This is a genomic window from Terriglobales bacterium (assembly GCA_035624455.1).
Taxonomy (GTDB): domain Bacteria; phylum Acidobacteriota; class Terriglobia; order Terriglobales; family Acidobacteriaceae; genus DASPRM01.
The window spans coordinates 1-54,636 of record DASPRM010000052.1; the positions used below are offsets into that span (position 1 = coordinate 1).

The 54,636-nt window shown below is 57.1% G+C and carries 53 protein-coding genes and 1 tRNA gene; 23 read left to right on the plus strand and 31 right to left on the minus strand.

Annotation, left to right across the window (positions count from 1 at the left end):
* Nucleotides 1-1,176, minus strand: a 1,176-nt coding sequence (locus tag VEG30_05750) for a histidine kinase (protein ID HXZ79415.1), incomplete at its 3' end; no start/stop codon positions are given.
* 285 nt (nt 1,177-1,461) lie between these two features.
* Here VEG30_05750 and VEG30_05755 point away from each other — a divergent pair.
* A complete protein-coding gene (locus VEG30_05755) occupies nt 1,462-1,977 on the plus strand; it encodes a DUF882 domain-containing protein (protein ID HXZ79416.1) in 516 nt (171 codons plus the stop codon).
* A gap of 103 nt (nt 1,978-2,080) precedes the next feature.
* Here VEG30_05755 and VEG30_05760 read toward each other — a convergent pair whose 3' ends face one another.
* Both VEG30_05760 and VEG30_05765 read right to left on the minus strand, forming a co-directional pair.
* Nucleotides 2,081-3,820, minus strand: a complete 1,740-nt coding sequence (locus VEG30_05760; protein ID HXZ79417.1) for a L,D-transpeptidase family protein — start codon at nt 3,818-3,820, stop codon at nt 2,081-2,083.
* Between the two features lie 199 nt (nt 3,821-4,019).
* Nucleotides 4,020-4,295 (minus strand): PilZ domain-containing protein, encoded by a 276-nt coding sequence (locus VEG30_05765; GenBank protein ID HXZ79418.1) that lies wholly within the window; start codon nt 4,293-4,295, stop codon nt 4,020-4,022.
* A 280-nt stretch (nt 4,296-4,575) separates the two neighbouring features.
* Between VEG30_05765 and VEG30_05770 the strand changes: the two genes are divergently transcribed.
* Nucleotides 4,576-6,492 (plus strand): serine/threonine-protein kinase, encoded by a 1,917-nt coding sequence (locus tag VEG30_05770; GenBank protein HXZ79419.1) that lies wholly within the window; start codon nt 4,576-4,578, stop codon nt 6,490-6,492.
* Nucleotides 6,493-6,581: 89 nt separating this feature from the next.
* Here the strand turns inward: VEG30_05770 and VEG30_05775 are convergent, their stop codons facing one another.
* Both VEG30_05775 and VEG30_05780 read right to left on the minus strand, forming a co-directional pair.
* Entirely contained in the window at nt 6,582-7,310 is a 729-nt protein-coding gene (locus tag VEG30_05775) for a response regulator transcription factor (protein HXZ79420.1), read from the minus strand.
* Nucleotides 7,307-8,212, minus strand: coding sequence for a HAMP domain-containing sensor histidine kinase (locus tag VEG30_05780; GenBank protein HXZ79421.1), 906 nt, complete (start codon nt 8,210-8,212; stop codon nt 7,307-7,309). Before VEG30_05780 ends, VEG30_05775 begins: the two co-directional genes overlap by 4 nt.
* A 229-nt stretch (nt 8,213-8,441) precedes the next feature.
* On the opposite strand from VEG30_05780, the gene VEG30_05785 reads away from it, so the two are divergent.
* Nucleotides 8,442-9,446, plus strand: coding sequence for a hypothetical protein (locus VEG30_05785; GenBank protein ID HXZ79422.1), 1,005 nt, complete (start codon nt 8,442-8,444; stop codon nt 9,444-9,446).
* 93 nt (nt 9,447-9,539) lie between these two features.
* Here the strand turns inward: VEG30_05785 and VEG30_05790 are convergent, their stop codons facing one another.
* Both VEG30_05790 and VEG30_05795 read right to left on the minus strand, forming a co-directional pair.
* A complete protein-coding gene (locus VEG30_05790) occupies nt 9,540-10,451 on the minus strand; it encodes a fatty acid desaturase (protein HXZ79423.1) in 912 nt (303 codons plus the stop codon).
* A 329-nt stretch (nt 10,452-10,780) separates the two neighbouring features.
* A complete protein-coding gene (locus VEG30_05795; GenBank protein ID HXZ79424.1) occupies nt 10,781-14,596 on the minus strand; it encodes a discoidin domain-containing protein in 3,816 nt (1,271 codons plus the stop codon).
* Nucleotides 14,597-15,031: 435 nt separating this feature from the next.
* On the opposite strand from VEG30_05795, the gene VEG30_05800 reads away from it, so the two are divergent.
* Entirely contained in the window at nt 15,032-15,220 is a 189-nt protein-coding gene (locus tag VEG30_05800) for a hypothetical protein (GenBank protein ID HXZ79425.1), read from the plus strand.
* Nucleotides 15,221-15,257: 37 nt separating this feature from the next.
* Here VEG30_05800 and VEG30_05805 read toward each other — a convergent pair whose 3' ends face one another.
* The 3 genes from VEG30_05805 to VEG30_05815 are packed head-to-tail and all read right to left on the minus strand — an operon-like array spanning nt 15,258 to nt 19,236.
* On the minus strand, nt 15,258-16,076 hold the full coding sequence (locus tag VEG30_05805; protein HXZ79426.1) for a DUF1223 domain-containing protein: 819 nt from the start codon (nt 16,074-16,076) through the stop codon (nt 15,258-15,260).
* Nucleotides 16,077-16,117: 41 nt separating this feature from the next.
* Entirely contained in the window at nt 16,118-17,857 is a 1,740-nt protein-coding gene (locus tag VEG30_05810; protein HXZ79427.1) for an ABC transporter permease subunit, read from the minus strand.
* A complete protein-coding gene (locus VEG30_05815) occupies nt 17,854-19,236 on the minus strand; it encodes a nitrate/sulfonate/bicarbonate ABC transporter ATP-binding protein (protein HXZ79428.1) in 1,383 nt (460 codons plus the stop codon). The genes VEG30_05810 and VEG30_05815 overlap by 4 nt, the downstream gene beginning before the upstream one ends.
* Nucleotides 19,237-19,450: 214 nt before the next feature.
* Between VEG30_05815 and VEG30_05820 the strand changes: the two genes are divergently transcribed.
* The gene (locus VEG30_05820) at nt 19,451-20,386 is read left to right on the plus strand and encodes a DJ-1/PfpI family protein (GenBank protein ID HXZ79429.1); all 936 of its coding nucleotides are present in this window, start codon (nt 19,451-19,453) and stop codon (nt 20,384-20,386) included.
* 18 nt (nt 20,387-20,404) lie between these two features.
* Here VEG30_05820 and VEG30_05825 read toward each other — a convergent pair whose 3' ends face one another.
* Nucleotides 20,405-21,376, minus strand: coding sequence for an aldo/keto reductase (locus VEG30_05825; protein HXZ79430.1), 972 nt, complete (start codon nt 21,374-21,376; stop codon nt 20,405-20,407).
* Between the two features lie 75 nt (nt 21,377-21,451).
* Nucleotides 21,452-23,167 carry a tetratricopeptide repeat protein gene (locus VEG30_05830; GenBank protein ID HXZ79431.1) on the minus strand — a complete coding sequence of 572 codons (1,716 nt, stop codon included), beginning with the start codon at nt 23,165-23,167 and terminating at the stop codon, nt 21,452-21,454.
* 570 nt (nt 23,168-23,737) lie between these two features.
* Here VEG30_05830 and VEG30_05835 point away from each other — a divergent pair.
* Nucleotides 23,738-25,084, plus strand: a complete 1,347-nt coding sequence (locus VEG30_05835) for an SEL1-like repeat protein (GenBank protein ID HXZ79432.1) — start codon at nt 23,738-23,740, stop codon at nt 25,082-25,084.
* Between the two features lie 60 nt (nt 25,085-25,144).
* On the plus strand, nt 25,145-25,960 hold the full coding sequence (locus tag VEG30_05840) for a LytTR family DNA-binding domain-containing protein (protein ID HXZ79433.1): 816 nt from the start codon (nt 25,145-25,147) through the stop codon (nt 25,958-25,960).
* Nucleotides 25,961-26,079: 119 nt separating this feature from the next.
* Here VEG30_05840 and VEG30_05845 read toward each other — a convergent pair whose 3' ends face one another.
* Nucleotides 26,080-27,096: a medium chain dehydrogenase/reductase family protein gene (locus VEG30_05845; protein ID HXZ79434.1), complete on the minus strand. Its 1,017-nt coding sequence runs from the start codon at nt 27,094-27,096 to the stop codon at nt 26,080-26,082.
* Between the two features lie 238 nt (nt 27,097-27,334).
* Nucleotides 27,335-27,634, minus strand: coding sequence for a hypothetical protein (locus VEG30_05850; protein ID HXZ79435.1), 300 nt, complete (start codon nt 27,632-27,634; stop codon nt 27,335-27,337).
* 146 nt (nt 27,635-27,780) lie between these two features.
* Between VEG30_05850 and VEG30_05855 the strand changes: the two genes are divergently transcribed.
* The 5 genes from VEG30_05855 to VEG30_05875 all read left to right on the plus strand — a co-directional run bounded on the left by VEG30_05855 (nt 27,781) and on the right by VEG30_05875 (nt 31,333).
* Nucleotides 27,781-28,158, plus strand: a complete 378-nt coding sequence (locus VEG30_05855; GenBank protein ID HXZ79436.1) for a hypothetical protein — start codon at nt 27,781-27,783, stop codon at nt 28,156-28,158.
* A complete protein-coding gene (locus VEG30_05860; protein ID HXZ79437.1) occupies nt 28,155-28,733 on the plus strand; it encodes a CDP-alcohol phosphatidyltransferase family protein in 579 nt (192 codons plus the stop codon). Before VEG30_05855 ends, VEG30_05860 begins: the two co-directional genes overlap by 4 nt.
* Nucleotides 28,734-29,197: 464 nt before the next feature.
* Entirely contained in the window at nt 29,198-30,691 is a 1,494-nt protein-coding gene (gene cysS / locus VEG30_05865; GenBank protein ID HXZ79438.1) for a cysteine--tRNA ligase, read from the plus strand.
* Nucleotides 30,692-30,695: 4 nt separating this feature from the next.
* Nucleotides 30,696-30,881 (plus strand): hypothetical protein, encoded by a 186-nt coding sequence (locus tag VEG30_05870; protein ID HXZ79439.1) that lies wholly within the window; start codon nt 30,696-30,698, stop codon nt 30,879-30,881.
* Nucleotides 30,869-31,333: a hypothetical protein gene (locus VEG30_05875; protein HXZ79440.1), complete on the plus strand. Its 465-nt coding sequence runs from the start codon at nt 30,869-30,871 to the stop codon at nt 31,331-31,333. The genes VEG30_05870 and VEG30_05875 overlap by 13 nt, the downstream gene beginning before the upstream one ends.
* Before the next feature lie 65 nt (nt 31,334-31,398).
* Here VEG30_05875 and VEG30_05880 read toward each other — a convergent pair whose 3' ends face one another.
* Both VEG30_05880 and VEG30_05885 read right to left on the minus strand, forming a co-directional pair.
* A complete protein-coding gene (locus tag VEG30_05880; GenBank protein ID HXZ79441.1) occupies nt 31,399-32,250 on the minus strand; it encodes an isocitrate lyase/phosphoenolpyruvate mutase family protein in 852 nt (283 codons plus the stop codon).
* A 91-nt stretch (nt 32,251-32,341) separates the two neighbouring features.
* Nucleotides 32,342-33,301, minus strand: coding sequence for an EamA family transporter (locus VEG30_05885; protein ID HXZ79442.1), 960 nt, complete (start codon nt 33,299-33,301; stop codon nt 32,342-32,344).
* Between the two features lie 471 nt (nt 33,302-33,772).
* Between VEG30_05885 and VEG30_05890 the strand changes: the two genes are divergently transcribed.
* The 3 genes from VEG30_05890 (at nt 33,773) to galT (ending at nt 36,914) form a co-directional block, all read left to right on the plus strand.
* Entirely contained in the window at nt 33,773-35,131 is a 1,359-nt protein-coding gene (locus VEG30_05890) for an acetyl ornithine aminotransferase family protein (protein HXZ79443.1), read from the plus strand.
* A gap of 252 nt (nt 35,132-35,383) precedes the next feature.
* Nucleotides 35,384-35,839 carry a YraN family protein gene (locus VEG30_05895; protein HXZ79444.1) on the plus strand — a complete coding sequence of 152 codons (456 nt, stop codon included), beginning with the start codon at nt 35,384-35,386 and terminating at the stop codon, nt 35,837-35,839.
* A gap of 37 nt (nt 35,840-35,876) precedes the next feature.
* Complete coding sequence (gene galT / locus VEG30_05900; protein HXZ79445.1) at nt 35,877-36,914, plus strand: galactose-1-phosphate uridylyltransferase; 1,038 nt, start codon at nt 35,877-35,879, stop codon at nt 36,912-36,914.
* A 201-nt stretch (nt 36,915-37,115) separates the two neighbouring features.
* Here the strand turns inward: galT and iscX are convergent, their stop codons facing one another.
* The 8 genes from iscX to VEG30_05940 all read right to left on the minus strand — a co-directional run bounded on the left by iscX (nt 37,116) and on the right by VEG30_05940 (nt 43,392).
* Complete coding sequence (iscX, locus tag VEG30_05905; protein HXZ79446.1) at nt 37,116-37,331, minus strand: Fe-S cluster assembly protein IscX; 216 nt, start codon at nt 37,329-37,331, stop codon at nt 37,116-37,118.
* A gap of 162 nt (nt 37,332-37,493) precedes the next feature.
* A complete protein-coding gene (locus tag VEG30_05910) occupies nt 37,494-37,913 on the minus strand; it encodes a 2Fe-2S iron-sulfur cluster-binding protein (protein HXZ79447.1) in 420 nt (139 codons plus the stop codon).
* Between the two features lie 31 nt (nt 37,914-37,944).
* A complete protein-coding gene (hscA, locus tag VEG30_05915) occupies nt 37,945-39,855 on the minus strand; it encodes a Fe-S protein assembly chaperone HscA (protein ID HXZ79448.1) in 1,911 nt (636 codons plus the stop codon).
* Nucleotides 39,856-39,925: 70 nt separating this feature from the next.
* Nucleotides 39,926-40,687, minus strand: a complete 762-nt coding sequence (gene hscB, locus VEG30_05920; protein HXZ79449.1) for a Fe-S protein assembly co-chaperone HscB — start codon at nt 40,685-40,687, stop codon at nt 39,926-39,928.
* A 93-nt stretch (nt 40,688-40,780) separates the two neighbouring features.
* The gene (locus VEG30_05925; protein HXZ79450.1) at nt 40,781-41,155 is read right to left on the minus strand and encodes an iron-sulfur cluster assembly accessory protein; all 375 of its coding nucleotides are present in this window, start codon (nt 41,153-41,155) and stop codon (nt 40,781-40,783) included.
* 45 nt (nt 41,156-41,200) lie between these two features.
* Nucleotides 41,201-41,629, minus strand: a complete 429-nt coding sequence (gene iscU, locus VEG30_05930) for a Fe-S cluster assembly scaffold IscU (protein ID HXZ79451.1) — start codon at nt 41,627-41,629, stop codon at nt 41,201-41,203.
* Nucleotides 41,630-41,653: 24 nt separating this feature from the next.
* The gene (locus tag VEG30_05935) at nt 41,654-42,907 is read right to left on the minus strand and encodes an IscS subfamily cysteine desulfurase (protein ID HXZ79452.1); all 1,254 of its coding nucleotides are present in this window, start codon (nt 42,905-42,907) and stop codon (nt 41,654-41,656) included.
* Between the two features lie 29 nt (nt 42,908-42,936).
* Nucleotides 42,937-43,392, minus strand: coding sequence for an Rrf2 family transcriptional regulator (locus tag VEG30_05940; protein HXZ79453.1), 456 nt, complete (start codon nt 43,390-43,392; stop codon nt 42,937-42,939).
* A 502-nt stretch (nt 43,393-43,894) separates the two neighbouring features.
* Between VEG30_05940 and VEG30_05945 the strand changes: the two genes are divergently transcribed.
* Entirely contained in the window at nt 43,895-44,050 is a 156-nt protein-coding gene (locus VEG30_05945; GenBank protein HXZ79454.1) for a hypothetical protein, read from the plus strand.
* A gap of 99 nt (nt 44,051-44,149) precedes the next feature.
* Here the strand turns inward: VEG30_05945 and tsaD are convergent, their stop codons facing one another.
* Entirely contained in the window at nt 44,150-45,298 is a 1,149-nt protein-coding gene (gene tsaD, locus VEG30_05950; protein HXZ79455.1) for a tRNA (adenosine(37)-N6)-threonylcarbamoyltransferase complex transferase subunit TsaD, read from the minus strand.
* A gap of 56 nt (nt 45,299-45,354) precedes the next feature.
* Complete coding sequence (locus VEG30_05955; protein HXZ79456.1) at nt 45,355-46,263, minus strand: polyphosphate kinase 2 family protein; 909 nt, start codon at nt 46,261-46,263, stop codon at nt 45,355-45,357.
* Between the two features lie 189 nt (nt 46,264-46,452).
* Between VEG30_05955 and VEG30_05960 the strand changes: the two genes are divergently transcribed.
* The 3 genes from VEG30_05960 (at nt 46,453) to VEG30_05970 (ending at nt 48,893) form a co-directional block, all read left to right on the plus strand.
* On the plus strand, nt 46,453-47,811 hold the full coding sequence (locus VEG30_05960) for a CCA tRNA nucleotidyltransferase (protein HXZ79457.1): 1,359 nt from the start codon (nt 46,453-46,455) through the stop codon (nt 47,809-47,811).
* A 111-nt stretch (nt 47,812-47,922) separates the two neighbouring features.
* Nucleotides 47,923-48,165, plus strand: a complete 243-nt coding sequence (locus VEG30_05965; protein ID HXZ79458.1) for a hypothetical protein — start codon at nt 47,923-47,925, stop codon at nt 48,163-48,165.
* 71 nt (nt 48,166-48,236) lie between these two features.
* Entirely contained in the window at nt 48,237-48,893 is a 657-nt protein-coding gene (locus tag VEG30_05970; GenBank protein ID HXZ79459.1) for a septal ring lytic transglycosylase RlpA family protein, read from the plus strand.
* 2 nt (nt 48,894-48,895) lie between these two features.
* On the opposite strand, the gene VEG30_05975 is transcribed toward VEG30_05970, so the two are convergent.
* From VEG30_05975 to VEG30_05985, 3 genes are all read right to left on the minus strand, one after another.
* Nucleotides 48,896-49,237, minus strand: coding sequence for a histidine triad nucleotide-binding protein (locus tag VEG30_05975; GenBank protein HXZ79460.1), 342 nt, complete (start codon nt 49,235-49,237; stop codon nt 48,896-48,898).
* A gap of 8 nt (nt 49,238-49,245) precedes the next feature.
* Nucleotides 49,246-49,899, minus strand: coding sequence for a hypothetical protein (locus VEG30_05980; protein ID HXZ79461.1), 654 nt, complete (start codon nt 49,897-49,899; stop codon nt 49,246-49,248).
* A 329-nt stretch (nt 49,900-50,228) separates the two neighbouring features.
* Nucleotides 50,229-50,303: transfer RNA gene (locus tag VEG30_05985), tRNA-Val, on the minus strand.
* A gap of 227 nt (nt 50,304-50,530) precedes the next feature.
* On the opposite strand from VEG30_05985, the gene VEG30_05990 reads away from it, so the two are divergent.
* From VEG30_05990 to VEG30_06005, 4 genes are all read left to right on the plus strand, one after another.
* Nucleotides 50,531-50,974 carry a hypothetical protein gene (locus VEG30_05990; protein HXZ79462.1) on the plus strand — a complete coding sequence of 148 codons (444 nt, stop codon included), beginning with the start codon at nt 50,531-50,533 and terminating at the stop codon, nt 50,972-50,974.
* Between the two features lie 732 nt (nt 50,975-51,706).
* On the plus strand, nt 51,707-52,495 hold the full coding sequence (locus tag VEG30_05995) for a sigma-70 family RNA polymerase sigma factor (protein ID HXZ79463.1): 789 nt from the start codon (nt 51,707-51,709) through the stop codon (nt 52,493-52,495).
* Nucleotides 52,496-52,506: 11 nt separating this feature from the next.
* The gene (locus tag VEG30_06000; GenBank protein ID HXZ79464.1) at nt 52,507-52,977 is read left to right on the plus strand and encodes a hypothetical protein; all 471 of its coding nucleotides are present in this window, start codon (nt 52,507-52,509) and stop codon (nt 52,975-52,977) included.
* A gap of 138 nt (nt 52,978-53,115) precedes the next feature.
* Complete coding sequence (locus VEG30_06005) at nt 53,116-53,544, plus strand: DUF3106 domain-containing protein (protein HXZ79465.1); 429 nt, start codon at nt 53,116-53,118, stop codon at nt 53,542-53,544.
* Nucleotides 53,545-53,565: 21 nt separating this feature from the next.
* Here VEG30_06005 and VEG30_06010 read toward each other — a convergent pair whose 3' ends face one another.
* Both VEG30_06010 and VEG30_06015 read right to left on the minus strand, forming a co-directional pair.
* Complete coding sequence (locus VEG30_06010; protein ID HXZ79466.1) at nt 53,566-54,063, minus strand: SgcJ/EcaC family oxidoreductase; 498 nt, start codon at nt 54,061-54,063, stop codon at nt 53,566-53,568.
* 107 nt (nt 54,064-54,170) lie between these two features.
* A partial coding sequence (locus VEG30_06015; protein ID HXZ79467.1) for an alpha/beta hydrolase occupies nt 54,171-54,636 on the minus strand: 466 nt, incomplete at its 5' end.

Sequence of the window (54,636 nt, forward strand, 5' to 3'; positions counted from 1 at the left end):
GTGATCCTCAACTTCGAGCTGTAACGCGTCCGGCAGAAACTGAAGCCGCACCCACGCCTGCCGGGCGCCGGAATGCCGCGCAACGTTGTTGAGAGCTTCCTGCAGGACGCGATAAATATGGATACCCGTGCTGCCATCCACGGGAAAGGGCGTGCCTGACTTTTCATAGCTTATGACAATTCCGGTTTGTCTTTCCACCGTGGGCAGGTACCAATCTAGTGTGTTCTCCAGCCCCGACTCGTCGAGGGTCACGGGATGCAACGCCTGCGAAAGGGTGCGGACGTTATTGAGCGTAGATTGGGTAATTTCCGAGACTTCACGCAGTTCGGAACGCAGCGGCGATCCCTCAGGAGCATGATTTCCCGCCCGCGAAAGCATGGATCCGATGGCGGTCAGGATCTGGCCAAATTCGTCGTGCAGTTCCCGCGAAATGTAACGCAGGGTAGATTCCTGAGTGGCGATCAACTTCTGCGCCAGCTCGCTGCGCTGTTCGGAGAGCTCCGCCAGTTGCGTAAACAGCCGGCGGTTCGAACGAATCAGATAAAGGCTGGTGAGGGCGATAGCAATCAAGGTGGCAGTGAGAAAGAAATACACCTGCCGTTGAACGCGGCTATAGATCTGGTTAATGCGCTGCGCCGCCAGTTCTTCGCTCTCATTATTTTCCACCAGTAAACGTGCTACCGCTGTGCTCAGGGCCGCCTGGCGTGCCTGCAGGGAGAGCCGGATCTGCGTGCGAGCCTCGGCTTCCTTGCCATCACGGGCCAGCGCGAAAATACGATCCGCGGCATCCCAGAACTGCGCCAGGGAGTTGCTGAGAAACTCGCGTTGCTCGGGCGTGCGCGTAGTCACCGCCAACTGCTCCTCACGGCGTAGCGCGTCTTCAAGATCTGTACGCACACGTTGAAACTGCGTTGCCCAGGCGGTGAGCGGATAAGGCTCATCGGCGTCGAGCATGTCGCGCATGGCTAAGGCGAGGGAATTGAGGTCGTTCTGGATGCGCAGCAACTGGAGGGAATCTTTCCTATTGCGGTCAACCAGGTTGGTCTGTAACTCACGCAAGCCGGAGATCTGGCGCGTAATGTACCAGGAGTAAGCCACCACCGCCGCCAGCGTAATCAGCAAGCCCAGCAACAGAGCGGTGGCCGGTGAGCGGCCGGGCGCAGAGGGACGCGACACGCCCCGAGGATACAATGCAGGGCAAGTGGCTGTCATAGGCCGATGAGGGGAGTGCGGGGCGGTAACGCCAGCGGTTGGCGGGACCCCATCGACCGTAACGGCATCCTGACTCTTCCTGATAGACAGGCGTGCAAGCGGACTGGGATAATTAAGCATTGATCAGGCCCGCTGGCCGTCGCAAGCCACGGGCCTGGATGTTTCAGGGGATATTTGTTAATGGCGATCAGTACCTTACGGAAATTTCAGAAACGCGGCATTTGCCTTGGCTTGATTCTCATAGCATCAATGGCTGTTGTTGCAGCGGGTCCTGCCACCTCAACGCCTCCAGTGAAGGTAGTGACAACCAGTACCAGCCAGGAACATCGGCTGATTCTCTTCCACACTCATACTGGCGAGAGCCTCGACATCGTCTACCGTCGTGGTGACGAATACATCCCCGACGCACTTGCACAGCTCAATGATTTCCTTCGCGACCACCGCACCGGCGACGTCCATCAGTACGACCCACGTGTATTCGATCTGCTAAGCGATCTCACTGCCGCAGTTGGAAAACCGGGAGCGGAAATCGACATTATCTGCGGCTATCGCACGCCCTGGAGTAACGAATATCTGCGCACGCACGGCCATGGAGTCGCCCAGCACAGCCTGCATATGCAGGCGATGGCGATTGATATCCGAATTCCTGGCGTGAAGACCTCGGAACTGCGCGACGCAGCCCTGGCGCTTCACCGTGGAGGCGTGGGCTACTACGCCGCCTCGGACTTCGTCCACGTCGACGTGGGACGGGTGCGGCGCTGGTAACTCGTTTTTTCTAATAGCCGATAATCATCGGAAGTCAAGGCCCCGCCCAAGCTGCGCTTGAACGGGGCACCCTCAGAATTATTGTTCGACTCCCCAAATCACTCTAGCCAGGATAGGGGTAGCCTTTCGCCAGCACCACCTCCAGGTCGCGGTCGTGCCCATAAATATCGTCGAAGAATTCGACATCACCGTTTTCGAGTACCACGGCAGTCGCGTACACGATTAGAACTGGAATCTTCTGCTTGAGATTAACTTGCACCGGCACGGTACCGTCTATTGCCGCCTGGATCTTCTGCCGCGTCCAATCTGGCTGGTCCTGTAAAACCCACAGCGCCATGGTCATGGGATCCTCCACGCGTATACAGCCATGAGAAAAGTCGCGACGCGAGCGGGCGAACAGTTCGTGCGCCGGACTGCCGTGCAAATAGACGTTGTACTGGTTGGGGAAGATGAACTTGGCCGGACCGAGAGCATTCTCAGGGCCGGGCCGCTGGCGGATGGACAGCTTTCCCGAGCGCAGCTGTTCGAGAACTTCGTTACTCACGTGGGCGGAGGCCACTACCTCCCCTTTGCTGTTGTAGGCCTCCAGATCGTGTTTTGCCAGGTAGTCGCGGTCCTTGGTGAGCTTTGGGACCATTTCGCTGCGCTGGATGCTGGGGGTTACGTTCCAATAAGGACGAAAAATCACATATTCCATGTTGTCAGAGAATACTGGCGTTTCGCTGCGATAGGCCCGGCCGACCACCACATTCATCGTCAGCTCTACGTGGCCCTCACGGTTCACTCCTCGCACGCGAAATTCCGGAATGTTGACCACAACTGGCGGACGCGGAAAATCATGCGGAACCCAGCGCCAGCGCTCCAGCGTGAGTTCAAGCTGATGCACTCGCTGGCTCAGCGGCACATTGAGTTGTTGGACCGTGGCCGCATTAATGCGGCCGTCTGTATCCAGGCCGTGTCGTTGCTGAAAATGCTTGACGGCATCAACCAGCGGTCCCGAGTAAATATTCGAGTCAGGAGGGACCTGGGCATCGGCGGGAAGGTCACCAAGCAAGCGCAGCAGGCGCGTGAGGCGGGGTACCCCGGTATAGGGCTGCCCGGGCGGGATCGGCTTAGCAGGCACGGGAAGCGCCTCTCCATCGTCCTGGCTGGCCAGCTTGCGATAGATCTCCAATGCTTTCTGAGTGCGCTGATATCCGGGAAAAGGAGGCTCGACATGTGCCAGGGCTGTGGTGATGTCAGTTGCGGTGAGCACCTGCTCGCGTACCAGGTCAGGAAGGTCGTATTTCTTGTGCTCGATATCAAACCCGAAGTGAAAGTAGTGGGGATTGACTCTGCCGATATGCAGATCGGAGATATAGCGCATGAGGCAAACCGTCAGGGCAAGATCGAACTCGGCAAGGTCGATGTCCGCGGGGGCCGAGGTTGCTGGCCGAAGCTTGTCTACGCGTGCCGCCCAGCGCGAACCGTCATAATCCTCCGCATGGAGACCCTTATTGTCGGCATTTTGCAAGACCGCGATCACTTCGGTCGCCTGCGGCGTCGGCTGTGAATTACGGATCCAGGCGAGGGCGTAATTGCTTGGACCGTAGAAGTGCTGAACGTGAGCACGGTAGTCGGAAAAGTTCGGCCACTTAAGGCTGGCCAGCGTTCCGGCATCGATCCAGGAACGGAACGTAGCGTCGCCAGCACTCGATAAGTGCTGGTCGGCTTGCGATGAACCAGACGCCTGATTGTTCGGCCCGGCAGCCTCCACCTGATTTTGTGTGCCTGCCTTCCGGGCGCATGCCGCCGAGATTCCTACCACCAGCAGCAACAAAATTGTGGACTGCGACCTCTTCATCAGATTTGCCTCCGGGGAATGGCTGCATAGAACATTTCGCGGCAATACATGCTGCAATCCGAGAATGAATATTGGCGACGGCTCGCGAACCTGCAACTTTAACTGCGGTTTCGTCTGGAAACCGAACGAATGAGCTGATTGGGCCCATGGAGACTGTGACGGTAGGGTTATCTTAAAGGCGGGTGTCGAGGTTCACAAGCTAGAGCAGGCGAAGGCCGGACATCACCAACTCTCCGACGGACCAGTTCCAGACCACCTCGGTGTGGAGATCGTCACCGGCGAGCGAGACGCGCAAGCGGCGTCCGGGAGGCAGTTGTTTGAATTGGTGACGAATGCACAGGCCGCGCTGGCTGCGATCGACCAGAAACGCGGGAAATTCTACGTGCCCGTCTGTTTGCTCGACCACGACGGTTACAGGCTCGCAGGCTGGTGTGCGCGGTTCGCTGCGTCTTTCTACCGCTTGGGTACCGATCACGGGTTGTGGGCTTTCTTCCATGACCGTTGGGGAAACGATAGGTCAGTCGATCCAGCCGGGCAACACACGAACGTCGTTGGCCGAGCGACAGGACTAAACGCCAAAACAGTCAATACACAAAACCACTAGCTCCATATTTTTGTTACGGTTCTGGGCAAACTGCCAAATCAGGATAGTCTCAACGTTACTTCAGTTACCGCTTCTTCCCTATAGAGACAAGCTTGTTGAGGAGTTCAGCGTTACTCTTAGCTCTGGCACATCCCCGGCCAAGCGTGGCCATATGCCCACAGGAACTCGCGGCGGCGTGTCTTTAGGAAGATACGAAATCCTGGCCGAATTGGGGCGGGGAGGCATGGGTGTTGTCTACCAGGCCCACGACCCCAAAATTAACCGGCTGGTAGCCATTAAAACCGTTTCTCTGGCCGCTCTCGAAGTCGACGAAGAAGCCGAATATCGGGAACGGTTCTTTCGCGAGGCGCAGGCCGCAGGCCGCCTATCCCATCCCCGCATTGTGACCATCTTCGATGTAAGTGAGGAAGGCACGACTCGCAGTCCGTACATCGTGATGGAGTACGTACCCGGTCAATCGCTCAAGAAATTGCTTTCTACGGCTCCGCAAGGCCTGCCTTGCGATACCGCCCTGCAGCTCATCGAAGAACTGGCGGACGCTCTTGGCTATGCGCATGGTCAAGGGGTGGTGCATCGCGACATCAAGCCGGCGAACATCATCGTCACCGAAGATGGGCACGCCAAGATCACCGACTTTGGCATCGCCAAAATGGATCTCACCACGTCTACGAAGGCGGGAGAGTTGCTTGGCACGCCGGCCTATATGTCGCCGGAGCAACTGCGAGGCGCCGAGGTAGATGGCCGATCTGACCTGTTCTCTTTGGGAGTGGTTCTATACACGCTCTTGACCGGCCACAGGCCTTTCCAGGGCGATGGAAACAGCACGGTTCAGTTCAAGGTCATGCATCGCGCCCCTCTGCCGGCGGCCACCTACAACATTGCACTCCCACCCCAGGTGGACAGGATCTTGAGCCAGGCCATGGCCAAAGATCCCGCCCGGCGGTATCAGACAGGCGCGGAAATGGCAACGAGCATTTGCCAGGTGCGGCAGGAATTGAGCCTTGGACAGAATCCAATTCCCGCAGTCCTGCCTGCAAGCGTGAGCCATGTCTCCGCAAGGCCAGCGTCTCAGAGTGTCGCGACGACAGGGTCGCCTGCGGCCCGCACGATGCGGGTCGGGGCCCGAGGGCTGCTGGCCGACACCCAGAGGTCTGCCTGGGCACGTCTGTTGCAGCTATGGCGAACCGATTCTGTAGTTCAACAGATCAGGAAATGGCAACAGCTATGGGTGCGATCCGCACAGGCTTGGGGTAAGAAATGCAATCTCTCCATCCGCAAACTGCTGACCACGACTCCCCCGATCTCTCCTAAGTGGTATTTCGCGCTTCTTAGTTCAGTTTTGTTGGTTGCCGCTCTAACGGTGAGGGGAGCGCAGCATCGTTCGTCGCGGGCGATGCCGGCCGGAGCCGCACACTCGGCCGTGAAGATGCCAAACAGTACTGGTTCGGTGGCTGCGCCCGGGATACCGATGCAGGCAGCCAACTCGACGAAACCAGCAAGCCAGAAGCCTGCAGCCGACGCCAGGGCTTCCGTCCAAACGCATTCCCAACTGCAGTCAGAGAGGAACACTGCCGGGCACGTCACTGGCGCTAAGAAGGGCTCTCCGAGGCCGGGCAATTCGGGGGCGGATCTGTCCGCGATGGCGTCTAGTTCCGTCGCCAGCACACCTGGGTTAGAGGCGGAGCCCTCCGCAGCTCCGCAGGTCACCAAGCCAGTCGCATTCATTCCGGCGCCTGCGCGAGTTGCTCCTGCCACCCTGGAGCTGGGAGTTGAGCATCAGCTCGCCGAAGGCACCATGACTATATGGATCGATGGCGCGAAGGTATATAGCGATACATTCCAGGGAGACGTCAAGAAGCGCCTGGGCATCTTCCGGAAAATTCATGGGGCATTCGCTCATGAACTCACGGTATCCGCGGGCAAACACCGGGTGCGGGTGAGGGTGCAGTCGGCCGACGAGAAATATGATCAGTCCAAAGCGATAGCGGGCAACTTCCCCGAGAATGGGAAAATCGTGCTCAATATCAAGTGCGAGAAGAACAAGGACATGCAGATCGCGCTGGATTGACCGAGTCGGGTTATTTTCACTAAACAATTTCTGTGAGATCCGATGGCCTCGCCTATTTCTGATTTTGATAGCGAGGTATGGTCCCTGCTCTATCCTTTCGGATTGGGTACGAACTGGTATCCCAGTCCCCTGACGGTGAGCAGATAGCGTGGCTTGCTGGGGTTGGGTTCAATGTAGCGGCGCAGGCGCACGATGAAATTGTCGATGGCGCGGGTATCGGTATCCTCGCGCAAATTCCAGACATCTTCCAGAATCGCCTTGCGCGAAACTGGGCGTCCGCTGTTGCGAATCAGGTAGCGCAAAAGCTCCAGCTCCATCAAGGTGAGCTGGATTACCTGTTTTCCGCTGCGCAATTGCAGATTCTGAAAGTCGACTGTCTTACCCTCGAAGGTGAATAGGTCAGGCGGAGCTGAGGAGGACGCCTCTGCGGCGCCGTTATTTTGTGTCCAGGTCTTACGGCGCAGCAGGCTTCCCAGGCGCGCTGTGAGAATGGCGAGATTGAAGGGCTTGGAGAGATAGTCGTCGGCGCCGGATTCGAACCCTTTGAGCACATCTTCCGGGCGGCCGAGAGCGGTCAACATCAGTACGGGAATATAGTTCTGAGCTGCGCGCAACTCGTGTGCTACGGCGAAACCATCTTTTCCCGGCAGCATGACGTCCAGAACCAGGGCATCGAAGTTTTCTTTGTTCTGTAGCAGCCTGGCCAGGGTATCTTCGCCATTGCTGCTGACAGCAACGAAATAGCCTTCGGCCTCCAAGTTAAAACGCAGCCCCTCGGCAAGGTGAGCTTCGTCTTCGACTACGAGGATGCGGTTCATACGCGATAGATCCTGGGGAAGCGCAAGGTAAACGTACTCCCGTGGCCTTCGCCATCGCTCTCGGCGAATGCTTCACCTCCGTGGCGGCGGGCAATCGAGCGCACGATGAATAAACCCAGTCCTGTGCCCTTCACCTGACCCGTGCCCGGGTGGGTTACACGATAGAAGCGCTTGAATATGCGTTTCAGCTCTCCGCGCGGAATGCCAATGCCGTTATCGCGCACGCGCAGCAAGACGGTGTCGATGTCGGGCGTGAGGATGTCAACGACAATGTCCTTTTTCTCGCCCGAATATTTCACCGCATTGTCAAAGACATTGGCCACCGCGGTGCGGAGTTCGTCCGAGTTTCCCAGCAGTGTCACGCCCTGGGGCAGCTCAGTTCCGAAGCGCAGCGTCTCCGGCTGCAGGTTGTGGCGGAGGCGCGCCAGCTCCAGGGCATCGCGCACCAGGCTGGAAAAATCCACTTCGCGCCAATTCTTGCTTCGCGTCCCGTGGCGCTCCTCGCCGGCTTTCAGGACCTGCTCCACTGTTCCCAGCAACCGCTCGGTATCTTCCAGCATGACGCGGTAGAACTGCTGGCGCTGCGCCTCCTCCAGATGGCGCCGCTCCAGCGTCTCCAGGTAAAGGCGTATGGAGGTGATGGGAGTCTTCAGCTCGTGGGTGACGGCGTTGAGGAAGCTGTCCTGCTGTTCGTTGCGGCGGATTTCCCGGACGAGGAAGATCGTGTTGACTACCAGGCCGGCGATGATGACTCCGAAAAAGATGACTCCCAGCACCAGGGGAACAATTTCGCGCCAGTTAAGGATGATCCAGCCAACATTAAGCGTTACCGCCAGCCCCACCAGGCAGGCGCTCAGGGTGATGAAGAACGCGATCGTCTTGCCGCGGCTGGCTATGCGCATGGGAATCAGCCAAAATTGTAGTAGATGGGCCGGCCCCAGAAGCAAGAACCGCAGGGGGCGCCTGCGGTCCATGGCATTCACGAAATGTCGAAGCGATTAGGTCCAGGTGGCCCACTCAAGCTTTCTCTTGCTTCAGTGGGTATCTGTCTCTGGCAGAAGCGCTGGTACGAATTCAAGATCAATCGTCAGTTTTGTGGAAAAGCTGCGTTATATTCCGCTGAGGTGACAAATGGTCAACTGGATCATCGACCAGATCGTGCATTTCGACTTCAGACGGGATACCGTCAAGAACGGCCTGGCCCACTTCGGTTTCTATGACAGGCGGGGCCGCTACTTCGCAGTTCTTCACGCGAAACACTTCATGGGCCTCGCTGGTGAGAACGATCGCCTTAAGTGGACCGTCGCGGCAAAACCAGTGTTCGCTGACGTGCCGAACATTCAGGCGCCCCTCGAATTCCCCATGTACGTCGATGTTCTGCACGATGAAGCGCTGGTGGTGTCGAACTTTAAGACTGCCGAGTTGTACCGCATCGATCTGTCCACAATGACCGCGCGGCTGCTCGTTGATGGGCATGCGCTCGGCATGGTGAACATGGGCAACTGCGTCGTCGATGCGGAGGGTTACATCTGGGTGAACGAGGTAAGCGGTTGCCGACTCTGGCGGTTCGACTCAGGTGGCCACTCCGTCGAGGTGCTCGGCGATGGAACTTTCGGGTTTCAGGCGGATCCCGTACCTTTCAGCGGGTCACGCTTTAGCTGGATTTACGACATACGGCGAGGTCCGAATAACACAATCTATTTGCTGGACAGCCGCAACTTCGCGGTCCGTGTTATCGATATAGCCCGGCGCTGCGTAACCACGATCGCGGGCGATGGCCAGCCGGGATATGAGGGTGACGGGAGAAACGCGCGAATTGCACGTTTCGGCGGGAATCCACAGGCGAAGTTCGATGGTCCGATCGCCCTCTCAGTGGACGAGTATGGGAACGTGTACATCGGTGACCGTTTCAATCACGTCGTTCGAATGATCGATGGCGTAACCGGGGTCATCTCTACGATCGCAGGCACCCAGGACGTCAATGAGGAGCGGGCGAACGACACCAACGAGCGCGACCCTCTACGCCTCAATCTGCCGAAGATCGGCAGTATGGACTACCACGATGGTCGCCTCTTCGTGCCCACGAATTTGACTGCCGATTCGGGAGATCTTATTGTCCTCCACCGAGTTGCCTAAGAGGGGTGGGGAACTAACCCCATGCTCTCTCTTACCCCTCAGGCGATTGAGGGGGCAGGCGCGCTCTTCTAAGATGGCTTCTTAAGTTTGCGGCTAGTCGCCCGAGCCGGCTGTGACTAGTTCTTGTGCGGCCGGAACTGGGAGAGCGGTTGGGAGAGCCGGACTGGATTCCGGTTCGGGCTTGAGCTTAGGCAGTTTAATATCCCAGGCCAGCCCGAGCTTACTCATGCACCAGATGCCGTACCAGTTGATATCGACTTCGTACCAGGCGAGTCCGTGCCGCGCGGATTGCGGGTGCGCATGATGGTTGTTATGCCACCCTTCCCCGAACGTAAGGATAGCTACCCAAAAGCTGTTCTTGGAGCTGTCACCGGTGAGGAAGCGCTGCGTTCCCCACATATGGGTGGCTGAATTCACCAGCCACGTGGAATGCAGGCCCACCACTGTGCGCAGAAAAATGCCCCACATCAAATATTTCCAACCGCCGATCGCCAGAATCACTAACCCCAAAACAGTGATGGGCACCCAATGCCATTTGCTGATCCAGGTATGGAATTTGTCTTTGCGCAGGTCCGGAACATAGGGCAGCACGTCGACAGAATTGTTGTGCATCGCCCGGCCGGTGATGATCCAGCCCATGTGGGACCAGAAGCCGCCGTCGTGGGGGGTGTGGGGATCGCCTTCCTTGTCCGTGTTCTGATGATGCACGCGGTGCGTCGCCACCCAGAAGAAAGGCCCGCCTTCAAGAGCGAGAGTAGCGCATGTCGTGAAGAAGTATTCCACCCACTTGTAGGTTTTGTATCCACGATGGGTGAGCAAGCGGTGATATCCCATTCCGATGCCGAGGCAGCCAGAGACAAACCACAGAAAAGCCGCCAGAGCCAGCCCCTTCCAACTGAACATGAACAGGGCCACAATGGCTCCTATGTGAAAGATCACCATAAAAAAGGTGGTGATGGGGCTCAGCGGCTCGCTGAACGTACGATCGTGCTTAAACCATTTCATCGTTCTTGGTCCTCTTTGCTGTCTTTGGGACTTATTTCTGAATTTCGCAGAGCAGATTCTGTCGGCTGATGTAGCGAGGCTATCAGGAGGCTGCGAGAGCGTTTGTAATACTTCTGTAATTGGTGCCGGGTATTGCAGCACGAAAGGGCGGGATCGATCGATTGCATTGTGTGTCCCATGCCACGCCGCACTTACCGCAAAGCTGTCTCATAAAACCAAAGTAGTAAACATTCGAGCTCCGCAAAGCTACGGAAGTCCGGGCTTTAGCGAGCTACTGACGCATCGGGTTACCCATTTATGAGACCGCTTCTGATTGCTGACTGCTTCTTTTATTGCTGCAGCATGTTCAGCTCTGCCATTGAGGTCCAGGGACCACCATTGATCTCGCCGAGGGCGCGAAAACGGACATAGCGGGCAGCCAGAGGCGCGGCGAGCAGCACCTGCTTCTCTGCCGCGTCGGTCGAGTTCGTAATGAGCGTTCCTGTAGCGGAGGCAGCACCCCAATTGACGCCGTCGGTGCTGACATAGAACTCGAAGGCAGTGATTTTGCCTCGGGCCTTTCCGTCCTGACGCGGAAGATAGCGGAATCCGGCGACATTGTAAGTGGCGCCCAGGTCAATCTGAATCTCATGGGGCAGGTCTGGGCTTCCGCTGCAGTACTGGGTCTGCCACATCGAACTAAAGTTTCCATCGAAAGCGTTCGTGGCAGCGTAATTGCCGCAGTAGGTTTCCTGGCTATCCGCATACAGCAGCTTCCAGCCGTTCTGCGGGATCGACCTAGGAGATGATCCGGGCGGCGGCGGTGGGGGCGTGTTTACCACCGTCAAGGTGACGGAAGCATTTTTGCCGATATTGCCGCCAGTCGCTCCCACGTTCAGGGTGTAAGTGCCGGGTGCGGTGTTCTGGCCAACAGAAATATTCATGGTCGAGTTGCCCTGGCCCGGAGCGGGAATCGAAGCCGGACTAAAGGTGGCGGTCACTCCTGCCGGTTGGCCGCTCGCGCTAAGGCTGATGGCGCTGTTGAAGCCTCCGGTCACGGTAGTAGTCACGGTCGAAGTTCCGGAACCGCCGGGAGAGACCGTTACGGCAATAGGGTTAGCGGCGATGGTGAAGTCGGGCTGCGGCGCTAAGGACGTAACTCCCAGCGTAGCGCTGGCACTGGAGTTGTTGTAGCTTGCGGTGATTACTGAGCTCGTGGGGGAATTGACGGCGGTGGTAGTCACGGTGAAAGTCGTGCTCGTCTGACCTTGCACGAGGTTCACCGCAGCGGGGACGCTAGCCACACTAGGGGTCCCGCTGGAAAGGCCGACCTGCGCACTACCGGCAGGAGCTGCTGCGCTGAGGGTGACGGTTGCCGTCGAAGAACTGCCTCCGGCTACGGAGCTGGGAGTAAGCGTCAAGCTCGCCACGGTTGGGTTGCTGTTGCCGCCGCCGGAGGTGCTGCCGCTCGCCAGCACGTTCAGTTCTGCCACATTGGTCCACGGACCGCCGTTCACTTCACTGATCGCTCGCAAGCGCACGTACCGGCCGGAGACTACAGTGCTGAATGTGACCGACTTCTCGGACGAATCGGAGGCACTGGTGATGAGGTTGCCAGAGGCCACTGGCGAGCCCCAATTCGTGCCACCGAGGCTTACATAGAATTCGTACTGTTTGATGTTGCCTCTGGATCTGCCGTCCTGTCGCGGCTTGTAGCGAAAACCGGAGATGGGATAAGTGGCTCCGAGGTCGATCTGAATCTCATGCGGAACGGATGGACTGCCGTTGCAGTACTGGGTTTGCCACATCGTATTCGGGTCGCTGTCAAAGGCATTGGCGCCGCCGTAAGATCCGCAGACGGTCTCCTGATTGTCAACGTAGAGCAGTTTCCAGCCACTCTGGGGAATTGGTCCGGAAATCTGGGGAGGCGGAGGCGGTGGAGGCGGCGAGCCTGGGGCTGTTACCGAAAGCGTTACATTCGTGCTGTGGTTTACTCCTGTGCCCACTCCATTCACAGTGACCGCGTAGGAGCCGACGGGGACGCTTGCGCCAACGGTGAAAATCAAAGTCACACTGCCGCTGCCAGGCGCAGGCAGAGCGGACGAACTGAAGCTTGCGGTTGCTCCCGACGGCAAGCCTGAGGCCGAGAGCGTCAGCGCTGACGAGAAACCGCCGCTGACTGCAGTGCTGATCGTGGTGGAACCATTTCCGCCTTGAGGAATACTCACAGAAGATGGATTAGCGGAGATGGAGAAATCGCCAGCGTTTGTGACCACATAAGTGCCGTTGATGCCACTGGCGTACGGTGCGTTTGCTGCCACAGTTGTGAAGCTATAGGAGCCGCTGGCTGTGCCCGGAGACGAAGTTAGAAAAAGCGTCGTTTGTCCGGTCGCTCCGGGAGCCAGGGTCAGTGATGCATTCGTAAAGGTTGAGGTGAACCCGTTGGGCAGGAAGGCCCGCATAGTGAACGTAGCGGGATTGCAAGTGTAGCTGTCCTGGTCAGTTACCGTTACTGTGAACTGAACAGTGGTGCCGGGCGCAACCTGAGCACTTTGCGATGGAGAAATGGTTATCGCGGGATTCGCCGGAGCGCAAGCCGGAGGATTGAGAGTGACATTGACCACCGCCCCTTTGGCATCGGCCTTGACCGTTGTGAGTGAAACACCGGAAGTGGGATCGCTGAAATTCTCTCCCACTGCCAATGCGGCCGTATAGAACGTGGTGTCCTTGGGGTTCATATTCAGCAGATATAGGTTGTTGGGAGAGGAAGGATCGCCGCTGTGAATCAGCACTCCCTGCGTGGACGCAGGATATGGGCTGAGCACGCTGTCGAATCCCAGATCCTGACGGTATTCAGCATAGTAGTAAGTCGTGAAGCCAGTGCTGGGATCGACGCTTTGCAGCAGCTTCAAAGCTTTCGGTCCCGGTGAAAGGTCTTCATAAGGCGCAATGGTGTAAGTTCCGCTGCTCTGGATGAACTGTATGGGCAGGGAGGACCCATAGTTCAGCCATCCCAGCCGCTCTTTCTGAAAGGCATTGAAGTGTCCAGCAACCGTGTGGCCCATGATGTCAAAAGCATCGCCATACTCGATCTTCGTGCAGTTGCTGCCGAGAGTGAGGCCACCGCAATCCAGTGAGTGAGAATGCAGGAGTCCAAACTGGTGGCCCATTTCGTGCCCTACGACCTGCAGATTCATGAAGCCGTTGACCCAGGCATGACCGGGTGAACCGCCCAGGTTGGCCAAGCCCTCCCAACCGCACCCTGGAATATTCGGGAACGCGTATATGAAGTGGTTATAGTTGGAGAGAATCGCGCCTGCATTGATTGCAGCCGCCTCGCCCTGGCTCTGAATCTGAGCAAAATCACAACTGCTGCTACTCACCGCAATGGTGAACCAGCCGAACACATCCCCAACCAGCCAGGTCTGATTTTGAGAATTCTCCATATAAAAGCCATTGACCTGATTGAAGACCACATCCTGCGTGGTAGGTACGTCAAAGGGCTGGACCGGATTATCTTGGAAGTTCACCAGGATGACGATCGTGGATTGCACCCCAAAGGTGTTAGTCAATGGTGCCGGTGTTCCGCTGGCTGCGGTCTGAGACAGGTTTTGGGGAGCAAGGTTCTGCGCTGATTCCATCAGCAGGACGTTTCCCAATTGCTTGCCTTGAACCTGCACCATCGCACCGCTGAGGATGTGTTCCGGCGGATTGGCAGCAAAATAGAGTTCAAGCTTCTGATCCCGAGCCTTCAGGAAATAGCGCATGCGATGGCGGTCGGCGTAATCCTCCACCATGACTTCGAGTTGTCCGCTGTGCCTGGCATCTGTCTCCACAAATGGCTTGGCGGATTCGTGCAGCGTCGAAACTACGTCAGGAGGAAGGCTGAGACGCAGTGCGTCTGCGGGCGAGGTGGCCGCCAACTGCAGCCAAAGCTGAGAGCGGACGCGTGCCAGAGCCTCAGCCTGATCGCCCAGAGTTTCGGATTGTGGCCGACCTGAGGGCTGGCGCTGACTGAGCTGAACCAGCGAATGCGTCAATTCTTGCAGCCGAGCAGCAGTCTGCTCGCTCGATTCCTGTGAGGTCGCTACTCCCGCTAGCAGCCAAAGCGGAACCAATCCACCGATGATTAGCTTGGAGACGAGAGCGAACGCGCGACTACGCATATGCAACTACTCCTCATGCTGTGGCCGTTTGAAGGAAGGAAGAACGACGCCAACTTCGAGTTCTGTACACCTGAGAAGTGAATGGAAATTGCTGGAGAGTCCCGTGGCACAACTGCAGATCCGGTCCGCGCGCTTCAGCCCTGTCCATTCTGAATACCTCCCCGGCGTGCATGGGGCAAACCAGTGGCTGGAACAAAGCCGCCCTTACCTTTGAGTTTTGAAAGGGACCCGACTCGAAGCCCAATTGGAAGCCGAGTTGGCACAATCATAGCGCCGAATAGTCGCCACTCATTAGCAATTTGCGCTTTCCTGGATAACTAGAATTGTTCGGGGCCGAATTGGGCTGAACCGCTTCTGGTTCGTAACGTCGCGAAACTACGCGAGCGGTCTAAGCGATCAGGAGCGATAATCTAGTAATGGCTAGGGAGGATGATTATGGCGAGCGAATCCAAGTCTGCAGTGTCAAAACAAAAAGCCCAGGCCGCGCAACAGGTGGCCGATGCGCATCACTTACTGACCGCCTTACGCGAGCGGCTGGAGAAGCATCCAGAACTCGATCAGGCGATCCTCAAACTGGAGCAGGCGTTGAATGTGCTGACGCTCGAAACCGGCGGGATGTTGTAGGTGTATGTTTAGGAATGGGCCCTACGTTTTTTCTTGGTTAGTGATAATTCAGCGCAGCTGCTCCCAGAATTTCTCCGCTTTCCGGTTGCTGAACAAAGACAACAACTCGCAGATTCTGCAGTTTCCACTGGGGATCGATGGGGACTTGCAGATTCTGGCTGAAATTCCCGTCCCGGAGCTGACCTAAGTCACGTAGAGACCGCACCAGCGCGGGATGATGCAACACCCTTCCGCCGTTCTCACCACCAGCAACAGATGTACTGAGACCGCTTTCCGTAAGCGCCAAGAATACTCGCGCATGACCAGGACCAGCCTGATGAACGTCTATGGCAAGCGACCTCGATCCTGGCAGATCGTTATCCGCAGTATCCGCAGCTCCACCTTTGCTCTCAGGTAACGACGCAGTTGCGTACGTCTTCCAGATCAGGCTAATCTTCGCCGGCTTCGGTTTGGTTGCTGCCTGAGCAATCTTGCGCAGGACTACAGCCGAATCACTTCCGACGGTTTCAAAGCGCCCGTCGATTACCAATTGCGGTGTGTAGACCGAATTCAGCGAAAATCTGGAAGCATACTGTCCTTGCCGCCGGGTGAGTGCATGAGACGAGAAGCGGTCGTTCCAGCCCAGATCGTTCCAGTAATCGACGTGTTCAGCAAGTGCGATGATCTCGGCTCCCGCAACCGCGCCCGGCTGTTCGAGTTTCATCAGCAGAGCATCTGCCGGAGGACAGCTCGAGCACCCCTCAGATGTGAATAGTTCCAGCACTACGGGATTGGTTACCTGGGCATTCGCTGGGTTCGTAAGCACGAGGGATGCAACCAGACCCGATAGGAGCGCCATGGTGCGAAACACTCGCATGCCAGATTGGACGCGCTTGGAGGGTCAAAAGTTTCAGCGCCTCACACGTCCAGCCGATAGCGGTTCTCGGCCAGCCGGAATAGCGGCTTCCACAGCAGCCGGTTCACCGTAACAACCAGCCCAGCCATTACCACCGTGGACAGAAGAAGCAGATGGAAATTTCCGGTGTCGGTAGCGCGGCTGATTTGCGCTCCGAGCCCGAGAGTGGAGTACGTCTGGTCTTTCAGATGAAAATATTCAGCCACGATGCTGGCGTTCCAGGCGCCACCAGAGGCTGTAACCAGGCCGGTCAAGAGGTAGGGGAAAATTCCGGGGAGGATCACCGTCATCCAGCGCTCCCGGTTGCTAAAGCGGAAAATGCCTCCCACCTCGCGAAGGTCGGAGGGAATTGCCAAAGCGCCGGCAATGACGTTGAACAGGATGTACCACTGTGTTCCCAGCAGCATCAACAGGATCGAGCCAATACCTAACCCTCCTCCAAGCCGAACGATCGCCACCAGCAACACGGGAAACAATGCCGTGGCGGGGATCGATGCCGCGATTTGTGCCAATGGCTGCGCAATTCGCGCCAAGCGCGGATGGAATCCGATGGCGACCCCCGTGGGTATCGTCCATGCCGAAGCGATCAAGAGGGAGGCGGTAACTCGCAGGAAGGTCGCTATCGCGCTCTTGACCGTCAATTCCAATTCGCCACTGCTGATTCGTCCCAGCAGGATGACACTATGTATGAGTGCATAAACCACGGCCCCTAAAGCCGCCACGGCAAGCACTATGCCGGCAATCCTTTTGAATTTTCCATTCGCAGCTTCCTGGGTTGTGGGCTCCTCACTGCGGTGCGCAAAACGCATCACCAGGCGCTCGCTGAGCGGAGCAAACCATTTCTTGCGCATTATCCCCAGGATACGGGAATTCTTGATCCATGCGATCAGCGGGGAGCGCGGCACCACCGAGCTTTCTACCTGCTCGAATTTGAACTTGTCGGACCAAGCGATTAGCGGCCGCCAGACGAGTTGATCAAGCAGAAGAATGACGGCGATCATGGCGGCAAGGCCCCAGATCATCTCAGAAGTGTCGCCAGCGCTGGCCGCGGTCTGCAGGTACGAACCGAGGCCGGGCAGACGGAAATCGCGATTGCCCAGGACAAACATCTCGCAGGCCATTAGAAAAAACCAGCCTCCAGCCACCGACACCATGGAGTTCCACACCAGGCCGATGGCGCTATAGGGAAGCTCGAGTTGAAAAAAACGCTGCCAGGGGCTAAAGCGGTAAATCCTGGTGGCTTCGCGGAGTTCGCGGGGGATGTTCTTCAAGGAGGAATAAAAGCTGAAGGCCATATTCCAGACCTGGCCGGTGAAGATAAGAATGATCGATCCCAGTTCCAGGCCTAACTGGCGAGTGGGGAACAGAGCCACCATTGCCAGCATCACTCCAGGCAGAAAACTCAGAACCGGGATCGACTGCAAAATGTCAAGCACCGCGATCATCGGCGCTTCCAGTCTGCGGTTGTAGGCGGCGATGTAGCCGTATCCCAGCGCAAAGAGCAAACTCAGAAAATACGCGGCGAAGATGCGGACCAGGGAATAGAACGCGTAGGCGGGAAGGGCCTTGGGAGAGCGTGAAATTTCAGCCACGGGAACGGGATTTCCGAACCAATAGCGCGCGACGAAGACCACCGCATAAAACAGCAGCGCGAATCCCAGGAGAGTGGCAGCAATATCCAGAAACGCCGACCAGGTGCGATAACGGACCAGTGATCGCGCAAAGGTGCGGACCTGGATCAACGAGCTCCTCCCGCGTGTTCCGGGATCCGCTCATCATGGATGATGAAGCGCTTGCGATCGGCGTCGTACTCGTACAACTCGGCGTAACGGCCCCAGTTGATAGCCGTATCCAACTGATGGAGTGTCTCGTCCTCACTGAACTGTTCATCGAGCGTGTCGTGAAACAGATCGGCCGGTGCGGAGTGGTCGCGCTTGGCTTCCAGCGTACGGTAGATCTGGCGGATCAGAGTTACGTTATCGAGGGCTGCCTGCCGAAACAACTCCTTCTGGCGGAGGATTTCGGCATCGGCGAATTCGCGGCCCGCAGGAGTAATTTCCACATCTCCCTCTTCGACCTTTACGAATCCCAGAAGGCGGGCAGCCTCGATAATCGGCAGCAGATCGTCGATTTCGAAGGGCAGAGCATCGGCAAGGCGATACATATCGGCTTTGCCGTCGTAATCTTCGATCAACTCTAGTAGCCCCGCAATGCCGCCCGGACGCGCGTGGGGCAGCATTTCATAGCGCTGCACCTTCGTCAGCTTGGCAGCTTCCTCGGCAGCGGCTCCGGGCAGTTGCGGAAGTTTCCCGGGAGCCATCAAGACCTTGTAGATGTAATCCACGTAGCTGATGAAATCGGCAGCTTTGCGATCGCGCGGACGCGGCAGCGCAATGCGGAAATCGGTTCGAATGGATCCCGGATTTTTGCCCAGGACGATCACTCGATCGGCGAGCAGGACCGCTTCTTCAATATTGTGGGTGACAATAAAGATGGCGCGCGTCGGAATGGCGCGTTTTCCCCACAGCTCCAGCAATTCGCTGCGCAGATTCTCGGCGGTGAGGACATCCAGCGCAGAGAACGGCTCGTCCATGAACAGGACCTCGGGCTCGACCACCAGCGCCCGCGCAAAGCCCACCCGCTGCTTCATTCCGCCCGAAAGTTCCTTGGGATAGGCGGCTTCGAATCCATCCAGACCGACCGTGTCGATTATGCGCAGGCTTCGCTTGCGGCGCTCCAGCGCATTCACTCCCCGGGCTTTCAGGGGAGCCTCCACATTCTCGATCACGCTGAGCCAGGGGAATAAGGCGAAGCTCTGAAATACGATCGACACGTTAGGGGAACATTCCCGCACCGGCTTGCCATGCCAGAACACTTCGCCAGCCGATGGCTTGGCCAGTCCAGTCAGCATGCGCAGAAGTGTGGATTTTCCGGATCCGGAGGGGCCGAGCAGCGTAACGATCTCGTCGGGATAGATGGCAAGATCGGTGGGCGCGATCACCTGGATCACGGGATCGGGCGGTTGCCCGTAGAACTTCTCCACCTTCGATGCCCGGATGATTGCTTCCGAAGCTACACCAGCACCCTTCGAGGTTCCGGTCGTGCTGCTGTTAATCTGCATGTGCGCGCAAGACCTTCATCGTAGCAGTCCGATCAACCTAGAGGAGAACTATTAGCAGAGTGTAAATAAAGGGGGCATAAAGACAGGTGAAAGGTGCCGGGCAGGGTGCGGTCATTCGGGATTATTTTTGTTGCGCTTATGCTAACCATGATGGCTACTAATCCGTCCAAATCGCCAAGTCAGCCTGGTGTGTCCTAAACCTGGAGAGATACTAATGAAGCGAAGAGACTTCCTTGAAAAATCAGCACTGCTGGGCCTGATGGCAGCAGTGCCTGCGTCGCCATTCGTCGAACTTTCGGCCGCCACGAGTCCAATCGACGGAACCCAGTCGTCCTCCACCGCCAATCCCCTGAAGCCGCCGGCTCAAGGCAGCATTCCGGTTGGCTTTCTGCTCTCCGAGGGTGCGGTGGTAATCGATTTCTGCGGACCCTGGGAGGTCTTTCAAGATGTCAGCGTGCCTGGCCGCATGGAGGACGCGTTCCGTCTTTACACCGTGGCCGAAACGACTAAGCCTATTCGAGCCAGTGGCGGCCTGACTATCGTCCCTGATTACACTCTCAGCAATGCCCCTGCTCCCAAGATTATCGTGATTCCAGCTCAGCATGGACACAGTCAAGCCATGCTGGATTGGATTCGCAAGTCGAGCAGGAATGCCGATGTAACCATGTCCGTCTGCACCGGTGCATTTCTGCTCGCCAGCACCGGATTGCTCGCCGGCAAACCTGCCACGACGCACCACTCGGGTTATAAGGGCCTCGAGGTAGAGTTCCCGGACGTACAAGTCAAACGCGGCGCCAGGTTCGTAGAGGCAGGCAATCTTGCCACTGCCGGTGGACTTTCATCTGGCATTGATCTGTCACTACGCGTGGTCGAGCGCTATTTCGGGCGCGAGGTTGCCACACAGACTGCCTATTATTTGGAATACCAGGGACAGGGCTGGATGAATCCCGATTCCAACCAGCTTTACGCCCAGGCGCCTGTGTCAAGCGACGAGCATCCCCTCTGTCCGGTATGTGAAATGGAGGTGGATCCGAAGACCGCACCCACGTCGGCGTACAAGGGCAAGACTTATTACTTCTGCTCACAGGATCACAAGCAGCTATTCGATCAGACTCCGGACAGGTACATTGCGGCTGCTCAGAAGCGCTGATGCGCGAGAGCGGAGCCGTTAATCCGATTGATAACTTGGCTTGCGCACCCAGCGGTGCTTGCGCAATTGTTGCACTAGATCGGGCGGAAGCCTCTGGCCATCGCTGATTGCAAAATTTTCTCTTACGTGATCCAGCTTGCGCATGCCGATGATGGTGGTGCTGACGTCGGGATTTTCCAAAATAAATCGCAGCGCCATTTGCGGCAGGGTCACCCCGGGTGGCACGATTGCTTTCAACTTTTCCACCCGCTTTAGAGTCGGCGTTAGGTTCGAAGCGCGGAAATAACGCGACCGCCAATCACCCTTGGGGAACTTTGTATCTTTCGTGAGCTTGCCGCCCAGGCTGCCTTCATCGAGCGGCACGCGCGAGATTACGGCGATATCATGTTTGCGGCAGGCGGGGAAGAGTTCATCCTCCGGATTCTGATCGAATATGTTGTAGATCACCTGCACCGCATCCACCAGCCCTGTCTCAATTGCACGGATGCCATTCCACGGTTCCCAGCGGTTGAGACTGAGACCAAAGAATTCGATCAAGCCTTCGCGTTTGAGTTGCTCTACTGTTTTTCGGAAGTCAGGATCCTCGATCCAGCTATCGTCCCAAACGTGGTATTGCAAAAGATCGATCCGCTCTACACCGAGCGCCTTGCGAATCTTATTGGCGTACTCGAGAACATGCTCGTTCGGAAAAACATCTTGCAATGAATCCTTGGGACTCGCTGGCCACTGCAGATTCTTGGGGGGAATTTTGGAAGCTGCGTAGAGCCGTCTGCCGGGATTATTCCGAATGGCTTCCCCCAGCAGCGTATCGCTCTTTCCATCTCCGTATGCCCAAGCGGTGTCGAAGAAGTTGCATCCCATGTCCACGGAAGCCTGAATTGACTGGCGTGATTCGGCGTCATCAGAACCTGTCCAGCCACTCATTCCCCAAAGGCCATAGGCGATCTCGCTGACTTTCCATCCGGTGCGTCCGAATCTGCGGTAGATCATGGGTCGATTTCCGTCCCTGATATGGTTTTGCGGCTTTCTACCCTAACCGCGGGCGAGCAAAACGACAAGCGCGCACTAGAGGTTCGCAGACAGGCTAGTGTCAGCTGCGATCGCGCGGGTATCCGCATCTTGGCGGGTGAGACTCAGGCGTGAAAGCAAGCGGTGAAAACGCGGATGGCTGGAAAGTGGATCGTAGACAGGATCAATGCCCAGGAAGATCATCCAGCAGGATCTTTCCGCGAATCCCTTGTCGAGCCAGTCGAGCGCACCCTCGTTATCTCCCAGTCCGATGTAAGCCATCGCCACCTGTGGTGATGCGAGGTAGCGATTAGACGAAGGCTTCAGCGCCTCTTGCAACAGTTGCCGTGCCCGGCCGGTGTTTGCGGCTCTGGCGTGAGCATGCGCCAGGAAAAGCAAGACTTCCTGATTCTCGGAAAGCTGGTGAGTTCGCTCGAACGCAGAGATGGCCTGCTGATATCTGCGGCTATGCAGGTAAGCACGTCCCAAGTCGAACTGAGCAGGGAGAAACTTCGAGTCTTGTGCCAGCACAGCCTGGAAGCGCTGGATAGCTTCGTCGTACTGGCGGGCGTAGAAATAGGAATCACCTGCCGTTTTGGCGATTGCCAGTGACAGGGGATCGAGTACCTGGGCGCGCCGCTGCTCGACTTCAGCTTCTCGGAGACGACCCATAGCGCAAAGAAAAGTGCCGTACCAATGGTGAGCGGCGGCATTGTTCGGGTTCAGCTCTATGGCGCGAAGAAATTCCTTTTCTGCCTTATTCCAATGCCAGTCATACCAGAAGCGCATGAGGGCCAGCGAGGTGTGAGCTTCAGCGAGAGTGTCGTCGATCGCCAGAGCGTTATGTGCCGCCTGCTTGGCTTTGGGGGCAACCTGACGTGGAGGGATCGTGCCAAACCAGCTCAAGTAAGCATGACAATCGGCTAGACCGGCGTAGGCCAGGGCATAATTGGGATCTTCCTTTAGCGCCTGCTCGAAGGATTCAATCGCCAGCTGCAACGATTTTTCTGAGAGCTGATTCCAGTAAGAGCGACCGCGCAGATAGGCTTCGTGGGCCAGCACCGGCACTATGCGTTGATGATCAGGTTTTAGATTTGATTCGGGCAGAAGAAGTTCGCTAGCTAATGATTGGCGAATTTTTCCCGCGACCTCATTCTGGATCGCCATGACGTCGGAAGGCTCCCGTTCGAAGGTATCCGCCCACAACTGGGTCTGATCAACTGCCTGGATGAGCTTGGCGCTGATGCGCAAGCGTCCCAAGCAGCGGCGAACCGTGCCTTCCAAGACATAATCGACCCCAAGCTCTTCGGCGATCTGGCCAATGCTTTTGGCCGTGTTTTTGTATTGCATAGCAGAGGTTCTTGCGATTACTCCCAGCCGTTGCGGATTCAGGCTGCCAAGCCGTGCAATCATCTCGTCGGTCAGCCCGTCGCTGAAATAATCCTGTTCCGCATCGCCTAGATTCTCGAAGGGCAGAATCAGCAGACGAAGCTTGCGGTGCTCATCGGGGATCTTCTGGGGACTGGCGGCGTTAACCAAGGGATAAATGAATCGATATCCCCGGCGGGACAGGGTCTCGATGTAGCGCGGACTGACAGCAGAGTCCCCGAGGGCGTCACGCAGTTTATTGATGGCCTTATTCAGGCCGTGATCAAAGCCAACGAAGGTTTCCGCAGGCCAGATGCGGCGGCGTAATTCTTCGCGGGTGACGAGAGCTCCGGGCCGCTCCAGAAGCGCGCTAAGCACCTGAAAAGGCTGCTCCTGAAGCTTCATTTTTACTCCCTTTTTACGCAGCTCTCCGGCTCTTAAGTTAACCTCGAATACGCCAAAACTGATGAGATGCGACGATCCCGCCAAATCGCGCATAGATGCCCCCACCCTTCTTCGAGTTAGACGAGTTGTTGGCGAACCAGTAAGCAGAGGTACGCACACAACGGAGAATAAGTTTGTTCTGGTTGCGCACTTCCACAAGGTTAGCCGGGAATCTACATTCCGTTGAGAAAGGACCGGCAACTCTCCAGCACCCTACGTCTAAGACAGCCAAGACTGGGAGTCTCGTATTGGGGATGTGCCTCGATACGACGACTCGTAGCTTCCGGTTCGTTCGTGCTGAAGCTCGGTCAGGGGCAGATGGGCCGGCCCTCCTGAACAGCGGCAGAGACAGGCAAGAACGGTAATTGAAGCCAGTCTTAGTTTCACTTTCCCCACTGGAGGGGAAAGGAAAACGTCATGTCGCGGGCATCGGTAGGGTGGATCCTAAGCTTCCTGTTCACGTTTTGGCCTTCAGTTTACGGACAAACGGGACAAACGGGCTCAAATACGGGCACGGAATTTACAAATTTGATGCAAAAGGCACGCAACGGAAATACCGCTGCACAAATCCAACTAGGAAGCGCTTTTCAGAATGGGCTGGGTGTCGAAAAGAATTCTGAAGAGGCGATGAAATGGTATCGCCTGGCTGCAGATCGAGGAGATCCGCAGGCACAAGTGGACGTGGGGTGGATGCTTCAGCATGAAGCTCCCCCGAAGTACGACGAAGCAGCGAAATGGTACATGCGGGCGGCTGTCTCTGGATCTGAAACCGGCGCTTTCAATCTGGGAATGCTCTATATGCAGGGATTGGGTGTGGCGAAAAGCGAAGCAGAAGCAGCGCGCTGGTTTCGCAAGGCGGCTGATGCGGGCAATGTCAACGCCATGACCAATCTTGGCTGTCTCTATTCGCGGGGAGTGGGAGTGCCGAAGGACATGCATGAGGCTCTGGCACTCACTCGCAAAGCGGCAAAAAAACATGTGGCCGAGGCAGAGTACAACCTCGGCGGCTTTTATGAGAACGGCGACGGTGTCCCACAGGATTTCCACGAAGCCATGAAGTGGTATCGCGAAGCCGCAGTTCATGGGAGCGTGAAATCCCAACTTCGTCTTGGGCTGATGTGCGCGCAAGGCCGTGGGACCGGGCCGGACGATCGCGAAGCCTTGCAGTGGTTTCTGAGGGCCGCCGAATCGGATTCGGCTGAAGCAGAGTTCAATACCGGCCTGTTCTATGAGAAGGGCCGGGGACTCTCACCCGATCTAGAGAAGGCAGTGGAGTGGTATCAGAAATCTGCTTACCAGGGCTTTGCCGCCGCGCAGGTAAATCTGGGCTACCTCTGTGAGCATGGGCTGGGAACTCCGGAGGATCCCGCAAGAGCAGCCAGCCTCTATCGCTCCGCCGCAGAACAGGGAAAGCTTGAGGGCCAGGTGAACCTGGCACGGCTTTACGACCATGGCGTGGGAGTAGTGCAGGATTACGCCGAAGCCGCCAAGTGGTATCGCCAAGCTGCGGATCAAGGCGACCTGGAAGCTATGACAAAGCTTGCTGCATTTCTCCTAACCGGCAAAGGAGTAGTTCGCGATGCCGGCAAAGCTTTGGATTTTCTTAAGCAAGCGGCGGAGCAGGGCAATGCCACCGCGCAGTTTGACTTGGCCCAGATCTACCGCGACGGAGCAGCAACTCCGGTCGATCTGGTAAGTGCGTACGTGTGGTTGAGTCTCGCTGGTCGCTCCTTCGATGTAAGCACACTGCTGCAAGCGCTTACTTCGCGGATGAGTCCGGCTGATGTGGCGGCGGCTCAGGCAAGAGTCGCAGACTGGCAGAAACGCCACGGAGCCGGTTTGTCTGCTAAACAAACGGTGGGGGTTGGTCCCCATTGATAGACAGCATCCGTCCGCCGGCACCAAGGACCGGACGGGAGGGGATGATGGAAGGGAGATATGGCGCACTACGCGGTAAATACGGTCACACCCTTTAGGAATGAATTATCAGGCGTTCAGGCATTTATCGTAGATGGCGATGCGGAAGCCCGCCGTCAGATTCGTGATCTCCTCCAGCCAGAAATGGATATCAACGTAATTGGCGAGTTCTCGAATGCTTCCGACGCTCTGGTCGCCTTACGTCACAACAACCCCGACTTGCTGGTCCTAGATGTGCAACTACCCGAGATTCAGGCGGCGGCCAATTTGGACGTGCTGGGGAGCGACAAAATTCCAGTCACGATTGCTATGGCGCGCGATCCGCTGGCCTTGCGGAGATTTACTCCCCAGGTCGTGGATGTTCTAGTAAAGCCCCTGGACCGCGAACGCTTCGAGCGAGCGATGCTGCGGGCAAAGCTAGAAATCGAGCGCGCGCGCAACGAGGAACTGGAACGGCTCCTCCAGGTGCACGCGGGTACCGGCAATGGAAATGGTTCAGCCTACGCACAGAAGTTCGTGGTGAAGGACAATGGCAGGATATTCTTTCTACGCGCAGATGAAATTGACTGGATCCAGTCTGCGGGAAATTACGTGCGTATGCATGTTGGACAGGATGTGCATACCATTCGCCGTACCATGCAGGATTTGCAATCATCCCTGGACCCGCAGCGGTTCCTGCGTGTTCATCGCAACGCGATCGTGAATCTGGACCACATTCTTGAATTCCAGTCTCAGAACCGCTCCGCCATGTGCGTTGTGCTGAAAAGCGGAGCGCGGCTGCCGCTGAGCCGCAGCTATCGCAGTGAACTGCGCAAGTATTTGAAACGGCCGCTCTAATCCTCTCTTTTCGATTGCGGGAGCCGGGCGATGCCGGTCTCCCGCGCGCCCTGCGCAGCTTTATCGGCAGCGCTCGATCTGATCGGCTCGGTGAGACCACGTCAGGATGGGCACGCCCATTAGTCCTGGCAGAGCAGAACGACTTTGCCGCTTACTGCTGCTTTCTCGACCAACTGATTGGCCATGCGTGCCTGGCGCAAGGGCAATTTTTCGGAAATGATGGGCTTGATTTTGCCCTCCGCGAGCAAGCCGAACAGCATATTGAGATCTTCTCGAAACCAGTCTGGATGGCGCCGCTTCTCGGTGGTGATGTTGTACCAGCGTGCTGACCTTCCATCCGGGAGCGCGCGCAGCAGCCCCAACAAGGCAAAGCTCAGCGCCCCTGCTGTTTTGTTTCCGGTTCCTCCGGAAATAATTGACGACATGCCGTACGCCATCAGCTTTCCACCCCGGCGCAGGGCGCGGTAAGAACGCAGGAAGTTCCAGCCTCCAACACCATCGATTACCAGGTCGACTCCATCTCCAGTCATGCGTCGGATCGCTTCAACGAAATCTTCATTCTGATAGTCGATAGGCTTGGCTCCCAAACGGCACACAGTAACGTGTTTTGGCTTGGAGGCAGTTCCATAGAGTTCGAGGTTACGAATTCGGCCCAACTCGAGTGCGGCAGTGCCCACCCCACCCGCTGCGCCGTGAATCAACACCTTCGCTTGCGAGCGCAGATTGCCGAAGCGAAACAGTAATTGGCATGCAGTGGTGTAATTGAGAATCAGACTGACGGCTTCTGCCGGATCAATACCAGCAGGAACTGGCACTAGTTCCTCTGCAGGGACCAGCACAAACTGCGAATATCCCCCAAACATAATCAGAGCCGCCACGATCTCATTCGCTGCGAGTTGGCTGACACCTTCGCCCAGCGCATCGACTTCACCCACGACGTCGTATCCAGGCGAGAATGGAAGCTTCGGCGCCTTGGGATAGAGGCCGTATCGCATCAGTACATCTGCGAAGGCGACCCCGGTCGCGAGAACTCGTACCCGCACCTGACCCGGACCTGGTACGGGGACGGGTTCCTCGATTTCCTCCAAGACCTCCGGTCCGCCTAGACGTGTTATCACTACGCGGCGGTTCTTCATGGCGTTATTAGACTGGTCCAACCCACATTCGTTTAGTTCACTTGCGGGTTACGCGCACATCTCAAAACTGATTCGTGTGATGAAACACTGTTCCCACGGGATGAGTCCCGGATGGTATGGAGAGACGCATCCGAACCTCCAGCAACGTTCGTTGCAGTGCTTGAAGAGAAGGAAGCCAGAGTCAGCTACGCACGGCCGAGTCGTGTAGTTCCAGAAATATGAAATTTTGTGGGAATTTTCAATCGGCAGCGGTTCGGCGAACGGTGGTGGCGATATCCACGAGGTAGTGGACTTCGGGCTGGCCCAGGACTCCGGCCTGCTGCCGCGCCTGCTGGAGCCATTCGGAAGTCATGAACCGCTTGGCCGATTCGAGGCTGTCCCATTCCAAGAACAGCGTGAGATCGTTGGGGTTTTCAGGATTGCGAAACACCCGAAAGCTCTTCTCGCCCGAGTTCCGGCGAATATTGTAGGAGCCATCAAACGCGGCCTTCCAAGTACTGTAGTCTTTAACCAAATAGCGCACCAGGACGTAAATCATGGCTGCTCCTAGCTTTGTGTCGGCTACAAGATACTGAAGTCGACTCCGCAAATCCAGAGAGATTGTCCGCCAGGCCGGAGGCCCGAAGATGGGCGATTGCAACGGCGCAGTTGCAATCTTGCTTCCGGGCGCAGACAATCCTTGGTGTGAGCTACTCTGTACGACCTGGGGCACCCGAAACTGTCGGCCATAGTCCATTTGCAGCGGGAACGGCGGTGTTGGTAACGCTGCACTCCCCGCGCGAGAAATTTTGGGGTGTCCTGTTGGAACTGACCGTGGCGGGGGTCAGCGTTCGCGGTATCGACTTGAACTCCTTTGACGACTTCACTGGCATGGTGCGAGCAGGTGAGCCGGCCTCGCCCACAACCGCGTTTTTTCCTCTAGCGCGAGTGGAACGGGTGGAGCTGGATACTGCCAATGGCACCATTCCATCTCTGAGCGAGCGCTTTGCCGAAATTACCGGACGTCTGGCGTTGCGATTTCTGATGCCATCGGAATTTCCTGTCGAGGATGCTGCCGGGTGATTTCACAGCTCGCGACCGTCGCCAACCAACTCACCCTCTTGCGCCTGATCTTCATCCCGTTCGTCATTATTAACGTCGTTGATGGAAATTACGGCTGGGCACTTGGGCTGTTCATCGCCGCGGGTCTTAGCGACGGACTTGACGGACTGCTGGCCCGCAAGCTCGGCCAGCAAACCACGCTGGGTCAATATCTGGATCCAATAGCCGACAAGATGCTGCTCAGCAGCACCTTCCTGGTGCTTTCGTTCATGGCATTGATTCCCTGGAAGTTTACGGTGATGGTCTTTGCCCGTGACGCGTCGATCTTGGCGATCTCGGCTGTGCTGTATGCTACGACAGCGCTGCGTGACTACTCTCCCAGTATCTTCGGCAAACTGAATACTGGATTCCAGGTGCTTACGGTGTTTTTTGTTCTCCTGAAGCAACTCACGCAGAACAGCCTGATCTATTACGGCCGTCTCATCTGCCTGTGGCTGACGTTCGCATTTACGCTGCTTTCGGGGATTCACTACATTTTCCTGGTGGGTAGGCGGCTGAAGAAGCTGAGCGCTTCGCGCACCGCGGGAGCGGCGTAAGTTGCGGATGACGAGCTCTTAGGGTTTTCATCGCTAGCCGCGCCGGGCTGCGAGGAGCTTTCGACCGGTGCGTGGGCGAGCTATGTTGTGTAAGATCGATAGAAAAAACACGCAAGATCCTTCGACTCCGCGCCCGCGACCCGCGAAAGACGCGGGGTCGGAAGAGGAAGACGTGCTCAGGATGAGAGCCTGAAATCCCGTCAGTTCTGAGACGGACTAGAATGCGTCGGTATGCCCGTCCTCGGCCAGATTTTGCGGTTTGCGGATTTGTGCTTACATCACTTCATTTCCCGAATCGAAAACGCCACTATCGTAACCACCTCTAACCCCATGGATAGATTGACCCTTTCTTCCCGTCACCCCTACAATCGAAATTCGTTCCAAGGAGGTTAATCCAGTCCGCAAGAAGCGAGCCGAGACTCGCCGATTGCCGGACCCGCGTGGCTTCTGCCCGCGGAATTTATATGGCGCCGCACTTCTACAACACACTATCCGGCCGGGTAGAAGAGTTTCATCCGCTTGATAACAATTTGGTCCGCATGTACGCCTGTGGCCCTACGGTTTACGACTATGGCCACATTGGGAATTTCCGGACGTTCATTTTTGTGGACATCCTGCGCCGATTCCTGCGCCACAGCGGTTACCAGCTTCGCCACATGATGAACATCACCGATGTGGACGACAAAATCATCCGCAATGCTTCCAGGGCCGGCGTCAGCGTTGGCGAGTACACGAAAAAATATGAGCAGGCGTTTCTCGAGGATGCTGATGCCCTCAACATCGAGCACCCTGAAATTCTCGGCCGAGCAACGGAGCACATCAACGAGATGGCGGCGTTCATCGCCGAATTGGAAAAAAAGGGCTTCGCCTATCGGGCAGAGGATGGCTCGTACTACTTCCGCATCGCTAAGGATCCCGAGTACGGCAAACTCTCCAAAAAAGACTTCTCGGGCATCGAGGTGGGCGCGCGGGTGGACGTGGATGAATACGAGAAAGATAACGCCCGCGACTTCGCTCTCTGGAAGGCGCCTAAGCCGGGGGAAGCGTTCTGGGAGACTCCGATCGGGCCTGGCCGCCCCGGCTGGCACATCGAATGCTCAACCATGTCAATGAAATATCTGGGCGAGAGCTTCGACATTCATTGCGGCGGCGAAGACCTGATCTTTCCTCATCATGAGAATGAAATTGCGCAGTCGGAATCGCTGACAGGCAAGCCTTTCGCGCATTTCTGGATGCACGCGCGCTTTCTGCTGGTCGAAGGCGAGAAGATGTCGAAGAGCCTGGGCAACTTCTATACCCTGCGCGACCTGATTCTGATGGGCCACAAGCCGTCGTCGATCCGATATCTGCTTAGCTCGGTGCCGTACCGCAGGCAGTTGAATTTCACCTTCGACGGACTGACGCAGGCTGCGAATGCCGTCGAGCGGCTGCGGAATTTCCAGTTGCGCCTGGGAAAAGCGAAAGAGAACCTGCCGGCGGGCTCGAATGAAGGGATGGCGAAGCTCGCCGCCGACACCATTTCGAAGATGCATGCCAGCCTGGCCGACGACCTGAATACTGCGCAGGCTCTGGCTGCGATATTCGACCTGGTGCGCGATGCGAATGCCACCGCCGATGCTGGCCAGCTTCGCAAGGATGACGTCGCGCCGCTGCTGAAAGCGTTGGAAAACTTCGATGCCATCTTCGACGTGCTGAAAGATGATGATGCGGCGAAGGTCCGTCGGACTGTCGAGTGGGCAAGGGCCGAAGGACTGGCGGACAAGATCAGCCCAGCGACTCTGGAAATCGCAGCTGCCGCCGAGACCAGCGATTCGGACATCGAGAAGCTGGTGAACGAAATGCAGGCGGCACGGAAGTCTCGCAACTTTGCGCGTTCTGACGCCATTCGCGGAGAACTCAACCAGATGGGCATCATCGTGGAGATCACGAAAGATGGGGTGCGCTGGCGAAGGAAGTGATGAGATGAGTGCTGCAGGATATATGCTCGACCAGGCTTTGTCGGGAGCAGACTTCATCGCGCAGCATTTTTCCAAATACCCCGCAAACACGACGATGGACCCCAATCACCACCTCACGCCCATGGTGAATGTGATGAACTTCGCTTATGGATATAACGCCCACCAGAATGGAACTCTATGCCACAAGTAGATTTTGGGGAAAACATAGGCAAGCCGATCGCCAAGCGGGTCAGAGTTAACCTTTCTGCGGCCCGCAAGGTGATGTTGATGTTAGCGATCTCAGTTTGTGCCGCACTATCAGCCTGCAGTAGTGTTGTGACAATCTGGTCTGCAGAAGCTGGATCCCCAGATGGTCGTTGGGTTGCGACAGCTCGCACGGACCAATATAGTGGCCCAGGCAACGCTGCTTTACTAACCACCGTTCATCTCAGGCGGACCAACGGCCCAAAGGATCCGATTGAAGTCTTGCTGTTCATGCAAGATGCAAAATCCATAGACCTCAAGATGACCTGGTCGACGCCGTCACACCTTGAGGTCACTTACAAACAACCTGCAGTAATCGATTTCCAGGCGATTAAGTGCGGCGGAGTCGATATCTCCGTTCGGGATGTTTCTAGCAGTACGATGAATTCATCCCATTAGGATGGCAATGTGTGCGATGTTCTCTGTCTGTTGCAGCGGTTGATATCCATCGGGCCGGAGCGCCCCTACTCCAGCAACCGCTTCATCTCAGGGCTCGGTATCGCCGTCTCCGCCAGCATTCGGTATGTCCCTGATTCCAGCAGTTCGTGTGCCAGTCTGCGAAATGCTCCCAGCGCCGTGCGGTAAGGCCCAGCGCCGAGACTGACTCGCGCCACACCCAGCTCTTGCAACTCACGGATCGAAGGCGCTCCGGGCATCGAGCCCAGAATGTTCAGCGGACCCGGACTTTCCTTCAGCAGCCGGCTGATCTCGTCTTTATCTACCAATCCTGGCACGAAGATGCAGTCGCCGCCGGCCTCGCGATAGATATTGGCGCGGCGCATCGTCTCCGCCAATCTTGTCTTGGGATCTGCGCCCTTCCACCAGTACGCGTCGGTGCGCGCGTTCAGCACCAGCGGGACATGCGCGATCTCGGCGATGGAACGAACAGCCTTGATCTTCTCTACCTGCAGCTTCACATCTACCAGGCGCGATTCGTTTTCCAGACTATCTTCCAGGTTCAGCCCGACTGCGCCGGCTTCGATCAGCTCTCGCGCTGTGTCTGCCATCTGCTCGGGGTCCCGTGCATAGCCGGCTTCCATATCGGCTGTGACCGGAACGTGCACGGCGGAGGTAATTCTCTCGACCACGTTCAGCATTTCATTGCGGCTGATGCGCTCGCCATCCGGATAGCCGAGCGAGTTGGCCACTGCCGCACTGCTGGTAGCCACGGCGGGGAAGCCAAGGTGCTCCACGAGTCGAGCGCTGGCCACATCCCAGGCGTTGATGAGCACCAGAATTTTCGATCCCCGATGCAAACTGAGCAGCGTCTCTGCTTTCTCTTGTAAGCTTTCCGACTTGGCAATTTCTTGAGCCATATCAGTCCCTCGAGACGAGTGTAGAAGAAGAAAGAACAGCAAGTTGAATTGAAACGGACTCTAATCTGAGCTTCCCGGCCCGGAAATGCGCTCAATCTCCGGTGCTCTCGACCATGGGAAGCGGCTCTTCTTCGATCACGCCAAGTTTGGGCTTTACTTCCGCTCGTGTGACCAGGGCGACGGCGGCAATGATGGTGGCACTTCCCGCCAGGATGTAGGCGTCCACGCGCTCCTGCAGCACAATCCATCCCAAAAACACGGCCACAACTGGATTAACATATGCATAGGTCGAGACCTTGGACATCTGCACGTGCTGCAGCAGCCAAATATAGGCGCTGAAACCCACCCACGATCCGAACACTACGAGGTATGCCAGGGCTCCGATTCCCTTCGGACTCCACACTGCCCGGCGAGGTTCACCCAGGGCGAATGCGAGTACCAGGTTGACGGCGCCTCCGAAAACCATCTCCCAGCCGCTGGCCACAAAGGGATTGATTCCCTTTTGCCAACGCTTAGAAAACGAGGATCCCAGCGCCCACGCCAAGGACGCCGCTACCAGCGCCAGAGAATAGACCAGTTCTTTCGTCCCCAGAGCGCTGGTGGCGGTCAGCTGCGGCCATAGGAGAACGACTATGCCTGCAATTCCCAGCCCCAGGCCGGCGATACCTTTGCCTGATACACGGTCGCCGTGAAATACCCAGGTCTCCAGCACGAGAAACCAGAGAGGAATGATGGCTACGATCAGGGCGGCCAGCCCACTAGGCACAACCAATTCGGCGCGCGCAAGGGTGGCGTTGGCGCAAGTCAGCAACAGTATGCCGATAATAGCCAGGCGAAGCGCCTCGATCGCGGTGATTCGCACCTTACGGCCCGAAAGGGCACAGTAGGCAAGCATCAGCGATCCAGCGATCAGGAATCGGACGGCCGTCATTACGAAGGGCGGCAAATACTGGACAGCCAGCCGTATTCCCAGATACGTGGAACCCCAGAACACGTATACCAGGGCAAACGCCAGGATGACGCGAAAACGATGCTGTTCGGATGAAGACATGGATCCCCAGCCCTTGCGGTTACTAAACAGACGCTGCCAGACACCTTCCGGACTCGATAAATCATTGCTTTGATCCCGTCAGATGCACCCGAGCTGGGGAATTCGTACCTCACAACCAGCCGGTCAGACCCGGAAGTCATCTTTCATTACTCGGGAAAGGAGCCCAAACTGGGCTTATCCACAAGAAGGAGCAGAGGTTTGGGGGTTACGCCGTCGAAAATGCCGGGCTATAATGCCAGCTGGAGTGAAAGAGTGCGCTGGCACGGTAAATATCAGGGTCTGGTCGAGGCGGCTCCGCCTTGTGCTCTGCGCATTCGTCTAAGCTATCCCCGAGTTGGGCTTAATCTCCTTCCTTCTAACGCCCGGCCATTCCTCTTCGGTTGCGACTAATCACCTGCTCCTGCTGAGCCGTTAGTTTTTTCCGCAACATTTCCCGGCACGGCTTCGTGCGCAACCATTTTGGAGGTTCGTATGTCCACAAAGACTCTGGTTCCCGTCGGCCCCAACATCCGCACGGCGCTTCCCGGTCCGAATGCCAAGCGCGTGCTGGAGGGCGACGCCACATATATTTCGCCGTCTTATACCCGTTCATATCCACTGGTCGCCAAGCGCGGCCACGGCGTGATGGTCGAGGATGTCGATGGCAACGAATTTCTCGATCTTGCCGCGGGTATTGCTGTGTGCTCTACCGGGCACTGCCATCCCGAGGTGGTGAAGGCGATTCAGGAGCAGTCGGCTGAGCTCATTCACATGTCTGGGACCGACTTCTATTACGAGCACATGATCACGCTGGCGGAGCGTCTTTCGAAAATCGCGCCGATGCCCGGACCGCATAAGTTTTACTACGGCAACTCCGGCGCCGAGGCAATCGAAGCTGCCATCAAGGTCGCTCGTTATCACACCAAACGACAGAACATTATCGCGTTCTATGGCGCATTTCACGGCCGCACCATGGGTGCGCTGTCGCTGACAGCCTCGAAGCCCCAGCAGAAGCGGCGCTTTTCCCCGCTGATGCCGGGTGTCACGCACGTGCGTTTCCCCAATGCCTACCACGATTGCGCAACTGGAACGCAGGATGCGGATCAGTATGCTCTTGAATGTGCCCGCTTCATCGAAGAGAAGCTGTTCAAGACCTCGCTGCCACCGGAGGAGGTGGCTGCGATCTTCGTGGAGCCGATCCAGGGCGAGGGCGGATACGTGGTTGCACCTACCGTTTTCCTGCAGGAATTGCGCAAGATCTGCGACCGGCACGGAATCCTGCTAGTGGGGGATGAGGTTCAGTCCGGCGTCGGCCGCACCGGAAAATGGTGGGCGATCGAGCACTCCGGCGTGCAGCCCGATATTGTTTGCATCGCGAAAGGCATCGCCTCGGGTATGCCGCTGGGCATCACCATGACGCGTGGCGAAATCATGGACTGGATTCCCGGTTCGCACGCTTCCACTTTCGGGGGTAACCCGGTGGCAATCGCAGCGGCCTTGGCGACACTCGATGTGCTGGAACGGCAGGGCATGAAGAATGCAGCCGCTGTTGGTGACCACATGATGGAACGGATGCGCACCTGGCCGTCCACAGTTCCTTTGGTCGGAGAGGTGCGCGGGCGAGGGCTCATGATCGGGGTCGAGATTGTGAGTGACAAGCGCCAGCGGACCGCTGCCCCGGAACTGCGCGACAAGATCGTGCAGGCCGCCTTCCTGAAGGGACTGCTGATTCTGGGCTGTGGTCCCAACACCGTGCGCGTGGCTCCGCCGCTGATCATCACCCGCGAGCAGGCGGATGTGGCCATGGACATAATGGAGGACTGTCTGAAAGAGGTGGCGAAGCACGCCTAGACTGGGTTGCAAGGTCGCGGTTTTCGGCACTTGAGCGGACGGGGAATATGAATCCCGTCCGCTTCGCCTTTCTGAACCGGAAACGAACAGATCGTTATTCGAGAAGACTCAGAGCCACACTGTAATAGTTGCCACAGGTCTCTCCGGCGGACAAAATTGCCAACTCGACAGAAAAATCGTTAAACTTCCGGCTCTAAGGCGATCTTTTGTCGGTTCGCGGGCCTTGAGTCGTGGGCCGTGGGAGATGTGCCAGTGCCCACTCGGGTGTTGGAAATCGCCGTTAAACTTGCGGATCGCATCGTTTCTGCCCTGCCCGGGCGTTCGCAACCACAGAACCGTCCTCAGCATCTACTTACAGCGGAGGCCGGTGAGGACGCCGCTTATTTCTATCTCAGCCGCTTAGGTTACAGAATCGTGGCCAGGCGATATCACTCCTCACGCGTGCGAGGTGACATCGATCTGATCGGCTGGGATGGCGATGTGCTCTGTTTCGTGGAAGTGAAGACCCGCACCACGCGCAGCGTGATGCCCGCAGAAGCCGCTGTCAATCACGCCAAGAAGAGATATCTGTCTCGCCTGGCGCAAGAGTACTTGCGGCGGTTACCGGTGATACCGGCTTTTCGCTTCGACATTTTGAGTGTTTACTGCGAAAATCAGACATCGACTCCGGAATTTCATCTTTATAAGAATGCCTTTCCGCTGGTCTAGCTGGAGTCTTTGCCAGCATGGGTGAGAGGATTAAAAATTGCCCGAATTAAGAAAAGACCCGATTGTAGGCCGGTGGGTGATCATCTCCACTGACCGGGCCAAGCGGCCCACCGATTTTGTTCGCGAACGTGTACAAAACAAAGGCGGGTTCTGCCCCTTCTGCTATGGGAATGAATCGAAAACGCCCCCTGAAGTGCTCGCCTATCGTCCCAGCAACAATGGCGGACCTCCGCCGCGACGCGATACTCCCGGATGGACCGTGCGGGTCGTGCCCAACAAATTTCCTGCCCTGGGAATTGAAGGCAACCTTAATCGCCAGGCTGAGGGCATGTTCGACAAGATGAACGGTATCGGCGCCCACGAAGTCATCATCGAGGGGCCGGATCATAACGCCACCCTGGCGACGCTTCCGGATAAGCGCATCGAGGATGTGCTGTGGGCGTTTCGCGATCGCATCCTCGACCTCAAGCAGGATCGGCGCTTCAAATACATCCTGATCTTCAAGAATCACGGCGAAGCTGCGGGGGCATCGCTCGAGCACTCGCATTCCCAGTTGATCGCTCTGCCGATTCTGCCTAAGCAGGTCGCGGAGGAGTTGGAAGGTGCCAAGCAGTACTACATCTACAAGGAGCGCTGCGTCTTTTGTGATGTGATCCGGCAGGAGAGCGAGACCGGCGCGCGCGTAGTAGGAGAGAACGCAGATTTCCTGACCATTGCGCCCTACGCCCCGCGGTTCCCGTTTGAGACCTGGATTCTGCCCAAGCGTCACGAATCGTCGTACGAGAACTCGTCGTCCTCGATGTACGAGAACCTGGCGCGCTCGATCAAGACGCTGCTGAACAAGGCCGATCTGGTGCTCGATACGCCGGCGTACAACCTGGTGCTGCACACCTCGCCGGTGCAGGACCCGCAGAACGATCACTACCACTGGCACATCGAGTTCATGCCCAAGCTGACCAAGACGGCGGGATTCGAGTGGGGCACCGGCTTCTACATCAATCCCACGCCGCCGGAAGAGGCCGCACGCTTCCTGCGCGAGGCCAGCATTGAAACGCCGCAGACAGTGGGAGTGTAGGCGGGAAAACTGAACGAAGATGGACGAAGGGCGCCAGAGTTTGGCGCGCCTTTTGTATGTCTGTCTTGGCTATAGCCTTTAGAGTGTTATCTGAGCGAGGGCCGAGCATAAAGACGAGGATCGAGTTGAACGACCTTGCGGTTGCTGGACTACGGTCGAGGGTCTCGCGGCTGCTTCAGATCCGATCACAAAATCAGCCGATTACAACTTCTCCTTGTACTCCTCGTACCAGGCCATCTGAATCTCTTCGAGCTTACCCTCGTTCGAGGCCTTGGGATCATCGGAGAACCCCGGCAGTTCCATAACCATCTTGTGCAGGTCAGTGAACCGCACTTGTAGCGGATCAACGTCAGGGTGGGTCTCGGCCAGCAAAATTCCGATATCTTCAGCGCTATCCCAGGTGAGTTGCGGGGGCATGGCTCTCCTTGCTGACCAAAAGGGGCAGGGTTGGAGCGTCGAGCAGAGCAGCAAAACGCAAGATCCTTCGACTCGGCGCCCGCGGCCCACAAAAACGCGGGTCGGAAAACCAAGACGGGCGCGTCGCTCAGGAGGACAGCGGTAGGGCGGTTTTGCTGCACCCTACTGCTCCCCACCCTCCGAAACGTAATTCCGATTCCACGCCGGTATCTCGACCACGATTTCTCCTGGCTTCTCGATCACGCATTGGCAGCCTAGACGGGAATTCAATCGCAGATCGGCGGCCATGTCGAGACGGTCGGCTTCATCATCCTCCATGCTGCTGAGCAACTCCGACCCCTGCTTTACCCAGATGTGACATGTCGTGCAGGCACAGTTTCCGCCGCATGCATGTTCCAGGTGGATGCCGTGGTTTAGCGCCACATCCAGGATCGATTCCGGCTTGCCGTGGTCTTTGTACGGCAGGTTGCCGTGTTCGAACTCCACCACTTTGCCTTCCGGGAGAAAGGTGACGCGAGCGCAGTTGGGCCCGGGCGCCTCCACCGTGGCTGTGTTCGCTTCGTTTGTGTTCTCCTGAGACATGCTTATCGTCCTAAAGAAATCTTCGCGACGCTCATCGCTCCGTCTTGAACTCGGCCGGCGCAAAGGGATGCGGCGCGGAGGGGCCTTCACCGACTTCCACCTGCTCGAAGGTTTTGCCCTTGAGGGCAGAAGACACGGCCTCATCCATCATCAGTTCCGCGAGATGCATGGTTCCCTGGTTCAGAGCGTCAATCGCTTTGCGGATGGCCGCGTACTCGTCGCCTTCCATCACCGCGCGCAGGGCCTTCTCCAGTTTCTCCACGCGCTTGCGCTCATCGGCAGTGAGCTGCTGCCAGCCGGGGCCCGACCGTCCCTTAGCGAGAGCAGAAAGTATGGTGTCGGCGTCGTTGCGGGCCTCGATCACCTGGCGGCGGCGGAAATCCTCCTCGGCGTTGTCGAAGGAATCGAGAATCATGCTCTCGACCTGGTCATCCGTGAGCCCGTAGCTGGGCTGAACCGCGATCTGAGCTTCCTTCCCGCTGCGCTGCTCACGGGCCGCGACATTCAGAATGCCATTGGCATCGATCAGAAATCGCACCTCGATGCGCGGCAGCCCCGCCGGCATAGGCGGAATCCCCTTCAGATCGAAGCGCGCCAGCGAGCGGCAATCAGCCGCCAGTTCCCGTTCTCCCTGCAAAACGTGAATCGCAACGTTCGTTTGACCGTCTACGCCGGTCGTGAAGTGCTCGGTCGCGGATGCTGGAATTGTTGAATTCCGCTGAATGATCTTGGCTACCACGCCGCCCAGCGCCTCGATGCCGAGCGAGAGCGGAGTAACGTCAAGCAGCAGCATCTCTTCGGTGGCTTCTGATCCGCCCGCAAGAATATTGGCTTGCACCGCTGCTCCCAGGGCGACTACTTCGTCCGGGTTCAGCTCAGAGTGCGGCACGCGCTGAAATAGTTCCTCAACCAGTTGCCGGACGCGCGGAATGCGCGTCGAACCGCCAACCAACACAACTTCCTCGATCTGCTCCGGCCGCAGCCCGGCGTCTTTTAGCGCCTGCTTGCAGGGCGCGACCGTGCGCTGGAAGATCGGTTCTGCTAACTGAATGAACTGCTCGCGGCTGATCGTACGCTGATATTTCTTGCCTGCGGGTAGTTCCACATCGAGTGTGGCTTCAGGCTCGGACGAGAGCCTGATCTTCGCCTCAATCACCGCCTTACGAATGGCCTGCACCACCCCGGCGTTGCGCCGCACGTCCACACCCAAATCTCCCTGGATGTCGTCAAGTGCGATGGAGATGAGCAGGTTGTCGATGTCATCGCCGCCTAGATGCGTGTCACCGTTGGTCGCGATCACTTCAAAAATTCCGTCGTGCAACTTGAGAATTGAAATATCGAAGGTGCCCCCGCCGAGATCGTAAACCGCAATGATGCCGTTCTTCTTCTTGTCCAGCCCATACGCGAGCGATGCCGCGGTGGGCTCGTTCACTAAGCGCAGAACCTCCAGACCGGCGATGCGGCCGGCATCTTTTGTGGCCTGACGCTGGGCATCGTTGAAGTAGGCGGGCACGGTGATCACCGCCTTGCGCACCGGAGCTCCGAAGTAACGTTCAGCATTGCGGCGCAACTGGCGGAGGATGAAAGCGGAAATTTCCGGAGGCGTGAAGTCCTTGTCACCAAGTTTGATGCGCAATACTTCGCCGGGCTGAAGATCCTCGGCCAGGCGGAAGGGGAACAGCTTCAACTCTTCCTGGATATCTTCGACTCCACGGCCCATCAGCCGCTTCACGGAGTACACGGCTCGTTCCGGCGTCTCGATGAGATGCTTGCGAGCGGGACTTCCGACGATAATCTGCCCCGCGGAATCGAGCGCCACTACCGAGGGGACCAGGCTCGATCCGTCCTCGCCGGGAATGACCACCGGCTCGTTGCCCTGCATGAAGGCAACGAGCGAATTGGTGGTTCCCAGATCGATTCCGACTACGCGTTCGTCAGACATAGATAAGCAATCAGTAGTCAGCAATCAGCAGTCAGCAAATCGGGCTGAGCCGGCGAGCCTCACGTTCCTGCTAACCTTCCAATACTTCGTTCACGTCGCGAACCAGATTTCGTATGTAGGATCGACGATTCAGCAGGGCGACCATCTTGTCGCAAACCTTGCGTCGCGCGTCACTGGTGTCCTCCCCGCCTTCTGCGTGGGCGACCAAGCCATCCCACTCCGCCCAGTAGCCCCGCAATTCCTGAAAAAGCAGATCAAACTTCTGCTGCAGATGGCGTTTGGTCTGCTGCAACTGGTGCGCGAGGTCTTCATCGACCTCACCCGACATCCTGTTCATGCGCGCTTCTTCCAACTGTAGGTTGAGTTCAAACACCTCCTCCAGTAGCTCGGGAGGAACCACCTGCTTCTTGACGGCTCCGGTCGCACGCGCCTGATCCGTAGCATTCTTCGATTGTTCCTGCAGTTGCACTCCCTCCAGCTTGAGCAAGTACTCAGTGCGCGCGATCGGATCCTTCAGCGTGCGATAGGCATCGTTAAGTTGGGCGCTCTTCTCCAGGATCCATCCTTGCTCCTGCGTCGATGAGCGAGCGTAGAGATCGGGATGCAATTTGCGGCTCAACTGGTAAAACTCGCGTTCCAACGCCGCCGTATCGATGTCCAACTTGCGTGGAAGCCCGAAGAAGGAGAAGTAATCGGCCGGGAGCGGTGGCTGAACTTTCCCGCAGGAACTGCAAAAGTGCGCCGCCCGCATGCTGCCGCACGACCAGCAGGCGCTCAGTTCTTCATTGTTGAGGATGATGGAAGTTCCGCCCGACTTTTGCGAAGCTGTCATCTTTTTAGCCTTACGCCAATCAGCCCGGCTAGCGCGAGAAAAGCGAGCCGCCGGGCCAATCCAAAACCAGAAACGATCTGCCGAATGGTTCGCTTATACGGAAAACGAAGTCCCACAACCGCACGACTTTTGCGCATTCGGATTCGTGAATACGAACCCCTGATGCATCAGCGACTCTTCGTAGTCCAGAGTCATGCCATGCAAGTAGATGAATGACTTGGGATCGATAAAAATCCGCACATCACCGAACTGAAAAATGCGATCGCGTTCCTGGGGCTGCGAGTCGAAGCGAATGTTGTAGCTCAGACCGGAGCAGCCGCCTCCCTGCACACCCACGCGCAGTCCGCCCTGTTCAGGGGAGATTCCTTCCTTGGCCATCGCGACCTTGATCTTCGCGAGCGCCCTTTCTGTGACCACCAGCCCTCGCACTGCTTGCGTTGCCGGCGCCGAACTCTCCGTGGTTTCCATACTCATCTTTCTTACGTCTCCCTACCTGCGCGAGCCTTTGTAGACCTAGTCTCCCGCTTTGGCTTCGGCTGCGATGGGCGCTGGATTGTGTGCCGCCTGCTTCTTCTTCCAGTCGCTGATGGCCGCCCGGATCGCATCTTCCGCCAGCACCGAACAGTGAATCTTCACGGGAGGAAGAGAGAGCTCCTTAACAATTTCCGTATTCTTGATTTCCAGAGCTTGCTCAACCGTCTTTCCCTTGACCCACTCGGTGGCGAGCGAGGAAGAAGCGATGGCAGAGCCACAGCCGAAGGTCTTGAATCTGGCTTCTTCGATTACCTGCGTATCCGGGTTCACCTTGATCTGCAGCTTCATTACGTCGCCGCATTCCGGAGCGCCCACCAACCCCGTCCCCACCTGGCTGCTGTTCTTGTCGAGCGAGCCCACATTCCGAGGATTGGTGTAATGATCGAGTACTTTATCGCTGTATGCCATGCTTCCGTTCTCCTAAGAAATTCACTATTCCGCAGCCCAAGCGACCTTCTTCAGATCGATACCTTCCTTCGCCATCTCATAGAGTGGAGAGAGCTCGCGCAGACGATTCACCGTTTCGACAAGACGAGCCGCCACATAATCCACTTCCGCTTCGGTGTTAAAGCGCCCCAGCCCAAAGCGTATCGAGCTGTGCGCCAGATCGTCGCCCGTCCCTAATGCCTTAAGCACATAGGACGGCTCCAATGTTGCCGACGTGCATGCCGAGCCACTGGACACGGCAACATCGTTGATGCCCATCAGCAGGGATTCGCCTTCCACATACGCGAAACTGATGTTCAGATTGTTCGGCAGACGGTGCTCCAAAGAACCGTTGATGAACACCTCGTCGAGGCTGCTCATGATTTTTTCTTTCAGGCGATCGCGCAGTGCGGAGATCCGCTTGCTCTCTTCCGCCATCTCCTGCATGCAGAGTTCGCAGGCCTTGCCTAAACCCACGATGCCGGGAACGTTTAACGTACCCGAGCGCATACCGCGCTCGTGACCTCCGCCGTCGATAATCGGCGCCACCTGCACGCGTGGATTCTTGCGACGCACGTAGAGCGCTCCCACGCCCTTCGGGCCATAGATCTTGTGCGCCGTAATCGACATGAGATCGATATTGTCTTTGTTCACATCGACCGGAATCTTGCCGACCGCCTGGACGGCGTCGCTGTGGAACAAGACGCCGCGCTCGCGACAGATTTTCCCGATCTCCGCAATCGGCTGCAGCACGCCGATTTCGTTATTCGCCGCCATGATCGTGACCAGGATGGTCTTGTCATCAATGGCACGCTTCAAATCGTCCAGATCGATCAGGCCATCCTTCATCACCGGCAGGTAGGTGACGCGATAGCCGTATTTCTCCAGCCGCTTGCAGGTGTCCAGAACAGCCTTGTGCTCAGTGACCGCGGTGATAATGTGGTTGCCCTTCTCGCGGTACATCTCGGCCACGCCCTTGATCGCCAGATTGTCGCTCTCAGTGGCGCCGGAGGTGAAGATGATTTCCTTCGCACTCGCGCCTATTAGCTTCGCGATCTGCTCACGCGCGGTTTCTACCGCTTCCTCCGCCAGCCAGCCAAACTGGTGATTGCGGCTGGCAGCATTGCCAAACTTCCCGGTGAAGTACGGCAGCATGGCTTCCAGCACTCGCGGATCGACCGGCGTGGTCGCGTGGTTGTCCATATAGATGGGTAACTGGATATCTTTATGATTGCCGTTGTCATTTACCGTCGCAGTCATCTTTCTCTCCCAATCTCACCTTAGATCGCTCAGGATTTCATCGTCAGATGAACCAGTTGTTCTCGGGTTTGGCCCTCGTCGGCTGCCTGGGTCAGTTCCCAGATGGTGAGCTTGCTCAGTACTTCTTCGATCCCCACCTTCACTTTGCGAAGCGGCTCACGCACGGTGCAGCGGTTGGTCTGTTCGCATTCCCCGCGATGAGTTACGCAGGAGGTCAGAAACAGGGGACCATCGATGGCGCGGATAACGTCGAACGCAGAAATCATGCGCGCATCGCGAGCGAGGTTATAGCCGCCATTGATCCCATGATGCGATACCAGCAAGCGGGCTCGCACCAGGCGCTGCAGAATCTTTGCCAGAAGCTCCGCGGGAATGCCGTGCGCCTCGGCCAATTCCTTAGCGCTGCAGGCTCGATCGTGCTGGTGCTCCGCCAGATGTTTCATGGCGATCAGCCCGTAGTCTGCCTTCTTAGTGAGCTTCAGCATTGGCCAGAGTCAAATTACGACCTGTTTAGTCGCATTTCAAGGTTATCTGACCAAAGCGTCTGTCGACAACTGGTTTCAGGGATCGGTAAATCGGGGCATTTAATGGCAAGTCCTGCCATATGAGTGGGTTAGAAAATTAGTCCCAAAATGGTCGGATTTTCATTGTGGATGTCAGAAAGGGGTGTTCGGGAGGTCGCGACCTCGAAATCGCTTGCCTATGGCGAATGCAGGAGCCGAACGGCTGGTTACCGCGGCCTGTCCAGAGACTAGATATGGTCGCACGGTGCCCGTCCAGGGTACGAATCTTGCCGCCCTTCGCTGAGACGCTTCCGAGCTGCTGCACCCCTTTGGTTGCACTTGACAAGAGGTGGCACCTGTCTAGAATACGCGGAGATTCGGACGTACTCGGAGTAACCCTGAGCGGCACCTCGGGGTCAAGTTCCGGGATATGAGTACAAGCAAGCGGCCGATACCCACCAACGGATCCCCTCAGAGAGTCAGCATGCAGCCAGTGTGTAAGCATCCGCGCGTGCAGATCGTGGCCCGCCAAGATGACGTGGAATACGTCGAGTGCAAAGAATGCGGAGAAGTCTTTGAAGCCAGCGAGTTCAAAGACATGGCCATCGAAGAGAACACGCAGCAGACCAACGAATCCTGAACCAGCCCGCAAATTGTCCCCAACCAAGCGATGCCGGCGCGCACGCCGGTCGTGTGTCGCGAAATTCAGAGTTCGAGCGGGAACCTGCAATCCGGGTCGTCAGCGCAGAGCCAAAGACGCTTCCGCCGATAGCTCCGGCGGGGCGAAATCCCGGGCGAGAAGTTTGGGATAGGCGGCAGCTGCGATCATCGCTGCGTTGTCTGTCGATAGCGGACGGGATGGGAAGTAAACGGGGAATCCTCCCTGTGCTGCGGACTCCTCAAAACGATGGCGTAAATGACTATTGGCGGCGACGCCTCCGGTCACAAATAACGTAGCGACATCGTAGCTGCGCGCCGTTTCCAGAGTCTTCGAGACGAGATCCTCGACCATGGCGTGCTGGAACGAAGCCACCAAATCGAGCGTCCGCTGATCGCAAACCCTCCGATAGTCGTCGATGGATGGCCTGGTGAGCGAGCGCAACGCTTTGCGGCGAAGCTCGATGTCATCCTGGAGGTGATGGGTCTCGACGTAGCGAAGCAGGGCTGTCTTGATGCCGCTATAGGAAAAATCAAATCGCGGCTGGCCATCGCCTGCGGCAAGATCGCGATCTTTGCGATCAACGTGCTTCATCTGCGAAATGGTGAACTTGACCGCAGTGCGATCGCCGAATGGCGCGAGCTTGTCAATGACCGGTCCTCCCGGGTAGCCGAGGCCGAGCAGTTTGGCTACTTTATCGAAAGCTTCACCGGCAGCATCGTCGCGAGTGTGGCCGACGTTGCGGTATGTCCAGCATTGACCGCGTGATTCGGCCAGGTAGAGATGCGTGTGGCCACCCGAGACGACCAATGCCAGCACCGGAGAATGTAACTCGCGGTTTCCTTTTCGCCGCTCTTCCAGGAGCACAGCATGAATGTGCCCTTCCAGGTGATTGACCGCGATCAGCGGTTTATCCAGGGCGAAGCAGAGCGCCTTGGCATAGGAAATGCCCACCAGCAGAGCGCCTGCCAGTCCCGGCCCCTGGGTAACTGCCAGCGCATCCACGGATTCGTAAGTCTGCCCGGCATCTTCGAGAGCCTTGCGAACAATCGGAACGATGGCGCGCAGGTGCTCGCGCGACGCCAGCTCGGGCACAACTCCCCCGTAAGGCTGATGGATTGCCGTCTGCGAGAGCACGACATTCGAAAGCACCTGTTCGCCGGAGCGGACCACCGCTGCTGCAGTCTCATCGCAGGAGCTTTCGATCCCCAAGATCAAGCCTGAACCCATGCTTCTATCCTAGCGAAAAGTAGATGTACCAGCAGCTTAGGTGGGTCCGTGCCGCTTTATTTCCGGCCTTTTCGGTTTTCCCCTAACTCTTTCTTTGCGGCGTCAATTTCTTTGCGTCTCGCTGCATCAACTTTAGGGTAGTCGAGGTCCATCGAATGTAGCGCCTCCACCGTTGCCTCCGCCACCACCAAGCGTGTGTACCACTTGTTGTCCGCTGGAACCACGAACCACGGAGCGTGCTCAGTGGAGGTGGCGCGGATCATCTCCTCGTAAGCATCCTGATATTGATCCCAGAACTCCCGCTCCTTAACGTCGGAGAGCGAAAACTTCCAGTTCTTCTCCGGCTCATCGAGACGGTTCAGGAATCTCTTCCTCTGTTCCTTCTTGGACAGGTGCAGGAAGAATTTTCGTATGACGATTCCATTCCTGGTCATGTACCGCTCAAATGCATTGATGTCCTCGAAGCGCTGCCGCCAAATCTCCTTCGTCACTAACGAGGATGGCAGTTTCTGAGCATGGAGGATGGCGGGATGGACGCGCACAACCAGAACCTCTTCATAGTAAGAGCGATTGAAGATGCCGATGCGACCGCGCTCGGGAACGCATTTCGTCGTGCGCCAGAGGTAATCGTGATCCAATTCCTCCGGTGACGGAGCCTTAAAGGAATAGACCTGGCATCCCTGGGGATTTACTCCAGACATCACGTGCTTGATGGTGCTGTCTTTGCCCGCCGCATCCATCGCCTGAAAGATCAGCAACAGCGCCCAGCGATCCTGCGCGTACAACTTGTCTTGCAGATCGGCAAGCATGGAGACGCCATGGACAAGCAGGTCTCGCGCTTTCTGCTTGTCGGAGGACTTGAGATCGTGAGTATCGGCAGGATCGTAGTCTTTTAACGAAAACCGTTTTCCATCCGTGATGCGATACGGATTCACGAATTCCGCTACTTCCCTGCGAAGCTTCATGTGCCTCCTATGCCGGACTGACTGAAACCAGTTCGGTACCAACGGTTCGAAAAGCAAAGTCCAGCTACTGTTTTCGGGTCATCGACTTCAGGGACCGAAATTGTACCCGATGGGCCGTTCGAGCAACGCTCGCCTGCCATCGCCATTCCTACGAAGCTATGGGAACATAAACATGGAGGTCATCGAGCATTGCTGAAGGAAGCGGCCATCGAGGTGGTACGTACACTTCGCCACCACGGACATCAGGCGTATTTCGTAGGCGGCTGTGTGCGCGATCTGCTGCTCGGCCGGGAGCCCGCCGATTACGACGTAGCTACAGATGCTGTCCCGCAGGAGGTGATGCGCATCTTCCCCAAAACTTACGCAGTCGGGGCGCAATTTGGGGTGGTGCTAGTTCCAGTAGCAGAGAATGGGTCGTCTTCGCCTGGCGCCCCACCGGAACGCGCCAAGGCAATCGAGGTGGCAACCTTCCGGAATGACGGTCTTTACAGCGATGGCCGGCACCCTGACGAAGTCCGCTTCAGCGTTCACCCGCGCGAAGATGCGCAGCGCCGCGACTTTACCATCAACGGGCTCATGCTCGATCCGCTCAATCAGGATCAGATTCTCGACTTCGTTGGCGGCCAGGCGGATCTTCAGGCTCACATCGTGCGCACGATTGGCGATCCGGAGCGCAGGTTTGCCGAGGACAAGCTGCGGATGCTGCGCGCAGTTCGCTTTGCTGCTCGCTTCGGCTACCAGATTGATCCCGCCACGTTTGCTGCGATTCAGCGACTGGCGGCTGAAATACAGCAGGTCAGCCGCGAGCGCGTCCGTGAAGAATTGACCAAGATGCTGACTGAAGGTCATGCGCGCCGCGCTTTTGAGTTGCTGGATGAGTCGGGTCTGCTGCATGAGGTGCTGCCCGAAATCGAAAAGATGAAGGGAGTCGAGCAGCCCCCGCAATATCACCCGGAAGGCGATGTCTGGGTGCACACACTTCTTCTGCTCGAGATGTTGAAACCCAATGCTTCACGCACGCTTGCCTGGGGAGCTTTGCTGCACGATGTCGGCAAGCCGCCCACCTTTCGCGTTGCGCCCGATCGCATTCGCTTCGACGGACACGTGGAGGTGGGAACGCGCATGGCTGAGGAAATCTCGCATCGCTTGCGTATGTCGAACGAGGATACCGTGCAGATCGCCGCGCTGGTAGCCAATCATCTGCGCTTTGCGGACGTACTGCGTATGAAGGAATCAACCCTGAAGCGCTTCTTGCGGTTGCCCCGTTTTGAGGAGCACCTGGAACTGCATCGGATTGATTGCCTGGGAAGCCACGGCGATCTGACGCTGTATGACTTTGTCTGCAAGAAGATCGAGGAGACGCCACCTGGTGAAATGCGCCCCCAGCCGCTGATTACGGGAGCGGACCTGATTGCGGCCGGTTATCGCCCGGGACCGCAATTTCGCGAAATGCTGTCAGCTGTCGAAGATTTGCAACTTGAAGGCAAGCTCAGCGGCAAACAAGAAGCCGTGGAGTTCGTCATCCGCGAATTCCCCTTGCCGCACTGATTTGTTGTCGATGGAGTGGCACCAGGGCTGACGCCATTGACCCTGCCCATCTTTCCGAGCCATAATCGCACGCCTGGCGCCCGCAAATGGGCTGAGTGAAACGCGAACACAATGAGCTCGAAAGACAATCCGGGAAGTGGCAAACCCCTGGAAGAATGGGGCGAGCGTGTGGGCCGGAAAATCGGCGAAACCGTCGGAGACATGGAGAAGGAAACCGAGCGGCTGGTGGCTTATCTGAACACGGAAGTGGTTCCTGCTGCGCGCGAGCATTCGACACGCGCCCTGCGCATCGCCGCTCAGAAACTGGCCGAATTCGCGGACTACCTCGACGATCAGAAGCGCAAACAAGGTTGAGCTGCCGTTTCTTCGCCGCATTGGTCTGTTTCGCCTGTCTTCCATTCGTCGCCGCGTGCAGCCACAGGCACGTGCAGGCGAGCTCTCCACCGCCTCCACCCGCAAGCACCCCTGCTCCGCCTGTCGTTAGTTCTGTTCCCGGCCCGCCGCCGACCAATACGGAACGACACAGTAGCGAACCGGTTTTCAGCGAAGTAGGTTACGCCAGCTGGTATGGGCCGCCATACCACAACCGGCGCGGCGCCAATGGCGAAATCTTCGACATGAATCAGCTCACCGCTGCGCATCGCACACTGCCCCTGAATTCCGTGGTGCGGGTAACCAATCTCCAGACCAATCATTCCACGGTGGTGCGAATCACTGATCGCGGGCCCTTTGTACCCGACCGCATCATCGATTTGTCAGTTGCCGCCGCCAAGGCGGTTGACGTCTGGAGACCAGGGACGGCCAAGGTTCGCCTGGACGTGCTTGAGTCGCCAGCAGCAATTAGCCAGGGAGGGCGTTGGTGTGTGCAGATTGGGGCGATTCAGGACGTCGAGACTGCCACGGAACTCAAAGAAAAGTTGATGCGGCGGTACCGCTCAGCCAAGGTGCTGGAGTTTGCCAGCCCGGTAGGGGACTATTGGATTCGCATCCGCGTTCCCGAGGACGACAAACATCGTGCCGAAGAGCTGGCACGAGAAAATACGACCCCAGAGGGAAACATCTTCCTGGTACGGCTGGATTGAGGTTATCCCGGCGGCCAGGTGAGTTTGCGCCCGCCAAGCAGGTGTAAATGAAGATGAAATACCGACTGGCCTGAGTCGGGTCCCACGTTTAAGACCGTCCGGTAGCCGCGCTCGATTCCGCGCTCGCGCGCGATCTTGGCCGCTACCAACTGCGTGTAGCCGATGATTTCTGCGTCGCCTGCTTCAGCTTCCTTCAGCCCGACAATATGTTTTCTCGGAACGATAAGTACGTGGGTGGGAGCCTGCGGCCGGAGGTCTTCAAAGACGTAGACTCTGTCGTCCTCGTAAACTTTGCGCGAGGGCGCTTCGCCCGCAATGATCTTGCAGAACAGACAATCGGGCATGCTGGGGGCTACCCCGCCTCGTCGGTGGATCCATGCCGGCGCAACAGCGAAGGCAAGTTCTGGGAAAAGGCGGAGCGCGGCAAGACCATATCGCATCCGGCTTCTTGTGCCTTGACCTTCAGATCACCCTGCACGTGAGAAAGGAAGCCGATAATTGCGGTGCCCTTCTTGAGTTCCTTCTTCAGCTTGGGAATGGTTAACAGCGGCTTGGCGCTGTTGTTATTCAGATCGAAGATGATCAGTGAGGGGCGTTCATTACCGTTGTTCTTCAATCGCTCCAGGATGTCCTGGTCGGTTTTCACGAATTCCACCTTCACGTTGATCTTGCGTGAGATCTCCTGAATCTTGGCCAGGAAGAAAAGATCATCGACAAACGCGAAGATCCGGGGAGCCGCGTTTTCGTCCTTGTGGACGAGCGGCTCTGGTTCGGGATGAACGTACACGCTGCCCATCCCTGGATGCGCGCGTCCGCGTCCGCCCTGGTGACTATTGCCAGTTCGATAGTTGTGATCCATGGGGCGAGTGAAGACGGAGTTGTGGTTGGGGCCGCGACCGGCGCCTCCGGGCTGTCCGCCCGGCCGGCCAGACGCACCCCGGCGTCCGCGGCGCCGCCGCCCTTTACCGCCCCCGCCTGCGGAGGGGTGATTCGGTCCAGTATTCATAATTCGTTTTTTGTGTGCCCGCTTATGCGGAAAAATTCAATTGTCGGGTTCGTCGGGTCCCGCTCCCCTTCAAGATGTGGTTCCGGAAGCTACGCTGTCCCCACACAGGAGGCGTGGGTTACAGCCTTCGATCTTACCTTCGTCCGTCTTGCGCTAAGGAACAGTGCCGAGGATTCGCCAGCACGGGAGCGTAACTGCGAACGGAAGACATCTACGATGTTAACCGCCGTGCTTGTGGATACGCAAGCCCCAAAAGTTTAGATGTCGGCCAGGTCCTTTCGATTCAGCTTCCGGACGGTTCGATTCCGGAGGAGAACTGGAGGAGCACCTGGTGGGCGCTATAGGATTCGAACCTATGACTTCCACCGTGTGAAGATGGCACTCTACCGCTGAGTTAAGCGCCCCTTTGGGGTAAGAGCGGATCTGACTTTAGCGTGATCCTTGCGGTGAATATAAACGGCTGCTCCTGTAGCGTCAACCCAACGGGACGTGCGGGATTGCAAAATAGGAATCAACATGAAAAAGGCTTCTCTGGGTACTGATGCCTTTTGGCAATTGAACTTACGGACCAATCTCGTCAGTCGTATCATAGCGAATTCTCACAAACCCAATCGGTGAAAGGTATTCGGAAATGCCCGAAACAGATTCACAATTTCGCCCCTATCTGCAGATTGCGACGTTCTGCGAAAAAGTCTTACAGGAAGCGGATGGCGTGGTCAGCATCATCCGCATGATCGACAGGATTACGCACTTCGGCCGCGAACCGGAATTGCACGCGTTTCAGTATCAATTCATGGTCATCGTGGTCTTTAAGGCTGGCCCCTTCATGAAAGGGAAAGCCACAATTAAATTACGCCCAATCTCCCCCTCAGGGAAGCAGTTGACAGCATTGGAGTTTCCGATCTTGTTTGAATCGGAGGATCGAGGCGCGGGCTTCGTCGCCGGGGTGAATTTCACGTTTGAGGAAGAAGGTCTTTACTGGTTTGACGTTCTCCTGGAAGAGGATGTAGCGACACGGATACCCATGCGGGTGCTCTATCACCCAAGTATGACACTTCCTTTCCCTCCACAGTAGCGACGATGCTGGAGCCGGAGATTGTCATTTGCTGAGTGAAATACACGTTGGCAAACGGTGCAAGTTTCAGTTTCAACTCCTGCTCCGTCCAATGTCCGTTGGTATGCTCGGCAAGTCTAAGATCAATTTCCTTCGTCAGCATGATTGCGGCTTCGTTGCCGCTCTTCGAGATATCCCAAGTTGCACCAATGAACCAGTCTTCAAACGCCTCAAGTTCTATCAGTCCAAGTTCCCACGCTGCCAAGTTACTGCGAATATCAAGATCTAAGTGCATGCCACCACCCTATAAACGAATTCGGGTAAAGCCACAAGAACTGCGCAGAAAGCTCGAGGAATCAAACTGCCTTGCCAACAGCGTGCGCTGGGAGATCGAACGAGATGATCACCCGGCACCGCCATCTTCAGGACAGCCGTTTTGTACTCGATCCCAAACTATTGCATATTTTGATGCTAATGGCGCAAGAATCGCCCTGTTCCATCAGTACAAACGGAAGGATGGGACGCTTGGAGGGAGCGGTAAGGCTGATCCCAAGCGCCTCCTGATAGGAGATACGATTTATTATGTTTAGCCTCCCCGCTCCCATTGCAATCAACCTGGCCCCATTTGGACTTAGGCTTGCCATCCTTCTCCAGTTCCCCGGACTTTGCCAGACCTGGGATCGGCTGAGATAATGGGCCACCTGGAGGAGAAGGGGACCCGTTTCCCAACCCGGGAACAGTTCTGCCGCCGGAATGGCTGATCCCTCGAAAAATCAGAAGCTTACGTCGCCTGACTCGGGCAAAGAGCCTGGTTCGCAAGCCGACGAAGACCCGCAACTTTCAGACCCTGAATGTGTTTCCACAGATGTGAGCAGCGTAGCCATGGAGGGAGGGCTGCTGGCTGGCTCGGGGCGAACAGCCGTCGATGCCCGGCGGGAGCGAGGAGCTGCGCGTCCAGCGGCCGGGACGGAAGGTTTGACCGACGCCGACCTGATGCTGCGGGTGCGCGACGGCGACGATTCGGCCTTCAATTACCTGGTCGAAAAGTACCGCCGCCCGATGATGGGATTCATGTACCGGGTGGCGCGAAACGCCAGCGTGGCGGAGGAACTGGCGCAGGAAGTTTTCCTGCGCGTTTATCGCGCTCGTCAGACATACAATGCAGAAGCCAAATTCAGCACCTGGCTGTACCGCATTGCGTCGAACCTGTCGGTAAACTATATCCGGGACACGAAACACGAACGCCCGGAAATGAGCATTAGCCTCGATGAGCCGGATGAGGAAATGGGTACGACACTGGATTTACCCGACCACAGGCTCAACGTGGAGCAGGATATCCTGCGGCGCGAGCGTCTGCAGGCGATCCGCGAACATGTCCAGGCATTGCCAGAAAGGCAACGGCTGGCGGTCATCATGCATAAGTACCAGGGAATGGAGTACCGGCAAATAGCAGAAGTGTTGAAAATCAGCGAGTCGGCAACGAAGTCCTTGTTGTTTCGTGCGTATGAGACTCTGCGTGACCGGCTCAAAGAGTTTATATAGAAGGAAATATCATGCTGTGCGTTGAATTTCGTGAACATTTGCTCGATCTGGCCGTCGGCGAAGCGGGGGTAACGGGCACCGCCGCCGAAGAGCACGTTCGCTCCTGCCCCGACTGCGCTGGGGAGTTGCAATCGCTGCGGCAGACCATGAACCTGCTCGACGAGTGGAAAGCGCCCGAAGACACGTCACCCTATTTCATGACGCGACTGCGCGCCCGGGTGCGTGAGGAGGCCGGGCGGGAAACTCGAGCCGGCTGGCTGTCATGGTTCCGCAAGCCGGCGTTGGCGCTCACGTCGGCGGCGCTTTTGCTGCTTGGCATTTCATTGTTTACCGGTGGCGGCAAAAACAGGCCGGTGGCGAGTGTTCCCAACGGCCTTACCAGCTCCGCAGTCTCGGATTTGAAAGTCTTGGACGACAATCACGACCTGCTGGCAAATTTCGAATTGCTCGATGACGATGATGCACAGCAGGTAGCACAGTAAGAACGAGAAACAAGGGTGTCAGGGCTTAGATCCATTCTGTTCGCATTCCTTCTGGGAGGCGTGTTGGTGCTGCCAGCGAGTGCTCAGCGCCGTCCCGAGGGTCCGCCCCGCCCCCCTCGCGGCCATGCGGGAGAATGGTTGAAGAAGAACAAAGATCTTCCCCTGGCACAGCAGCAGAAAAACCTGCAGAACGATCCCAACTTCAGAGCGCTCCCTCCACAGCGACAGCAGCAACTGATGCAGCGCCTGGAGAAGTTCAACAGCCTTCCGCCCCAGCAGAAAGACCGCATGATCGAGCGGATGCAGAGGTTTGAGCGCCTCACGCCAGAGCAACAGCAGGAGGCTCGTGGCGTCTTCAGCCAATTTCGCAGCTTGCCTGACGATCGTCGCAATATGGTGCGGCGTGCATACCGCGACTTGCAGGGAATGCCACCCAACCAGCGTCAGCAGATCCTGGAGTCGAACAAGTTCAGGAACACGTTTTCCGACGACGAGCGCAATTTGATAAAGCGCTCGCTGGATCTGAATCTGGCAGGTGGGGAACCCGCCGGCGGCCCACCGCGATAGGACCTTAACGGACTGCAGACTCTACTTCTTGTCGGCAGTCGTTGTCGGCGGCGGCACGTAGTTCGTGTTGTGGAAGGCGGCAATCAGCCACTTGCCATTGCGCTTCTGCACTGTCAGAGTCTGCAAGCCTTCACGCGGTTCGGGCAGTCCTGATGGCATATGCGCGCCTTTCATCATCCACCAGGCATGCGCAATGGCGATATCCGGCGTCAGGAAGCGCACGTCCACTTGCGTGAACGTGAGCGTGCTTTCATGGAAGATGTTGGCGAACATGCGCGTGAGGTTACTTTCGATCTCGGCGCGACCCTTCCACCACCACGCCACGACATTGACGACGTCGGCATCTTCGGCGAACAGTGCAGCGTAAGCATGAGCATCGTGCTGGTTCCATGCCTGCTGCTGACCCGCCCCGACCAGGTCGCGGATGGCCGAGTCATCGGTTGCACGGTCGGCAGCGCAGAGCGGACCCGGTATGCATGCTGAGAAAAAGACCACAAAGGTCAGAAATTGCCAGACCATTCGTTACCTCCCGCGCCGCCCCCTTAGATGCCACTGGGCGCGTGCCGCATCCTGAGCGGGGTGAAGGTTAGGGCAGACTTGTCGATGGTTAGAACGGGGCGCCGCCTTCAACCTGCGTGGCGCTTCAAAAACTGCAACGTCCTGTCGTTGAACTCTTCCACCTTCTCATACAGTGGTGCGTGCGCACATGCTTCGAAAAACAACAGCTCGGAATTGCGAATACTTTGCTTTAGGGGATTTGCGAAGCGAACCGTCAGTACGTCATTACTTCCGAATGTTATCTGTGTTGGCGCCGTAATCCTGCCCAGCTGCGCTTCCACGTCATGGGCGATGACTGCGTTCGTTTGCTGCATAAAGCTCGCTACCGACTGCGCGGGTCGGCTGCGAACGAAATCTGCCAGCGATTTTATGTAATCTGGCTTAGTTACATATAGCTCGGGCGTAAAGCACCAGGGAAAGATCGCCAGAATCGCCATTTCCGCAACATTGTTCAGTGCCTTGGCCAGCACCTGCCAGCTTTCCGCGATCGGCTTGAGGAACCCGTCGGTTTTCGGCCAGCCGCCATGGAGCGAA

Bases quoted from the DNA above. Each gene is read 5' to 3' on its own strand.
- VEG30_05870 (HXZ79439.1), top strand. From the start codon at position 30,696: ATGAGTGCTGCAGGATATATGCTCGACCAGGCTTTGTCGGGAGCAGAC.
- VEG30_05835 (HXZ79432.1), top strand. From the start codon at position 23,738: ATGCAAAAGGCACGCAACGGAAATACCGCTGCACAAATCCAACTAGGA.
- VEG30_05945 (HXZ79454.1), top strand. From the start codon at position 43,895: ATGCAGCCAGTGTGTAAGCATCCGCGCGTGCAGATCGTGGCCCGCCAA.
- VEG30_05800 (HXZ79425.1), top strand. From the start codon at position 15,032: ATGGCGAGCGAATCCAAGTCTGCAGTGTCAAAACAAAAAGCCCAGGCC.
- VEG30_05925 (HXZ79450.1), bottom strand. From the start codon at position 41,155: ATGGAAACCACGGAGAGTTCGGCGCCGGCAACGCAAGCAGTGCGAGGG.
- VEG30_05760 (HXZ79417.1), bottom strand. From the start codon at position 3,820: ATGAAGAGGTCGCAGTCCACAATTTTGTTGCTGCTGGTGGTAGGAATC.
- VEG30_05770 (HXZ79419.1), top strand. From the start codon at position 4,576: ATGCCCACAGGAACTCGCGGCGGCGTGTCTTTAGGAAGATACGAAATC.
- VEG30_05785 (HXZ79422.1), top strand. From the start codon at position 8,442: ATGGTCAACTGGATCATCGACCAGATCGTGCATTTCGACTTCAGACGG.
- VEG30_05775 (HXZ79420.1), bottom strand. From the start codon at position 7,310: ATGAACCGCATCCTCGTAGTCGAAGACGAAGCTCACCTTGCCGAGGGG.
- VEG30_05845 (HXZ79434.1), bottom strand. From the start codon at position 27,096: ATGAAGAACCGCCGCGTAGTGATAACACGTCTAGGCGGACCGGAGGTC.
- VEG30_06000 (HXZ79464.1), top strand. From the start codon at position 52,507: ATGCTGTGCGTTGAATTTCGTGAACATTTGCTCGATCTGGCCGTCGGC.
- VEG30_05755 (HXZ79416.1), top strand. From the start codon at position 1,462: ATGGCTGTTGTTGCAGCGGGTCCTGCCACCTCAACGCCTCCAGTGAAG.
- VEG30_05980 (HXZ79461.1), bottom strand. From the start codon at position 49,899: ATGAATACTGGACCGAATCACCCCTCCGCAGGCGGGGGCGGTAAAGGG.
- iscU (HXZ79451.1), bottom strand. From the start codon at position 41,629: ATGGCATACAGCGATAAAGTACTCGATCATTACACCAATCCTCGGAAT.
- VEG30_05825 (HXZ79430.1), bottom strand. From the start codon at position 21,376: ATGATCTACCGCAGATTCGGACGCACCGGATGGAAAGTCAGCGAGATC.
- VEG30_05815 (HXZ79428.1), bottom strand. From the start codon at position 19,236: ATGCAGATTAACAGCAGCACGACCGGAACCTCGAAGGGTGCTGGTGTA.
- hscA (HXZ79448.1), bottom strand. From the start codon at position 39,855: ATGTCTGACGAACGCGTAGTCGGAATCGATCTGGGAACCACCAATTCG.
- cysS (HXZ79438.1), top strand. From the start codon at position 29,198: ATGGCGCCGCACTTCTACAACACACTATCCGGCCGGGTAGAAGAGTTT.
- VEG30_05875 (HXZ79440.1), top strand. From the start codon at position 30,869: ATGCCACAAGTAGATTTTGGGGAAAACATAGGCAAGCCGATCGCCAAG.
- hscB (HXZ79449.1), bottom strand. From the start codon at position 40,687: ATGACAGCTTCGCAAAAGTCGGGCGGAACTTCCATCATCCTCAACAAT.
- VEG30_05795 (HXZ79424.1), bottom strand. From the start codon at position 14,596: ATGCGTAGTCGCGCGTTCGCTCTCGTCTCCAAGCTAATCATCGGTGGA.
- VEG30_05975 (HXZ79460.1), bottom strand. From the start codon at position 49,237: ATGCCCGATTGTCTGTTCTGCAAGATCATTGCGGGCGAAGCGCCCTCG.
- VEG30_05995 (HXZ79463.1), top strand. From the start codon at position 51,707: ATGGCTGATCCCTCGAAAAATCAGAAGCTTACGTCGCCTGACTCGGGC.
- VEG30_05910 (HXZ79447.1), bottom strand. From the start codon at position 37,913: ATGTCTCAGGAGAACACAAACGAAGCGAACACAGCCACGGTGGAGGCG.
- VEG30_05885 (HXZ79442.1), bottom strand. From the start codon at position 33,301: ATGTCTTCATCCGAACAGCATCGTTTTCGCGTCATCCTGGCGTTTGCC.
- VEG30_05965 (HXZ79458.1), top strand. From the start codon at position 47,923: ATGAGCTCGAAAGACAATCCGGGAAGTGGCAAACCCCTGGAAGAATGG.
- VEG30_05890 (HXZ79443.1), top strand. From the start codon at position 33,773: ATGTCCACAAAGACTCTGGTTCCCGTCGGCCCCAACATCCGCACGGCG.
- VEG30_05830 (HXZ79431.1), bottom strand. From the start codon at position 23,167: ATGAAGCTTCAGGAGCAGCCTTTTCAGGTGCTTAGCGCGCTTCTGGAG.
- VEG30_05820 (HXZ79429.1), top strand. From the start codon at position 19,451: ATGAAGCGAAGAGACTTCCTTGAAAAATCAGCACTGCTGGGCCTGATG.
- VEG30_05840 (HXZ79433.1), top strand. From the start codon at position 25,145: ATGGCGCACTACGCGGTAAATACGGTCACACCCTTTAGGAATGAATTA.
- VEG30_06010 (HXZ79466.1), bottom strand. From the start codon at position 54,063: ATGGTCTGGCAATTTCTGACCTTTGTGGTCTTTTTCTCAGCATGCATA.
- iscX (HXZ79446.1), bottom strand. From the start codon at position 37,331: ATGCCCCCGCAACTCACCTGGGATAGCGCTGAAGATATCGGAATTTTG.
- VEG30_05780 (HXZ79421.1), bottom strand. From the start codon at position 8,212: ATGCGCATAGCCAGCCGCGGCAAGACGATCGCGTTCTTCATCACCCTG.
- VEG30_05935 (HXZ79452.1), bottom strand. From the start codon at position 42,907: ATGACTGCGACGGTAAATGACAACGGCAATCATAAAGATATCCAGTTA.
- VEG30_05955 (HXZ79456.1), bottom strand. From the start codon at position 46,263: ATGAAGCTTCGCAGGGAAGTAGCGGAATTCGTGAATCCGTATCGCATC.
- VEG30_05850 (HXZ79435.1), bottom strand. From the start codon at position 27,634: ATGATTTACGTCCTGGTGCGCTATTTGGTTAAAGACTACAGTACTTGG.
- VEG30_05805 (HXZ79426.1), bottom strand. From the start codon at position 16,076: ATGCGAGTGTTTCGCACCATGGCGCTCCTATCGGGTCTGGTTGCATCC.
- VEG30_05880 (HXZ79441.1), bottom strand. From the start codon at position 32,250: ATGGCTCAAGAAATTGCCAAGTCGGAAAGCTTACAAGAGAAAGCAGAG.
- VEG30_05790 (HXZ79423.1), bottom strand. From the start codon at position 10,451: ATGAAATGGTTTAAGCACGATCGTACGTTCAGCGAGCCGCTGAGCCCC.
- VEG30_05940 (HXZ79453.1), bottom strand. From the start codon at position 43,392: ATGCTGAAGCTCACTAAGAAGGCAGACTACGGGCTGATCGCCATGAAA.
- VEG30_05990 (HXZ79462.1), top strand. From the start codon at position 50,531: ATGCCCGAAACAGATTCACAATTTCGCCCCTATCTGCAGATTGCGACG.
- tsaD (HXZ79455.1), bottom strand. From the start codon at position 45,298: ATGGGTTCAGGCTTGATCTTGGGGATCGAAAGCTCCTGCGATGAGACT.